The 54043-nt window shown below is 71.4% G+C and carries 59 protein-coding genes and 3 pseudogenes (1 of these 62 cut by a window edge); 28 read left to right on the forward strand and 34 right to left on the reverse strand.

Annotation, left to right across the window (positions count from 1 at the left end; translation table 11 throughout):
* Positions 1–283 precede the first annotated feature (283 nt).
* The 3 genes from ACVCAH_RS11210 to ACVCAH_RS11220 all read right to left on the reverse strand — a co-directional run bounded on the left by ACVCAH_RS11210 (position 284) and on the right by ACVCAH_RS11220 (position 2831).
* Complete coding sequence (locus ACVCAH_RS11210) at positions 284–1204, reverse strand: ATP-grasp domain-containing protein (protein WP_447136016.1); 921 nt, start codon at positions 1202–1204, stop codon at positions 284–286.
* Positions 1205–1206: 2 nt separating this feature from the next.
* The gene (locus tag ACVCAH_RS11215; protein ID WP_447136017.1) at positions 1207–1542 is read right to left on the reverse strand and encodes a hypothetical protein; all 336 of its coding nucleotides are present in this window, start codon (positions 1540–1542) and stop codon (positions 1207–1209) included.
* Positions 1543–1874: 332 nt separating this feature from the next.
* Positions 1875–2831 carry a heme o synthase gene (locus ACVCAH_RS11220; protein WP_447136018.1) on the reverse strand — a complete coding sequence of 319 codons (957 nt, stop codon included), beginning with the start codon at positions 2829–2831 and terminating at the stop codon, positions 1875–1877.
* Between the two features lie 275 nt (positions 2832–3106).
* Here ACVCAH_RS11220 and tkt point away from each other — a divergent pair, with 275 nt between their 5' ends.
* The 6 genes from tkt to pgl all read left to right on the forward strand — a co-directional run bounded on the left by tkt (position 3107) and on the right by pgl (position 11657).
* Complete coding sequence (gene tkt, locus ACVCAH_RS11225) at positions 3107–5245, forward strand: transketolase (protein WP_447136019.1); 2139 nt, start codon at positions 3107–3109, stop codon at positions 5243–5245.
* Between the two features lie 15 nt (positions 5246–5260).
* A complete protein-coding gene (tal, locus tag ACVCAH_RS11230) occupies positions 5261–6439 on the forward strand; it encodes a transaldolase (protein WP_447136020.1) in 1179 nt (392 codons plus the stop codon).
* Between the two features lie 76 nt (positions 6440–6515).
* A complete protein-coding gene (locus tag ACVCAH_RS11235; RefSeq protein ID WP_447136021.1) occupies positions 6516–8165 on the forward strand; it encodes a glucose-6-phosphate isomerase in 1650 nt (549 codons plus the stop codon).
* A 2-nt stretch (positions 8166–8167) separates the two neighbouring features.
* Complete coding sequence (gene zwf / locus ACVCAH_RS11240) at positions 8168–9718, forward strand: glucose-6-phosphate dehydrogenase (RefSeq protein WP_447136220.1); 1551 nt, start codon at positions 8168–8170, stop codon at positions 9716–9718.
* Positions 9719–9788: 70 nt separating this feature from the next.
* Positions 9789–10805 (forward strand): glucose-6-phosphate dehydrogenase assembly protein OpcA, encoded by a 1017-nt coding sequence (locus ACVCAH_RS11245; RefSeq protein WP_447136022.1) that lies wholly within the window; start codon positions 9789–9791, stop codon positions 10803–10805.
* Positions 10806–10886: 81 nt separating this feature from the next.
* Positions 10887–11657, forward strand: coding sequence for a 6-phosphogluconolactonase (gene pgl, locus ACVCAH_RS11250; RefSeq protein ID WP_447136023.1), 771 nt, complete (start codon positions 10887–10889; stop codon positions 11655–11657).
* A 77-nt stretch (positions 11658–11734) separates the two neighbouring features.
* Here the strand turns inward: pgl and ACVCAH_RS11255 are convergent, their stop codons facing one another.
* From ACVCAH_RS11255 to rapZ, 8 genes are all read right to left on the reverse strand, one after another.
* Entirely contained in the window at positions 11735–12079 is a 345-nt protein-coding gene (locus ACVCAH_RS11255) for an RNA polymerase-binding protein RbpA (RefSeq protein ID WP_447136024.1), read from the reverse strand.
* 136 nt (positions 12080–12215) lie between these two features.
* Complete coding sequence (secG, locus tag ACVCAH_RS11260) at positions 12216–12476, reverse strand: preprotein translocase subunit SecG (RefSeq protein ID WP_447136025.1); 261 nt, start codon at positions 12474–12476, stop codon at positions 12216–12218.
* Positions 12477–12569: 93 nt separating this feature from the next.
* Positions 12570–13361 (reverse strand): triose-phosphate isomerase, encoded by a 792-nt coding sequence (tpiA, locus tag ACVCAH_RS11265; RefSeq protein ID WP_447136026.1) that lies wholly within the window; start codon positions 13359–13361, stop codon positions 12570–12572.
* The gene (locus ACVCAH_RS11270) at positions 13361–14560 is read right to left on the reverse strand and encodes a phosphoglycerate kinase (RefSeq protein ID WP_447136027.1); all 1200 of its coding nucleotides are present in this window, start codon (positions 14558–14560) and stop codon (positions 13361–13363) included. Before ACVCAH_RS11270 ends, tpiA begins: the two co-directional genes overlap by 1 nt.
* Positions 14557–15561, reverse strand: coding sequence for a type I glyceraldehyde-3-phosphate dehydrogenase (gene gap, locus ACVCAH_RS11275; RefSeq protein WP_447136028.1), 1005 nt, complete (start codon positions 15559–15561; stop codon positions 14557–14559). The genes ACVCAH_RS11270 and gap overlap by 4 nt, the downstream gene beginning before the upstream one ends.
* Before the next feature lie 261 nt (positions 15562–15822).
* The gene (gene whiA / locus ACVCAH_RS11280) at positions 15823–16803 is read right to left on the reverse strand and encodes a DNA-binding protein WhiA (RefSeq protein WP_076467662.1); all 981 of its coding nucleotides are present in this window, start codon (positions 16801–16803) and stop codon (positions 15823–15825) included.
* Between the two features lie 55 nt (positions 16804–16858).
* The gene (locus tag ACVCAH_RS11285) at positions 16859–17839 is read right to left on the reverse strand and encodes a gluconeogenesis factor YvcK family protein (RefSeq protein ID WP_447136029.1); all 981 of its coding nucleotides are present in this window, start codon (positions 17837–17839) and stop codon (positions 16859–16861) included.
* Positions 17836–18723: an RNase adapter RapZ gene (gene rapZ / locus ACVCAH_RS11290; protein ID WP_447136221.1), complete on the reverse strand. Its 888-nt coding sequence runs from the start codon at positions 18721–18723 to the stop codon at positions 17836–17838. The genes ACVCAH_RS11285 and rapZ overlap by 4 nt, the downstream gene beginning before the upstream one ends.
* Positions 18724–18962: 239 nt before the next feature.
* Here rapZ and recQ point away from each other — a divergent pair, with 239 nt between their 5' ends.
* A complete protein-coding gene (recQ, locus tag ACVCAH_RS11295; protein ID WP_447136030.1) occupies positions 18963–20810 on the forward strand; it encodes a DNA helicase RecQ in 1848 nt (615 codons plus the stop codon).
* A 127-nt stretch (positions 20811–20937) separates the two neighbouring features.
* Here recQ and uvrC read toward each other — a convergent pair whose 3' ends face one another.
* The 4 genes from uvrC to rsgA form a co-directional block, all read right to left on the reverse strand.
* A complete protein-coding gene (uvrC, locus tag ACVCAH_RS11300) occupies positions 20938–22923 on the reverse strand; it encodes an excinuclease ABC subunit UvrC (RefSeq protein WP_447136031.1) in 1986 nt (661 codons plus the stop codon).
* Positions 22924–23139: 216 nt separating this feature from the next.
* Positions 23140–23622 (reverse strand): Rieske (2Fe-2S) protein, encoded by a 483-nt coding sequence (locus tag ACVCAH_RS11305; protein WP_447136032.1) that lies wholly within the window; start codon positions 23620–23622, stop codon positions 23140–23142.
* A gap of 216 nt (positions 23623–23838) precedes the next feature.
* Positions 23839–26781, reverse strand: coding sequence for an excinuclease ABC subunit UvrA (uvrA, locus tag ACVCAH_RS11310; protein WP_447136033.1), 2943 nt, complete (start codon positions 26779–26781; stop codon positions 23839–23841).
* Between the two features lie 172 nt (positions 26782–26953).
* Entirely contained in the window at positions 26954–28033 is a 1080-nt protein-coding gene (gene rsgA, locus ACVCAH_RS11315) for a ribosome small subunit-dependent GTPase A (protein ID WP_447136034.1), read from the reverse strand.
* Between the two features lie 169 nt (positions 28034–28202).
* Here rsgA and ACVCAH_RS11320 point away from each other — a divergent pair, with 169 nt between their 5' ends.
* Both ACVCAH_RS11320 and ACVCAH_RS11325 read left to right on the forward strand, forming a co-directional pair.
* Complete coding sequence (locus tag ACVCAH_RS11320; protein WP_447136035.1) at positions 28203–28919, forward strand: maleylpyruvate isomerase family mycothiol-dependent enzyme; 717 nt, start codon at positions 28203–28205, stop codon at positions 28917–28919.
* Positions 28920–28927: 8 nt separating this feature from the next.
* The gene (locus ACVCAH_RS11325; protein WP_447136036.1) at positions 28928–29578 is read left to right on the forward strand and encodes an MBL fold metallo-hydrolase; all 651 of its coding nucleotides are present in this window, start codon (positions 28928–28930) and stop codon (positions 29576–29578) included.
* Positions 29579–29589: 11 nt separating this feature from the next.
* Here ACVCAH_RS11325 and ACVCAH_RS11330 read toward each other — a convergent pair whose 3' ends face one another.
* A complete protein-coding gene (locus ACVCAH_RS11330) occupies positions 29590–30072 on the reverse strand; it encodes a helix-turn-helix transcriptional regulator (protein ID WP_447136037.1) in 483 nt (160 codons plus the stop codon).
* Between the two features lie 154 nt (positions 30073–30226).
* Between ACVCAH_RS11330 and ACVCAH_RS11335 the strand changes: the two genes are divergently transcribed.
* From ACVCAH_RS11335 to ACVCAH_RS11370, 8 genes and pseudogenes are all read left to right on the forward strand, one after another.
* On the forward strand, positions 30227–30490 hold the full coding sequence (locus tag ACVCAH_RS11335; protein WP_447136038.1) for a hypothetical protein: 264 nt from the start codon (positions 30227–30229) through the stop codon (positions 30488–30490).
* 1 nt (position 30491) lies between these two features.
* Complete coding sequence (locus tag ACVCAH_RS11340; protein ID WP_447136039.1) at positions 30492–30680, forward strand: hypothetical protein; 189 nt, start codon at positions 30492–30494, stop codon at positions 30678–30680.
* Between the two features lie 101 nt (positions 30681–30781).
* Positions 30782–31087, forward strand: a complete 306-nt coding sequence (locus tag ACVCAH_RS11345; protein WP_447136040.1) for a hypothetical protein — start codon at positions 30782–30784, stop codon at positions 31085–31087.
* Positions 31088–31195: 108 nt separating this feature from the next.
* Positions 31196–31867, forward strand: coding sequence for a hypothetical protein (locus ACVCAH_RS11350; RefSeq protein ID WP_447136041.1), 672 nt, complete (start codon positions 31196–31198; stop codon positions 31865–31867).
* A 25-nt stretch (positions 31868–31892) separates the two neighbouring features.
* Positions 31893–32171: pseudogene (locus tag ACVCAH_RS11355) on the forward strand (DnaB-like helicase N-terminal domain-containing protein); the annotation flags it as partial.
* Positions 32172–32405: 234 nt separating this feature from the next.
* Positions 32406–33221 (forward strand): DnaB-like helicase C-terminal domain-containing protein, encoded by an 816-nt coding sequence (locus ACVCAH_RS11360; RefSeq protein WP_447136222.1) that lies wholly within the window; start codon positions 32406–32408, stop codon positions 33219–33221.
* A 27-nt stretch (positions 33222–33248) separates the two neighbouring features.
* Positions 33249–33713, forward strand: coding sequence for a hypothetical protein (locus tag ACVCAH_RS11365; protein ID WP_447136042.1), 465 nt, complete (start codon positions 33249–33251; stop codon positions 33711–33713).
* 445 nt (positions 33714–34158) lie between these two features.
* Positions 34159–34938 (forward strand): hypothetical protein, encoded by a 780-nt coding sequence (locus ACVCAH_RS11370; RefSeq protein ID WP_447136043.1) that lies wholly within the window; start codon positions 34159–34161, stop codon positions 34936–34938.
* 475 nt (positions 34939–35413) lie between these two features.
* Here ACVCAH_RS11370 and ACVCAH_RS11375 read toward each other — a convergent pair whose 3' ends face one another.
* Entirely contained in the window at positions 35414–35947 is a 534-nt protein-coding gene (locus ACVCAH_RS11375; protein WP_447136044.1) for a hypothetical protein, read from the reverse strand.
* On the opposite strand from ACVCAH_RS11375, the gene ACVCAH_RS11380 reads away from it, so the two are divergent.
* The 4 genes from ACVCAH_RS11380 to ACVCAH_RS11395 all read left to right on the forward strand — a co-directional run bounded on the left by ACVCAH_RS11380 (position 35934) and on the right by ACVCAH_RS11395 (position 37825).
* Positions 35934–36848 (forward strand): hypothetical protein, encoded by a 915-nt coding sequence (locus ACVCAH_RS11380; protein ID WP_447136045.1) that lies wholly within the window; start codon positions 35934–35936, stop codon positions 36846–36848. The two genes, ACVCAH_RS11375 and ACVCAH_RS11380, sit on opposite strands and share 14 nt — an antisense overlap.
* The gene (locus ACVCAH_RS11385) at positions 36845–37132 is read left to right on the forward strand and encodes a hypothetical protein (protein WP_447136046.1); all 288 of its coding nucleotides are present in this window, start codon (positions 36845–36847) and stop codon (positions 37130–37132) included. Before ACVCAH_RS11380 ends, ACVCAH_RS11385 begins: the two co-directional genes overlap by 4 nt.
* A gap of 132 nt (positions 37133–37264) precedes the next feature.
* The gene (locus ACVCAH_RS11390; RefSeq protein WP_447136047.1) at positions 37265–37561 is read left to right on the forward strand and encodes a hypothetical protein; all 297 of its coding nucleotides are present in this window, start codon (positions 37265–37267) and stop codon (positions 37559–37561) included.
* 30 nt (positions 37562–37591) lie between these two features.
* Positions 37592–37825 carry a hypothetical protein gene (locus tag ACVCAH_RS11395; protein ID WP_447136232.1) on the forward strand — a complete coding sequence of 78 codons (234 nt, stop codon included), beginning with the start codon at positions 37592–37594 and terminating at the stop codon, positions 37823–37825.
* 18 nt (positions 37826–37843) lie between these two features.
* Here ACVCAH_RS11395 and ACVCAH_RS11400 read toward each other — a convergent pair.
* Positions 37844–38101: pseudogene (locus ACVCAH_RS11400) on the reverse strand (helix-turn-helix domain-containing protein); the annotation flags it as partial.
* Between the two features lie 333 nt (positions 38102–38434).
* Here ACVCAH_RS11400 and ACVCAH_RS11405 point away from each other — a divergent pair.
* Both ACVCAH_RS11405 and ACVCAH_RS11410 read left to right on the forward strand, forming a co-directional pair.
* Positions 38435–39658 carry a PIN-like domain-containing protein gene (locus ACVCAH_RS11405; protein ID WP_447136048.1) on the forward strand — a complete coding sequence of 408 codons (1224 nt, stop codon included), beginning with the start codon at positions 38435–38437 and terminating at the stop codon, positions 39656–39658.
* 587 nt (positions 39659–40245) lie between these two features.
* Positions 40246–41017, forward strand: a pseudogene (locus tag ACVCAH_RS11410) (transposase family protein); the annotation flags it as partial.
* 690 nt (positions 41018–41707) lie between these two features.
* Here ACVCAH_RS11410 and ACVCAH_RS11415 read toward each other — a convergent pair.
* Both ACVCAH_RS11415 and ACVCAH_RS11420 read right to left on the reverse strand, forming a co-directional pair.
* On the reverse strand, positions 41708–41866 hold the full coding sequence (locus ACVCAH_RS11415; RefSeq protein WP_447136049.1) for a hypothetical protein: 159 nt from the start codon (positions 41864–41866) through the stop codon (positions 41708–41710).
* Between the two features lie 50 nt (positions 41867–41916).
* Complete coding sequence (locus tag ACVCAH_RS11420) at positions 41917–42174, reverse strand: hypothetical protein (RefSeq protein ID WP_447136050.1); 258 nt, start codon at positions 42172–42174, stop codon at positions 41917–41919.
* 224 nt (positions 42175–42398) lie between these two features.
* Between ACVCAH_RS11420 and ACVCAH_RS11425 the strand changes: the two genes are divergently transcribed.
* The 3 genes from ACVCAH_RS11425 (at position 42399) to ACVCAH_RS11435 (ending at position 44510) form a co-directional block, all read left to right on the forward strand.
* Positions 42399–43613, forward strand: a complete 1215-nt coding sequence (locus ACVCAH_RS11425; RefSeq protein WP_447136051.1) for a helix-turn-helix domain-containing protein — start codon at positions 42399–42401, stop codon at positions 43611–43613.
* 86 nt (positions 43614–43699) lie between these two features.
* Positions 43700–43942, forward strand: a complete 243-nt coding sequence (locus ACVCAH_RS11430; protein WP_447136052.1) for a hypothetical protein — start codon at positions 43700–43702, stop codon at positions 43940–43942.
* 25 nt (positions 43943–43967) lie between these two features.
* Entirely contained in the window at positions 43968–44510 is a 543-nt protein-coding gene (locus tag ACVCAH_RS11435; protein ID WP_447136053.1) for a GNAT family N-acetyltransferase, read from the forward strand.
* On the opposite strand, the gene ACVCAH_RS11440 is transcribed toward ACVCAH_RS11435, so the two are convergent.
* The 8 genes from ACVCAH_RS11440 to ACVCAH_RS11475 all read right to left on the reverse strand — a co-directional run bounded on the left by ACVCAH_RS11440 (position 44466) and on the right by ACVCAH_RS11475 (position 50524).
* On the reverse strand, positions 44466–44651 hold the full coding sequence (locus ACVCAH_RS11440) for a hypothetical protein (protein ID WP_447136054.1): 186 nt from the start codon (positions 44649–44651) through the stop codon (positions 44466–44468). The genes ACVCAH_RS11435 and ACVCAH_RS11440 overlap by 45 nt on opposite strands.
* A 9-nt stretch (positions 44652–44660) precedes the next feature.
* Entirely contained in the window at positions 44661–44978 is a 318-nt protein-coding gene (locus ACVCAH_RS11445; protein ID WP_447136055.1) for a hypothetical protein, read from the reverse strand.
* The gene (locus tag ACVCAH_RS11450; RefSeq protein ID WP_447136056.1) at positions 44975–45589 is read right to left on the reverse strand and encodes a hypothetical protein; all 615 of its coding nucleotides are present in this window, start codon (positions 45587–45589) and stop codon (positions 44975–44977) included. Before ACVCAH_RS11450 ends, ACVCAH_RS11445 begins: the two co-directional genes overlap by 4 nt.
* Positions 45590–45591: 2 nt before the next feature.
* Positions 45592–47784: a hypothetical protein gene (locus ACVCAH_RS11455; protein ID WP_447136057.1), complete on the reverse strand. Its 2193-nt coding sequence runs from the start codon at positions 47782–47784 to the stop codon at positions 45592–45594.
* Positions 47784–49181, reverse strand: a complete 1398-nt coding sequence (locus ACVCAH_RS11460; protein ID WP_447136058.1) for a hypothetical protein — start codon at positions 49179–49181, stop codon at positions 47784–47786. Before ACVCAH_RS11460 ends, ACVCAH_RS11455 begins: the two co-directional genes overlap by 1 nt.
* A 174-nt stretch (positions 49182–49355) precedes the next feature.
* Positions 49356–49619 carry a hypothetical protein gene (locus ACVCAH_RS11465; RefSeq protein WP_447136059.1) on the reverse strand — a complete coding sequence of 88 codons (264 nt, stop codon included), beginning with the start codon at positions 49617–49619 and terminating at the stop codon, positions 49356–49358.
* Complete coding sequence (locus ACVCAH_RS11470) at positions 49609–49737, reverse strand: hypothetical protein (RefSeq protein ID WP_447136060.1); 129 nt, start codon at positions 49735–49737, stop codon at positions 49609–49611. Before ACVCAH_RS11470 ends, ACVCAH_RS11465 begins: the two co-directional genes overlap by 11 nt.
* Positions 49709–50524 carry a DUF2637 domain-containing protein gene (locus ACVCAH_RS11475; RefSeq protein WP_447136061.1) on the reverse strand — a complete coding sequence of 272 codons (816 nt, stop codon included), beginning with the start codon at positions 50522–50524 and terminating at the stop codon, positions 49709–49711. Before ACVCAH_RS11475 ends, ACVCAH_RS11470 begins: the two co-directional genes overlap by 29 nt.
* Before the next feature lie 160 nt (positions 50525–50684).
* Here ACVCAH_RS11475 and ACVCAH_RS11480 point away from each other — a divergent pair, with 160 nt between their 5' ends.
* Positions 50685–50942, forward strand: coding sequence for an excisionase family DNA-binding protein (locus ACVCAH_RS11480; protein ID WP_447136062.1), 258 nt, complete (start codon positions 50685–50687; stop codon positions 50940–50942).
* The gene (locus ACVCAH_RS11485) at positions 50935–51306 is read left to right on the forward strand and encodes a hypothetical protein (protein WP_447136063.1); all 372 of its coding nucleotides are present in this window, start codon (positions 50935–50937) and stop codon (positions 51304–51306) included. Before ACVCAH_RS11480 ends, ACVCAH_RS11485 begins: the two co-directional genes overlap by 8 nt.
* A gap of 483 nt (positions 51307–51789) precedes the next feature.
* Here ACVCAH_RS11485 and ACVCAH_RS11490 read toward each other — a convergent pair whose 3' ends face one another.
* The 6 genes from ACVCAH_RS11490 to ACVCAH_RS11515 all read right to left on the reverse strand — a co-directional run.
* Positions 51790–51993 (reverse strand): hypothetical protein, encoded by a 204-nt coding sequence (locus ACVCAH_RS11490; RefSeq protein WP_447136064.1) that lies wholly within the window; start codon positions 51991–51993, stop codon positions 51790–51792.
* 16 nt (positions 51994–52009) lie between these two features.
* Positions 52010–52207 carry a hypothetical protein gene (locus ACVCAH_RS11495; RefSeq protein WP_447136065.1) on the reverse strand — a complete coding sequence of 66 codons (198 nt, stop codon included), beginning with the start codon at positions 52205–52207 and terminating at the stop codon, positions 52010–52012.
* Between the two features lie 243 nt (positions 52208–52450).
* Positions 52451–52945: a hypothetical protein gene (locus ACVCAH_RS11500; RefSeq protein WP_447136066.1), complete on the reverse strand. Its 495-nt coding sequence runs from the start codon at positions 52943–52945 to the stop codon at positions 52451–52453.
* Positions 52938–53210 (reverse strand): hypothetical protein, encoded by a 273-nt coding sequence (locus ACVCAH_RS11505; RefSeq protein WP_447136067.1) that lies wholly within the window; start codon positions 53208–53210, stop codon positions 52938–52940. The genes ACVCAH_RS11500 and ACVCAH_RS11505 overlap by 8 nt, the downstream gene beginning before the upstream one ends.
* Positions 53203–53643: a hypothetical protein gene (locus ACVCAH_RS11510; RefSeq protein ID WP_447136068.1), complete on the reverse strand. Its 441-nt coding sequence runs from the start codon at positions 53641–53643 to the stop codon at positions 53203–53205. The genes ACVCAH_RS11505 and ACVCAH_RS11510 overlap by 8 nt, the downstream gene beginning before the upstream one ends.
* A 3-nt stretch (positions 53644–53646) precedes the next feature.
* Positions 53647–54043 carry the 3' portion of a hypothetical protein gene (locus ACVCAH_RS11515; RefSeq protein ID WP_447136069.1) on the reverse strand. It continues 50 nt past the right edge of the window, so the window shows 397 of its 447 coding nt (coding positions 51–447); its start codon lies beyond the right edge, outside the window — the gene reads right to left on this strand; the stop codon is at positions 53647–53649.

The following is a 54043-nucleotide window of genomic DNA, read 5'->3' on the forward strand; positions in this document are numbered from 1 at the left end:
ACCAGGCCACCGCCTGGTCACACCGCACCGCCCTACCCACTGCTGCTTGACACCTCAGCTCCTGGGGTGTCTGACCCGGGAGCCCCGACTTCCAAGCGAGATCCGCGCAACTTCAGGGAAGGAGTGGTCTCCCGCGCCACTGAGGCCACTACGTCCGGGATGTTGTGCGGATCTTGGCCGGAGCCCGGGGCGCAACCGGAAGTCGGCCCCGCGGTCCGTGGGCGGACCGGCGGGGCCGGTGGGTGGTGCTCGGTGCCGGGTGGGCCGGCGGGTCAGGGCCCGGTCAGGGCCGGCGGGTCAGGTGGGTGCGGATGGCGGCGGCCAGGCGCTCGGCGGCGCCGTCGGCGTGGCCGAGGAAGAGCGACGGCTCGGTCAGTTCCAGCTCGACCAGCACCGGGGCGCCGTCCGCGCCGGGGATCAGGTCGACCCGGGCGTAGAGCAGCCGCTCCGCGCCACCCGGCACCGCCGCGAGGGTCTTCTCCGCCACCGCCAACTGCTCCTCGGTGGCGGTCCGCGCGCTGATCTCCTCGGCCTTGTAGAGCCCCTCCACGCCCAGGTCCGGGCCGGTGAGCATCGGGCCCTTGCGGATCGCGTGGCTGAACGCCAGGCCGTCCGGGCCGGCCAGGAAGAGCAGTGCCGTCTCGCCGGCGGTGTCCACCGCGCGCAGGTACGGCTGGACCATGGTCACCCGTCCCGCCGCGGAGAGCCGCCGGACGTGCGCCACGGCCAGTTCCCGGTGCTGCGGATCGGCCAGGTCGTACCGGCCGGTGTCCTGGCTGCCGGCGCTGACCGCCGGCTTGACCACGTACTCGCCGGAGTCGGCGGGCGGCTGCCAGCCCTCCCCCGGCGCGACCCAGGAGGTGGGCACGGTCGGCACCCCGGCCGCGGAGAGTTCGGCCAGGTAGCGCTTGTCGGTGTTCCAGCGGACCACGTCGGCCGGGTTGGCCAGGGCGGGCACCGTGGCGGCCCAGGCGACGAACTCGTCGCGGCGCAGCGCGTAGTCCCACGGGGACCGCAGCACGGCCAGGTCGTAGCCGGCCCAGTCGACGGCCGGGTCGTCCCAGACCACCGGCTCGGCGGCCACGCCGTGCCGCGCCAGCGGGGCGAGCACCAGCCGGTCGTCCGGGTCGAGGTCGGGCAGGTCGGTGCAGGTGACGAGAGCGACCCGGGGTTCCCCCCGGGTCGACTGGTGGTGGTCGGTCAAGGTCAGCGAGCCATCGTGCGTCGGGCCATCGACCGCCAGAGGTCGTTGCTCGGACGCATCTGGTCCATCAGCTCACGCTCCCAGGCGTTCTCGATTGTGACCCCCGCCTTGGCGCAGGCCTGCCGCGCGACGACGGTGTCGTCGGCGAACTGGTCGCCCCACGCCCCGTCCGCGCCCACCAGGACGATGCGTGCGCCCCGCTTGCCGACGTACTCGATGACCGCCTTCGCCCCGCCGTGTCCGGCGGCGAACGACTTGATCCCCGCGACCAGGCCGTTGGGGGCCTGCTCGGAGGCGGTCTGCTCGGCCGTCAGCGTCGTATCGGAACCATCTGCCATGACGCGAAGCCTAAGCAGACTTCCACCCGGGTGGGCGAGAACCGTGAAGCTTTTGTGATGCCAATTACCTCGAGGTTTAAGGAGAACCAAAGGCGGTTTGACCGGTTATATCCGGACTTCGCCTTGCATAGTGGCCCGGCAAACCACCCCGACTCGACTCAGGTTGAGCCGGTCAGACTCATGCCGAAAGTTTCTCCGTTGTGACACTAAACTCGGACAACTCATCCATGATGATGATTTGTCGAACCACCGCGCCGGCTCGCGACAAGGAGCCGCCAAGGGACGGGCCGGCCGGAAAGCCCCGACGTCGACGTCGCCGGGCCGGCCGCGGGTCAGATCAGCGCGTCCAGCGCGACGGCCGCGAACAGGATGGTCAGGTAGGTCGTCGACCAGTGGAACAGCCGCATCGGCTTGACCGCTTGGCCCCGAGCCACCCGGCGGGCGAGCTTGTGCGCCTCGACCAGGAAGATGGTGCCGACGACCAGGGTGGGCACCCCGTAGATCAGGCTCATCCCCAGCGGCCAGACCGCCAGCGACGACGCCACGGTGAGCCAGGCGAAGATGATGATCTCGGCGTTCACCCGGCGGGCGGAGGCCACCACCGGCAGCATCGGGATGCCGGCCCGGGCGTAGTCGTCCTTGTACTTCATCGCCAGCGGGTAGAAGTGCGGCATCTGCCAGAAGAAGACCACCGCGAAGAGCGCCCACGCCGCCGGCGCCAGCGACCCGGTCACCGCCGCCCAGCCGATCAGCACCGGCGCCGCCCCGCAGGCGCCGCCCCAGAACGTGTTCGCCGTCGTGGTGCGCTTGAGCCAGAGGGTGTAGACGAGGTCGTAGTAGACGATCGCGGCCAGGGTGAGCCCGGCGGCCAGCAGGTTGGTGAACACGGCCATCAGCGCGACCGAGACCACGGCCAGCACCAATCCGAAGATCAGCGCGTTGCGCGGGGTCACCGTGTGCGCCGGCAGCGGGCGGCGCTTGGTGCGCCGCATCAGCTGGTCGATGTCCCGGTCGATGTAGCAGTTGATGACGCTGGCCGCGCCGGCCGCGAGCGAGCCGCCGGCCAGCACCACGGCGACCAGCCAGAGCGACGGCATGCCACCGTCCGCGAGCATCATCGCCGGCACCGTGGTGACCAGCAGCAACTCGACGATCCGGGGCTTGGTGAGCGAGACGTACGCCGCCAGCACCGCCCGGACGTCCCGCCGCGCGGCGACCGCCTCCTGCGCCCCCGCGCGCACCGGCTGCCCGGCAGGGGTGCTGACGGGGCGGTCGGTGATCATGCTCACGGATTGCCACCTTCCGGCGTCGGCAGGGGGGTCGGGTCGGCCGGGCCCGGGTCGGGTCCACACACCGCCCCACACACTACGCGCTGTCGTTTTGGCTGCCCGGCCGACCCGGCAACGGTGCGGGGCGTCACACCGCGACGGCGGAGCCGGGATCGAACGCCGATCCTCCCGGACCCGTACAGACCAGCATGCAGAGATCCCCGGGCGGACGTTTAGGACCGCTCGATAGGGTCACCAGTGAGGGTTCCGCCCATCTGCCGAGGAGCACAACCATCGTGGCTGCCAACCGACCCGAGCACCCCGCACTGAACTGGTCCGACCTCGACCGCCGGGCCGTCGACACCGTCCGCGTGCTGGCCATGGACGCCGTGGAGAAATCCGGCAACGGTCACCCGGGCACCGCGATGAGCCTCGCGCCCGCGGCCTACCTGCTCTTCAACCGGGTCATGCGACACAACCCCGCCGACCCGAACTGGCCCGGCCGGGACCGGTTCGTGCTCTCCGCCGGCCACTCCAGCCTCACCCTCTACATCCAGCTCTTCCTCTCCGGCTACCCGCTGGCCCTCGAGGACCTGAAGTCGCTGCGGCAGTGGGGCTCGCTCACCCCGGGTCACCCGGAGCACGGGCACACCCCCGGCGTGGAGACCACCACCGGGCCGCTCGGGCAGGGCCTCGGCAACGCGGTCGGCATGGCCATGGCGGCCCGCCGCGAGCGCGGCCTGTTCGACCCGGAGGCCGAGCCGGGCGCCTCCGTCTTCGACCACGACATCTGGTGCATCGCCTCGGACGGTGACATCGAGGAGGGCATCAGCCACGAGGCCAGCGCGCTCGCCGGGCACCAGCAGCTGGGCAACCTCTGCGTGATCTACGACGACAACGAGATCTCGATCGAGGACGACACCCGGATCGCCAAGAGCGAGGACGTGGCGGCCCGCTACGAGGCGTACGGCTGGCACGTGCAGACGGTCGACTGGCGCCGCGGCGACGCCGACCAGGGCGACTACCACGAGGACGTGGAGGCGCTGCACCGGGCGCTGCTGGCGGCGAAGGCGGAGACCGGCCGTCCCTCCTTCATCGCGCTGCGCACCATCATCGGCTGGCCCGCGCCGAACAAGCAGAACACCGGCAAGATCCACGGTTCCGCGCTCGGCGCCGACGAGGTGGCCGCCACCAAGCAGATCCTCGCCTTCGACCCGCAGCGGACCTTCGAGGTCGACGAGGAGGTGCTCGCGCACGCCCGGCAGGTGATGGAGCGCGGCGCGGAGGCCCAGCGCGCGTGGACCGGGGCGTTCGACACCTGGGCGCAGGCCAACCCGGAGCGCCGGGCGCTCTGGGAGCGGATGGCCACCCGGACGCTGCCGCAGGGCTGGGCCGACGCGCTGCCGGAGTTCCCGGCCGACGCCAAGGGCATCGCCACCCGGGCCGCCTCCGGCAAGGTGCTGGAGGCGCTCGCGCCGGTGCTGCCCGAGCTGTGGGGCGGCTCGGCCGACCTGGCCGAGAGCAACAACACCACGATGAAGGGTGAGCCGTCCTTCATCCCGGCCACCCACGCCACCAAGGACTTCCCCGGCCACGAGTACGGCCGCACGCTGCACTTCGGCATCCGCGAGCACGCCATGGGCGCGATCCTCAACGGCATCGCGCTGCACGGCGGGACCCGCCCGTACGGCGGCACCTTCCTGGTGTTCAGCGACTACATGCGGCCGTCCGTGCGACTCGCCGCGCTGATGAAGCTGCCGGTGACCTACGTCTGGACGCACGACTCGATCGGCCTCGGCGAGGACGGCCCCACCCACCAGCCGGTGGAGCACCTGACCGCGCTGCGGGCCATCCCCGGCCTGGACGTGGTCCGCCCGGCCGACGCCAACGAGACGGCGTGGGCCTGGCGGCAGGCGCTGGAGCACACCGACCGGCCGACCGCGCTGGCGCTCAGCCGGCAGCCGCTGCCGACCTTCGACCGGTCGACGCTGGCCGGCGCGGAGGGCGTGGCGAAGGGCGGCTACGTGCTGGCCGAGGCGTCCACCGGCAAGCCCCAGGTGATCATCGTCGGCACCGGCTCCGAGGTGCAGCTCTGCCTGACCGCGCGGGAGCGGCTGGAGGCCGACGGCACCCCCACCCGGGTGGTGTCCATGCCCTGCCAGGAGTGGTTCCACGAGCAGGACGAGGCGTACCGGGAGTCGGTGCTGCCGCGCGGGGTAAAGGCACGGGTGAGCGTGGAGGCGGGCATCGACATGTCCTGGCGCGCGATCGTCGGCGACTGCGGCGAGACCGTCAGCCTGGAGCACTACGGCGCGAGCGCCCCGCACTCCGTGCTCTTCGAGCAGTTCGGGTTCACCCCCGACCGGATCGTGGCCGCCGCGCACGCGGCCCTGACCCGGGTGGGCGACATCACCGGTAACACGACCGGCAACTGAGGGAGCGTGGACGGCATGACGGACAGGCTGGGAGAGCTCAGCGCCGCGGGTGTGGCGGTCTGGCTCGACGATCTTTCGAGGACCCGCTTGAGCTCCGGCGGGTTGGACGGGCTGCGCCGGGAGAAGCACCTGGTCGGGGTGACCTCCAACCCGACCATCTTCGCGAAGGCCCTAAGTGACGCGGACGAGTACAACTGGCAGCTGAAGGACCTCGCCATCCGTGGGGTGGACGTCGAGGAGGCCGTCCGCCTGCTCACCACGTACGACGTGCGGTGGGCCTGTGACGTGATGCGGCCGGCGTACGACGCGAGCGCCGGCGTGGACGGCCGGGTCTCCATCGAGGTGGACCCCCGGCTGGCCCACGAGACGGAGAAGACCGTCGCCGAGGCCGGGGCGCTGTGGTGGCTGGTCGACCGGCCCAACCTCTTCATCAAGATCCCCGCCACCGAGGCGGGCCTGCCGGCGATCACCGCGACCCTCGCCCAGGGGATCAGCGTCAACGTGACGCTGATCTTCGGGCTGGACCGCTACTCGCAGGTGATGGAGGCGTTCCTCGCCGGCCTGGAGCAGGCCAGGGCGAACGGGCACGACCTGTCCAAGATCGGCTCGGTCGCCTCGTTCTTCGTCTCCCGGGTCGACACCGAGGTGGACAAGCGACTGGAGAAGATCGGCTCCGACCAGGCCAAGGCGCTCCGCGGCAAGGCCGCGATCGCCAACGCCAAGCTGGCGTACGAGCGCTACGGCGAGGTCTTCTCCTCCGACCGCTGGCAGGCCCTGGCCGACGCCGGGGCGCACCCGCAGCGGCCGCTGTGGGCCTCCACCTCGACCAAGAACCCGGACTACCGGGACGTGATCTACGTCGAGGAGCTGATCGCCCCCGGCACGGTCAACACCATGCCGGAGCCGGTCATCAACGCCTACGCCGACCACGGCGAGACCCGCGGGGACACCATCACCGGCTCGTACGACGAGGCTCGGCAGGTCTTCACCGACCTGGCGGCGGTGGGCGTCGACATGACCGACGTGATCGCCGTGCTGGAGCGCGAGGGCGTGGAGAAGTTCGAGGCCAGCTGGCTGGAGCTGATCGACGGCGTACGCAAGTCGTTGGCGGCCGCCGGGCAGGGCACCAGCCACCCCGGCCAGGCCGCCAAGGGCAACGCCCAGGCCGCGCAGCAGGCGGGAGGTAACGCGTGAGCGAGCGTCAGCGAGCGAACCATCAGCTCAGTGCGGCGGAGCGTCACGGCGCCGCCGAGCGAAGCGAGGCGGCGGCATGAGCGACCTGTTGGCGGGGCCGGTCGAGGCGGCCGCCGGGATGGCGGTGCACGGGGCGGACGCGGTCGACCGGTCGGCCCCCGCCTCCACCCGGCAGGCGCTGGTGGCCAACGGCGTACCGGGCCGGCTGGCCGGGAAGGACGCCACGCTGTGGGGCCCGGACGCCGAGGCCGAGGCGAAGATCCGCCTCGGCTGGGTGGACACCCACCGCCGCAGCCGCGAGCTGCTCCCCCAGCTCGCCGAGCTGAAGGCGGAGCTGGCCGACCTGGACCACGTGGTGCTCGCCGGGATGGGCGGCTCCTCGCTGGCTCCCGAGGTCATCGCGCGGACCCTCGGCAAGCAGCTGACCGTGCTCGACACCACCGACCCGGGGCAGGTGCGGGCCGCGCTGGCCGACCGGCTGGAGCGGACCGTGGTGGTGGTGGCCAGCAAGTCCGGGTCGACCGTGGAGACCGACAGCCACCGCCGCGCGTACTGGCAGGCGTTCCTCGACGCCGGGATGACCGAGGCGGAGGCCGGCCGGCACTTCGTCATCGTCACCGACCCGGGCTCGCCGCTGGAGCAGACCGCCGTCGAGATGGGCGCGATGACCGTGCTGGCCGACCCGAACGTGGGCGGCCGCTACTCGGCGCTGACCGCCTTCGGGCTGGTCCCGTCCGCGCTGGCCGGGGTCGAGGTGGCCGAGCTGCTGGACGAGGCGGAGGCGCTCTCCGACGCGCTCGGCCGGGAGCGGGACAATCCGGGCCTGGCGCTCGGCGCCGCCCTCGGGGCGGCGGCCACCACGGGCCGGGACAAGATCGCGCTGGTCGCCGACGGCACCGGCATCGACGGGCTGGGCGACTGGGCCGAGCAGCTGATCGCCGAGTCCACCGGCAAGGCCGGGGTCGGCATCCTGCCGGTCGTGGTCGAGTCGCCGGACAGCCCGGGCGCCACCGGGCCGGACGTGCTCACCGTGACCTACGGCGGCGCGCTGGGCGCCGGTGACGTGCCCGGCGGCGGCGCCGCCCCGGACGTGGCGGTCAACGGCCCGCTCGGCGCCCAGTTCCTGACCTGGGAGTACGCCACCGCGGTCGCCGGCGTGGTGCTCGGCATCGACCCGTTCAACCAGCCGAACGTCACCGAGAGCAAGGAGAACACCAACAAGATCCTGGCCTCCGGACCGCCGGCGGAGACGCCGTCGTTCACCGAGGGCGCGATCGAGGTGTACGCCCCGGCGGGCGCCCCGGGCGACCTGGCCGGCGCGCTGCGCTGGCTGGTCGACGGGCTGGGTGACGACGGCTACCTGGCGGTGATGGCGTACCTCGACCGGTTCGCCGACGCCGACGCGGCCCGGCTGCGGCCGCTGCTCGCCGGCGCCGCCGGACGCCCGGTCACCTTCGGCTGGGGTCCCCGGTTCCTGCACTCCACCGGCCAGTACCACAAGGGCGGCCCGCAGGTCGGCCGCTACCTCCAGCTCACCGGCGCGGTCACCGACGACCTGCCGGTGCCGGGCAAGCCGTACACCTTCGGCGAGCTGCAGGCGGCGCAGGCCACCGGCGACCGGCAGGCGCTGGCCGGCCGGGACCGCCCGGTGCTGCGGCTGCACCTGACCGACCGGTCGGCGGGGCTGGCCCAGCTGCTCGATGCGGTCGGGGCGCTGCGGGCGTGACGATGAACGACGTGGACCGAGCGGAGCGAGGAGGCGGCGTGAACCCGCTGCGCGACCCGCAGGACCGGCGGCTGCCGAGGATCCCGGAGCCGTGCGCTCTGGTGATCTTCGGCGTCACCGGCGACCTGGCGCGGAAGAAGCTGCTCCCGGCGGTGTACGACCTCGCCAACCGAGGCCTGCTGCCGCCGGGGTTCGTGGTCCTCGGGTTCGCCCGCCGGGACTGGGGCGACGGCGACTTCGAGACGCTGGCCTGCGAGGCGGCCCGCAAGCACGCCCGTACCCCGTGGCGGGAGGAGGTCTGGGCGCGGCTAGCCGGCAACATCAAGTTCGTCGGCGGCTCGTTCGACGACGACGCCGCCTTCGACCACCTCGCCGCCACCCTGGACGAGCTGCGTCAGACGCACGGCATCCCCGGCAACGCGGCCTTCTACTTCTCCATCCCCCCGGCCGCCTTCCCGGTGGTGCTCAAGCAGCTGGCCCGCACCGGGCTGGCCGACAACGCCAAGTCCGGCGGCTGGCGCCGGGTGGTGGTGGAGAAGCCGTTCGGCCACGACCTGCCCTCGGCGAAGGCGCTCAACGACCTGGTGGACGACGTCTTCACCCGGGAGGACGTCTTCCGGATCGACCACTACCTGGGCAAGGAGACGGTCCAGAACATCCTCGCCCTGCGCTTCGCCAACAACCTGTTCGAGCCGCTGTGGAACTCCAAGTACGTCGACTCGGTGCAGATCACCATGGCCGAGGACGTCGGCATCGGCACCCGGGCGGGCTTCTACGACAGCGCCGGCGCCGCCCGCGACGTGTTGCAGAACCACCTGCTCCAGCTGCTCGCGCTGGTGGCGATGGAGGAGCCGACCAGCTTCGACGCCGACGAGATCCGGACCGAGAAGCTGAAGGTGCTCAAGGCCATCACCCTGCCCCGGGACGTCTCCCGTGACACCGTGCGCGGCCAGTACCTGCCGGGCTGGGTGGGCGGCCAGCGCGCGGTGAGCTACCTCGACGAGGACGGGGTCCCACCGAACTCCACCACCGAGACCTACGTGGCCGTGCGGCTGGGCATCCAGAACCGGCGCTGGGCCGAGGTGCCGTTCTACATCCGGGCCGGCAAGCGGCTGCCGCGGCGGGTCACCGAGGTGGCCATCATGTTCAAGAAGGCGCCGCACCTGCCGTTCAACCCGGCCGACATGGAGTCGCTGGGCAACAACCAGCTGGTCATCCGGGTGCAGCCGGACGAGGGCGTGGTGCTGAAGTTCGGCTCCAAGGTGCCGGGCACCACGATGGAGGTCCGCGACATCGCGATGGACTTCCAGTACGGCGAGGCGTTCACCGAGTCCAGCCCGGAGGCGTACGAGCGGCTGGTGCTGGACGTGCTGATCGGCGACCGCACCCTCGTCCCGGACGCCGCCGAGGTCGAGCAGAGCTGGCAGGTGGTGGACCCGCTGGAGCAGGCCTGGGCGGGCACCAAGCCGGAGCCCTACCGCGCCGGCGAGTGGGGTCCCCGGACGGCCGACGAGATGCTGGCCCGCGAGGGCCGGGCCTGGCGGCGGGCATGAGCGAGCGGAGCGAGCGAATCATCAGGCTCAGCGCGGCGGACGCCGGGCGCGGGCGGACCAGGAGGCTCCAGTGATCGGCCTGTGGGACACCACCGGCAACGAGGTGGTCAAGGCGCTCGCCGCGGAGCGTCGCAGCGCCGGCGGGGTGGCCAGCGGGATGGCCCTCACGCTGATCGTGGTGGTGGACGAGAAGCGGGTCCGGGAGGCGGAGGCGGCGGCGACCATCGCCTCCGCCGCCCACCCGTGCCGGCTGATCGTGGTGGTCCGCTCGGACGTCGAGCGGGAACGCAACCGGCTGGACGCGGAGATCGTCGTCGGCGGGCGGCTCGGCCCGGGCGAGGCGGTGGTCACCCGGATGTACGGCCGGCTCGCGCTGCACGCCGAGTCGGTGGTGATGCCGCTGCTCGTGCCGGACGTGCCGGTGGTGACCTGGTGGCACGGTGAGCCGCCGGCCGAGATCGCCACCGACTTCCTCGGCGTGGTGGCCGACCGGCGGATCACCGACACCGCGCAGGCCGCCGACCCGATCGAGGCGCTGCGGCAGCGCGCCCTCGACTACGCCCCGGGCGACACCGACCTGGCCTGGACCCGGATCACCCCGTGGCGCACGCTGGTGGCCGGGGCGTTCGACACCACCCAGGCGCGGGTCACCGAGGCCACCGTGGTCGCGCCGGGCAGCGACCCGACGGCCGGGCTGATGATCGGTTGGCTGGGCAGCCGGCTGGGCATCAGCCCGCGCTGGCAGACCACCGACCAGTACCCCCGGATGCGCGAGGTGCAGCTGCGCTGCGCCAACGGCGACGAGCTGACGCTGACCCGGGAGGACAGCATGGCCACCTTCCGGCGGTCCGGGCAGGACGACCGGAACCTGCCGCTGGTCCGCCGGCCGCTCGGCGACGAGCTGGCCGAGGAGCTGCGCCGGCTCGACGCCGACCAGGTGTACGCGGAGGCGCTCGGCGCCGCCGCCGGGCTGACCGGCCTGGACCAGCGCCCGGCCCAGCGGGTGCACGTCTGGAAGGACCCGGCCACCGCGCAGCGGGCCGAGGCGGGCGTCACCGCGCACGCCGGCACGAGCGCCGAGCACTGAGCGCCCCGACGGCCGGCGTACGGCCCCCTCGGGCACCACGGACAGCGACCGCGCGGCGGTCGGGAAGCGAAGGCACGACGAATGAGTGAGGCGAGTGTCGCCGTCCACGCCGACGCCGAACTGCTGGCGCAGACGGTGGCGGCCCGGCTGGTGGTGCGGCTGCTCGACGCGCAGGCCGCGCGGGGTCAGGCGGCAATGGTGCTGACCGGCGGACGGATCGCCGCGGCGGTCTACCGGGCGGTGGCGGCGCTACCGGCCCGGGACGCGGTGGACTGGTCCCGGGTCGACGTCTGGTGGGGCGACGAGCGGTTCCTGCCGGCCGGCGACCCGGAGCGCAACGAGACCATGGCGCGGGCGGCGTTGCTGGACGCGGTGCCGCTGGACCCGGCCCGGATCCACCCGATGCCGGCGTCCGACGGCCCGGCCGGCGCCGATCCGGAGGAGGCGGCCGCCCGGTACGCCGCCGAACTGGCCACCGCGGCCCGGCCGGGCACGGCGCTGCTCCCCCACTTCGACGTGCTGCTGCTCGGCGTCGGCGAGGACGGGCACGTCGCCTCGGTCTTCCCCGAGCACCCGGTGCACTACGAGAGCCGGCCGGTGAGCGCCGTGCGGGGCAGCCCGAAGCCGCCGCCGGTGCGCACCACCCTCACCCTGCCGGCGATCAACACCGCCGAGGAGGTCTGGCTGGTGGCCAGCGGGGCGGACAAGGCCCACGCGGTGGGCATGGCGCTGGTCGGGGCGGGGCCGGTGCAGCTGCCGGCGGCCGGAGTGCAGGGCACCGGCCGTACCCTCTGGCTGCTGGACCGGGCCGCGGCGGCCGACGTGCCGGCCCGGCTGCGCAGCCTGCGCTGAGCCGGGCGGCGGCCCGAGCGGGCGCGCCGGCGGATCCGACCGGGTTCGCCGGCGGATCCGGGTGGGGCGGGTCGCGTTCAGCCGGCGCCGCGGCGGCGGCGCAGCGCGGCGAGCGCCTCGGCCAGGATGGCCTCGCCCTCGGCGTCGGTGCGCCGTTCCTTCACGTAGGCCAGGTGGGTCTTGTACGGCTCGGACCGTGCCCGGCCGGGCGGGTTCTGCGCGTCCTGCCCGGCGGGGAAGCCGCAGCGCGGGCAGTCCCAGACCGGGGGCGCCTCCGCCTCGGCGGCGATCCGGACCTCGGTGTGGTGCCCGTTGCGGCACCAGTAGGCGACCGGCCGGCAGGGCGCCGGCTCGTAGCGCTCGGCGGGGCGTTCGGGTGCGGACCCGATCCGGGAACCCCGGATGACGTGGCCGTTCGGCACGGCTGCTCGCTCCTGTCGTCGGAGGGGACCGCCGCTCAGGTGGCGGCGGGCGACGCGGTGCAGCGGGGGGTGAAACGGACTGCGCGCGGCCCGTCGGGGACGGACCGCGCGCAGATTGTACGACTCGACGGGCTGCTCAGGCGCCGGCGCTGAGTTGCAGCCGGAGCCAGAGGCCGAGCCCGACGATGCAGGCGAACCAGACGATGCCCACCAGAACGGTGTAGCGGTCCAGGTTCTTCTCGGCCACCGACGACCCCGCCAGGCTGGAGCTGACGCCGCCGCCGAACATGCTCGACAGCCCACCACCCTTACCTCGGTGCAGCAGGATCAGCAGGGTGAGCAGGATGCTCGTGATGATCAGCAACACGATCAACGTGTATGCGAACCAGATCGGCATGGCTGGGGTCAGTCCTCTCGTAGCGATCCTCGCCCGGCAGGTCGGGCACGCGGCACCGACCGGCGGACGGGCGGAGTCAAGGATAGCGAGCGATCAGCGGGCGATGTGCTCCGGGAACCGGCAGATCTGCGCGAATTCCTCGGCATCGAGGCTCGCCCCGCCGACCAGCGCGCCGTCCACGTCCGGCTGCCCCATGATCGCGGCGACGTTGGACGCCTTGACCGAGCCGCCGTAGAGGATCCGGACCTGGTCAGCGGTGGCCTGACCGAAGGTCTCGACCAGCCGGGTGCGGACCGCGCCGCACACCTCCTGGGCGTCCTCCGGGGTCGCCGTCTTGCCGGTGCCGATCGCCCACACCGGCTCGTACGCGATCACGACCTTGGTGACCTGGTCCGGGGTCAGCCCGTTCAGCGCGGCGTCGAGCTGGTCGCAGCAGTGCGGCACGTGCTCGCCCCGCTCGCGGACCTCCAGCCCCTCCCCCACGCAGAGGATCGGGGTCAGCCCGTGGGTCAGCGCGGCCTGCACCTTCGCGTTGACGATCGCGTCGTCCTCGTGATGGTAGGCCCGCCGCTCGGAGTGCCCGACCACCACGTACGTGCAGCCCAGCTTCGCCAGCATCGGGCCGGAGATGTCGCCGGTGTACGCACCGGACGGGTACGGCGAGAGGTCCTGCGCGCCGTAGCCGATCAGCAGCTTGTCGCCGTCCACGGCGGTCTGCACCGTCCGCAGGTCGGTGTACGGCGGCAGCACCACCGTCTCGACCTCGCCCAGCTGCTTCTCGTTGAGGCTGGCCGCCAGCTTCTGCACCAGCAGGTTCGCCTCGAGGTGGTTCAGGTTCATCTTCCAGTTGCCGGCCATCAGCGGCCGGCGGGTGGTGCTCGCCATCAGTTCTCCAGGGCCGCGATGCCGGGGAGGGTCTTGCCCTCGAGGTATTCCAGGGAGGCGCCGCCGCCGGTGGAGATGTGCCCGAAGGACGACTCGTCCAGGCCCAGCGCTCGCACCGCGGCCGCGGAGTCACCGCCACCGACCACGGTGAACGCGTCGGACTTGGCGATCGCCTCGGCGACCCCGCGGGTGCCGTTGGCGAAGGCCGGCATCTCGAACACGCCCATCGGGCCGTTCCAGAAGATCGTCTTCGCGCCCTTGAGCGCGGCGGTGAACCCGGCCACCGTCTCCGGGCCGATGTCCAGCCCGACCCGCTTGCTGGGGATGCCGTCGGCCGGCACGGTGTCGTGCGCGGCGTCCGGGGCGAACGCGTCCGCGGCCACCACGTCGACCGGGAGCAGGATCTTCCCGCCGGAGCGCTCCATCAGGTTGCGGCAGGTCTCGACCATCTCCTCCTCGAGCAGCGAGCTGCCCACCTCGTGGCCCCGGGCCTTGAGGAAGGTGAAGCACATGCCGCCGCCGATGAGCAGCCGGTCGACCGTGGGCAGCAGCGCCTCGATCACGGCCAGCTTGTCCGAGACCTTGGAGCCGCCGAGCACCACCACGTACGGGCGGGCCGGGTCGCCGGTGAGCGTGGAGAGCACCTCCACCTCGCGCAGCACCAGCCGGCCGGCGACGTGCGGCAGCCGGGCCGGCACGTCGTGGACGCTGGCGTGCTTGCGGTGCACCGCGCCGAACGCGTCGTCGACGTAGGCGTCGCCGAACGCGGCGAGCTGGTCGGCGAAGGCGCCCCGCTCGGCGTCGTCCTTGCTGGTCTCGCCCGCGTTGAAGCGCAGGTTCTCCAGCAGCGCCACCTCGCCGTCGGCGAGCGCGTCCACGGTGGACCGGGCGGAGTCGCCGACGGTGTCGGTGGCGAAGTGCACCCGGGCGCCGAGCAGCTCACCGAGCCGCCCGGCCACCGGCCGGAGGCTGAACTGCGGGTCGGGCGAGCCCTTGGGGCGGCCCAGGTGCGAGCAGACGACCACCTTCGCGCCGGCCCCGGTCAGCGCGCTCAGGGTGGGTAGCACGGCCCGGATCCGGCCGTCGTCCGTGATGTCGCCGGTCTGCTTGTCGAGCGGGACGTTCAGGTCGGCGCGCACCAGCACGCGCCGACCCGACACCCCCTCGGCGAGCAGGTCGTCGAGGGTCCGGATGCTCACAGCGACTGACCCACCAGCTTGACCAGGTCCACCAGGCGGTTCGAGTAGCCCCACTCGTTGTCGTACCAGCCGACGACCTTGACCTGGTTGCCGACCACCTTGGTCAGCGGCGCGTCGAAGATGCACGACGCCGGGTCGGTCACGATGTCGGTGGAGACGATCGGGTCCTCGTTGTAGACCAGGATGCCCTTGAGCGGCCCGTCGGCGGCCGCCTTCATCGCGGCGTTGACCTCGTCGACCGTAGTCTCCCGGTTGAGGGTCACGGTCAGGTCGGTGGTCGACCCGGTGGGGATCGGCACCCGCAGCGCGTAGCCGTCCAGCTTGCCCTTGAGCTCCGGCAGCACCAGCCCGATCGCCTTCGCCGCGCCGGTCGAGGTCGGCACGATGTTCAGCGCGGCGGCCCGGGCCCGACGCAGGTCCTTGTGCGGCGCGTCCTGCAGGTTCTGGTCCTGCGTGTACGCGTGGATGGTGGTCATCAGGCCGTGCTGGATACCGAACGTGTCATGCAAGACCTTCGCCATCGGGGCGAGGCAGTTGGTGGTGCAGGAGGCGTTGGAGATGATGGTGTGCTTGGCCGGGTCGTACTGGTCCTGGTTGACGCCCATCACCACCGTGACGTCCTCGTTCTTCGCCGGCGCGGAGATGATGACCTTCTTGGCCCCGCCGTCGATGTGCGCCTTGGCCTTGGTGGCGTCGGTGAAGAAGCCGGTGGACTCGATGACCACGTCCGCGCCGACCTCGCCCCACGGCAGCTTCGCCGGGTCCTTCTCGGCGTACGCCTTGATGGTCTTGCCGCCCACGGTGATCTCGTCGGCGGTCGCCTTGACCTCGTGCGGGAGGCGGCCCAGGATGCTGTCGTACTTGACAAGGTGGGCGAGCGTCGCGTTGTCGGTCAGGTCGTTGACCGCCACGACCTCGACGTCAGCGCCGGACGCCAGCACTGCCCGGAAGAAGTTGCGGCCGATCCGGCCGAAGCCGTTGATGCCAACCCGGATGGTCACAGGTCCCATCTCCTCGCGTTCTGTCCGCCGGCGTGGGATCACAGCCGGCGAAGTGGTGTGCGCCGACCGTTGGAGCCGGCCGTTGACGGTTCATCTCGGCCACCCCGCCGCGGTCGTGGAGACCTGACCGCCCGAGGCGGTGAGAACGGCGAGGAGAACCGGTGCCGGCCCCCTTGCCGTACGCAGCGACCTTATCCGAGCACGCGGCGGCGCGCTGCGTCGGGTGGTGATCGCTCGCCACCGCGACGCCTCACCGTCCTATCAGACCACGAGCATGTCGGGCGTGACGGCCGCTTCGGTATCCGGGATGCCCAGGTCCCGCGCGCGCTTGTCGGCGAGCGCCAGCAGCCGGCGGATCCGGCCGGCGATGGCGTCCTTGGTCAGCGGCGGGTCGGCCAGCGCGCCCAACTCCTCCAGCGAGGCCTGCCGGTGCTCCAGCCGCAGCCGGCCGGCCGAGGTGAGGTGGTTCGGCGCGTCGTCGGCGAGGATCTCCAGCGCCCGGGTGACCCGGGCGGCGGCGGCGACCGCGGCGCGCGCCGAGCGGCGCAGGTTGGCGTCGTCGAAGTTGGCCAGCCGGTTCGCCGTGGCCCGCACCTCGCGGCGCACCCGGCGCTCCTCCCAGGCCAGCACGCTGGAGTGCGCGCCGATGCGGGTGAGCAGCGCGGCGATCGCGTCGCCGTCCTTGACCACCACCCGGTCCACCCCGCGAACCTCGCGGTTCTTGGCGGTGATGCCGATCCGCCGGGCCGCGCCGACCAGGGCGAGCGCCGACTCCGGGCCGGGGCAGGTGATCTCCAGCGCGCTGGAGCGGCCCGGCTCGGTCAGCGAGCCGTGCGCCATGAACGCGCCGCGCCAGGCCGAGACCGCGCAGCAGACGTTCGCCGCGACCACGTGCGGCGGCAGCCCGCGCACCGGCCGGCCGCGCACGTCCAGCAGGCCGGTCTGCCGGGCGAGCGCCTCGCCGTCCTTGACCACCCGGACGATGAAGTGGCTGCCCTTGCGCAGCCCGCCTGAGGCGAGCACGTGGATCTCGCTGGGGTAGCCGTAGACCTCGGCGATCTCCCGTCGCAGCCGCCGGGCCACCGCCCCGGTGTCGAGTTCCGCCTCCACCACCACCCGACCGGAGACGATGTGCAGCCCGCCGGCGAAGCGCAGCAGCGCCGCCATCTCCGCCCGCCGGCAGCAGGGCTTGGGCACGTCGACCCGACTCAGCTCGTCCTTGACCGCGGCCGTCATCGCCATTGTGCGTCCCCTCACGGACCCGGTTCCGGCGTGTCGCCGGAGATTACGTACGTGTCTAACGATCGGCGCCCAGGACGGGCACCAGTGCGGCGCCCAGGGCGGCCGGATCATGACGGGGAGTGCCGTCGGTGACCGCGACGGGGGCGAGGACCAGTCGGGCACCCAGCGATTCTGCCGCACGTTCGACCGGTTCGGGGTCACCCACCGCCTTGGAATCCGCCAGCACGAAGTCGACCTTGAGTTCCGGCAGGTACCAGCGCAGCGCGGCGAGGTGGTCGGCGACCGAGAGCCCGAGGGTCTCCTTCTCCGCGGCGAGGTTGAGGGTGACCAGCCGGCGGGCCGGACTGCCGACGATTGCCCGGGCCAGCTCCGGCACCAGCAGGTGCGGCAGCACGCTGGTGAACCAGCTGCCCGGTCCGAAGATCAGCCAGTCCGCCGCGCCGATCGCGGCGACCGCCTCCGGGCAGGCCCGCGGCGCGGCCGGGGTGAGCCGCAGCGACTCGACCCGGCCGGCGGTCACCGCGACCTGGTGCTGGCCGGCGACGGTACGCACCTCGTCCGGGCGGTCCGGGTCGACGCCGCGCACCCGCGCCTCGATGCCCACCGGCTCGCAGGACATCGGCAGCACCCGGCCCACCGCTCCGAGCATCGCGCCGGCGTGTTCCAGCGCGGCCACCGGGTCGCCGAGCAGCTCCATCAGCCCGCAGAGCACCAGGTTGCCCACCGCGTGCCCGGCCAGCCCGTCGGCCGGACCGGCGCCGTCGGCGGGCGCCGCGGCGAAGCGGTGCTGGAACAGCCCGGCGCTGCGCCGGGTCGCCGGGTGGTCGCCGGCCAGCGCGACCAGCGCCTGGCGCAGGTCACCCGGGGGCAGGCCACCCCGTTCGGCGCGCAGCCGGCCGCTGGAGCCGCCGTCGTCGCCGACCGTGACCACCGCGGTGATGTCGAGGTCGAGTTCGGGAGCGCAGCGGCGCAGCGCGCGCAGCGACGCGGACAGCCCGTGCCCGCCGCCGAAGGCGACCACCTTCGTCGTCGTCATTCCCGCCCCAGGTCCCGGTGCTGGGCGTTGGCGGCGAGGCCGGACTGCCGCAGCCGGGCGGCCAGCTCCTCGGCGATCGCCACGCTGCGGTGCTTGCCGCCGGTGCAGCCCACGGCCACGGTCAGGTAGCGCTTGCCCTCCCGCTCGAAGCCGGTGGTGGTGGCGTTGACCAGGTCGGCGTACGAGGCCACGAAGGTGTCCGCGCCCTCCTGGCCGAGCACGTACGAGCTGACCGCCTCCTCCCGCCCGGTGTGCTCGCGCAGCTCCGGCACCCAGTACGGGTTGGGCAGGAAACGGGCGTCGAGCACGAAGTCGGCGTCCGGCGGCAGGCCGTACTTGAAGCCGAAGGAGAGCACGGTGACCCGCAACCGGCGGGCGTCCTCGCCGCCGAACAGCTCCTCGATCCGCCGGCGCAGCTGGTTGACGTTCAGGTGGCTGGTGTCGATGATCACGTCGGCCTGGTCCCGGGCCTCCTCCAGCAGGCCGCGCTCGACGGCGATGCCGTCGGCCAGCCGCCCGTCGCCCTGCAGCGGGTGCGACCGGCGGACGCTCTCGAACCGGCGGATCAGCACCTCGTCGTCGGCGTCGACGAAGACCACCCGGGGCGAGAAGCCGCGCTCCTTCAGCTCCCGGATCGCCCCGGCCAGGTCGGTGGAGAACGCCCGCGACCGGACGTCCAGCACCATCGCCGTACGCCGGGCCGCGCCGCCCGCCTTGAACGCGAGCTCGGCCATGTCGAGCATCAGCGCCTGCGGCAGGTTGTCCACCACGTAGTAGCCGACGTTCTCCAGCGCCCGGGCCACCGTGCTGCGGCCGCCCCCGGAGAGGCCGGTGACCACCACCAGGGTGGTGTCCGACTCCGCCGGCGCGGGCTGCCCGGCGATCCCCGCCGGGACGCCGCCCCGCTCCTCGGCCGTACCCGCCTCGCTCACCCCTACCCCCAAGCCGTGGTGCCGCGGCCGGGCGTCCCCGGTCGCGCACTGGTCAATCAGCGACTCTATCCCGCCCGGCCGACGGGCCCGGCGTACGCCCGTCCCGGGGTGTCCCCGGTGTCCGGCTCCGCCCGGCGCGCCCGGGCGGCGCGGGCCGGCCGGGTGTCGGCGGCCGCTCGTAGAATCCGCGGATGGCTTCCCCCACCGACCTGCGCACCGCCGACCCGCTCGGGGTGCTGCGCCGGGTGTTCGGCTACGACGCCTTCCGCGGCTTCCAGCAGGAGGTGATCGAGCACGTGGTGGCCGGCGGCGACGCGCTGGTGCTGATGCCCACCGGGGGCGGCAAGTCGCTGTGCTACCAGATCCCGGCGCTGGTCCGCCCGGGTGTGGCGGTGGTGGTCTCGCCGCTGATCGCGCTGATGCAGGACCAGGTCGACGCGCTGACCGCGGTCGGCGTGCGGGCCGGGTTCCTCAACTCGACCCAGGATCTCGACGCCCGCCGCCGGGTCGAGGCGGCGTTCCTCGCTGGCGAGCTGGACCTGCTCTACCTCGCCCCCGAGGCGCTCGGCACCCGTGGGGTGCAGCAGCTGCTCGACCGGGGCGAGATCGCCCTGTTCGCCATCGACGAGGCGCACTGCGTGGCGCAGTGGGGGCACGACTTCCGGCCGGACTACCTGGCCCTGTCGATGCTGCACGAGCGCTGGCCCCGGGTGCCGCGGATCGCGCTGACCGCCACCGCCACCAGCGCCACCCGCACCGAGATCGCCACCCGGTTGCAGCTCGCCGACGCCCGGCACTTCGTGGCCAGCTTCGACCGGCCCAACATCCAGTACCGCATCGTGCCCAAGCGGGAGCCGCGCAAGCAGCTGTTGAGCCTGCTGCGCGACGAGCACCCCGGCGACGCCGGCATCGTCTACTGCCTCTCCCGGGCCTCGGTCGACAAGACGGCCGAGTTCCTCACCGCCAACGGCATCCCGGCGCTGCCCTACCACGCCGGTCTGGACGCGGCCACCCGCGCCACCAACCAGCAGCGGTTCCTGCGCGAGGACGGCCTGGTGATGGTGGCGACGATCGCCTTCGGGATGGGCATCGACAAGCCGGACGTCCGGTTCGTCGCCCACCTGGACCTGCCCAAGTCGGTCGAGGGCTACTACCAGGAGACCGGCCGGGCCGGCCGGGACGGCCTGCCGTCGACCGCCTGGCTCGCGTACGGCCTCCAGGACGTCGTGCAGCAGCGCAAGATGATCGAGACCTCCGACGGCGACCTGGCCCACCGTCGCAACCTGGCCGCCCACCTCGACGCGATGCTGGCGCTCTGCGAGACGGTCCGCTGCCGCCGTGCGCAACTGCTGGACTACTTCGGCGAACCGATGACGACCGGGTGCGGCAACTGCGACACCTGCCTGAGCCCGCCCGAGTCGTGGGACGGCACGGTGGCGGCGCAGAAGCTGCTCTCCACGGTGTTCCGGCTCGACCGGGAGCGCAACCAGCGCTTCGGCGCCGGGCACTGCATCGACATCCTGCTCGGCCGGGCCACCGACAAGGTCACCCAGTACGGCCACGACTCGCTGACCGTGTTCGGCATCGGCGGCGAACTGCGCGAGGCCGAGTGGCGGGGCGTGGTCCGGCAACTGCTGGCCGAGGGCCTGCTGGCGGTCGAGGGCGACTACGGCACGCTCGTGCTCACCGACGCCAGCGCCGAGGTGCTGGGCCGCCGCCGTACGGTGATGATGCGACGCGAGCCGGAGCGGGTCGCCGCGCCGCGGTCAGCCAAGCCACGCGGGGCGGCAACCGTCGTCGCCGAGCTCACCCCGGCCGCCGCCGGGGTGTTCGAGCGGTTGCGCGCCTGGCGGGCCGCCACCGCGAAGGAGCAGGGCGTGCCGGCGTACGTGATCTTCCACGACGCCACCCTGCGGCAGATCGCCACCGACGCGCCCGGGTCGCTGGCCGAGCTGTCCCGGGTCAGCGGTGTCGGGGAGAACAAGCTGGCGAAGTACGGCGAGCAGATCCTCGCCGTGCTCGCCGACACCTCAGCCTGACCGCGTCCGGCGCCGTGATCGACTCCGTCTCGGCGATACGGCGGTATCCGACCGCACGCTGATACCGCCGCCTCGCCGACCTGGTGTGGTTTCTCCCCCGGGACCGGCCACCCGGGCGGCGGCGCGGTCAGTCGGTCGACGGCGCCTTCGCGGTGTCGTCGCCGTTGAGCGCGGCCAGGACGGCCTCGGCCGTCCGGCGGCCCACGCCCGGCACCTCGGTGATCTCCTCGACGGTGGCGGCGGAGAGCCGCTTGAGCGACCCGAAGTGCCGCAGCAGGGCCTTGCGCCGCACCTCCCCCAGCCCGGGGACCCTGTCCAGCGCTGACTCCGTCATCCGCTTGGAGCGCCGCTGCCGGTGGAAGGTGATGGCGAACCGGTGCGCCTCGTCGCGGACCCGTTGCAGCAGGTAGAGCCCCTCGGAGGTGCGGGGCAGGATGACCGGGAACTCGTCGTCGGGCAGCCAGACCTCCTCCAGCCGCTTGGCCAGCCCGCAGAGCGCGACGTCGTCGATGCCGAGTTCCGCGAGCGCCTGCGCGGCCGCGGCGACCTGGGGTGCGCCGCCGTCGACCACCACCAGCTGCGGCGGGTACGCGAACTTGCGGGGCCGGCCGGTGGTCGGATCCACCAGCGCGCCCACCCGGGGCTCGTCGGGGCCGGCCTGCCCGGCGGGGGCGTCCGGGTCGTCGGCGGACTCCACACCCACCTCGCCAGTCTCGGCCCGGGCGTCGAGGTAGCGGGCGAACCGGCGGCGCAGCACCTCGGACATCGCGGAGAGGTCGTCGGTTGCGCCCCGGATGATGAACCGGCGGTATTCGCTCTTGCGCGGCAGGCCGTCCTCGAAGACGACCATGCTGGCCACCACGTCGGTGCCCTGGATCTGCGAGACGTCGAAGCACTCGATCCGCAGCGGGGAGGTACGCATGTCGAGCGCCTCGCTGATCTCGTCGAGCGCCTTGCCGCGGGTGGTCAGGTCGCCGGCGCGGCGCAGCTTGTGCCGGGCCAGCGCGTCCTTGGCGTTGCGTGCCACCGTCTCCAGCAGCGACCGCTTGTCGCCGCGCTGCGGCACCCGCAGGGATACCCGGCTGCCCCGGTGGCTGGAGAGCCAGTCGGCCAGCGCGTCGGCGTCGGCGGGCAGCTCGGGCACCAGCAGCTCGCGCGGCACGTCGGCCTCGCCCTGCTCGCCGCCGTAGACCTGGGTGCAGAAGTGGTGCACCAGGTCACCGGTGGTCAGGTCCTCGGTCTTCTCCACCACCCAGCCGCGCTGGCCACGGACCCGGCCGTCACGGACGTGGAAGACCTGGACGGATGCCTCGAGCGGGTCGTCGGCGAACGCCACCACGTCGGCGTCGGTGCCGTCGCCGAGCACCACGGTCTGCTTCTCCATCGCCCGGCGCAGCGCGGCGACGTCGTCGCGCAGCCGGGCCGCCCGCTCGAACTCCAACTGCTCGCTGGCCTCGGTCATCTCCCGTTCGAGCCTGCGCACCATGGTGTCGGTGCGGCCGGCCATGAAGTCGCAGAAGCCGTCGACGATCTCGCGGTGCTGTTCGGCGGAGACGCTGCCCACGCAGGGCGCCGAGCACTTGCCGATGTAGCCGAGCAGGCAGGGCCGGCCGACCTGGCCGGCCCGCTTGAACACCCCGGCCGAGCAGGTACGCGCCGGGAAGACGCGCAGCAGCAGGTCGAGCGTCTCGCGGATGGCCCAGGCGTGCGAGTAGGGCCCGAAGTAGCGCACCCCCTTGCGCTTGGCGCCCCGCATCACCTGCAGGCGCGGAAACTCCTCGTCGAGGGTGACCGCGAGGTAGGGGTAGGACTTGTCGTCGCGGTAGCGAACGTTGAACCGCGGGTCGTACTGCTTGATCCAGGTGTATTCGAGCTGGAGCGCCTCGACCTCGGTGCCGACGGTGACCCAGTCCACCGACTCGGCCGTGGTGACCATCTGCTGGGTGCGCTGGTGCAGGCCCCACAGGTCGGCGAAGTAGGAGTTGAGCCGGCTGCGCAGGTTCTTCGCCTTGCCGACGTAGATCACCCGGCCGGTGCCGTCGCGGAAGCGGTAGACCCCGGGCGACTCCGGAATGGTGCCCGGTGCGGGACGATAGGTCGAGGGGTCAGCCACGGCAGCAAGCCTAGTCCGCGCCCCCGACACGCTTCCCGGTCGCCGCGGCGGGCACGCCGGGCCGGGTGCGCCCGCCAGCCGACCGCGCCGGCGTCGATCGACCCGCGCTGCGGCGGCGCGCGGCGTCCCGTACCCCCGGACACCCCGCCCGCCGCCGCCAGGGTCGATCACCACCCGGCCGCCGAGCCCGGCCGGCGACACGGGCCGCGCGGCCGGTCAGGCCAGGGAGATCTGGTCGCCGGTGACCTTGACGTCCTTCGGCGCCAGCGGCTTGGTGGCCGGCCCGGCCTTGACCGAACCGTCGGCGATGGAGAACTTGCTGCCGTGGCAGGTGCAGTTGATGGTGCCGCCGTCGACGTTCGTCACCGGGCAGCCCTGGTGGGTGCAGATCGGGTCGAAGCCCTTGAACTCGCCCGGCGTCGGCTGGGTGATCACGACGCCCTGCGCGGGGAGGACCATGCCGCCACCGACCGGGATGTCCGAGGTCCGGGCCAGCGACTGCGCCCCCTGGCGGTCACCCCCGCCGGCGTCGCCGCTGCTCGGTACGGCCGGCCCGCCGCTGCTCTGCGCGGAGCCGTCGCCGGAATCCTCGCCGCCGCAGGCCGCCAGGACCACCGCCGCCCCGACCGCACCCGCTCCGGTGAGCAGGGCCCGCCGGGTCTGGGTAGCCGGCCCGGTCAGCACCTGATCGTCACTCATGCCTCGCCTTCCTCTCGGCTGCCGCCGCCCCTCATGATCTCGCGGCCACACCTTGGGACACGCAGCCCGGTCCCCGCCGGTTCACCCGATCGGCGACCGGACGCCGCCACCCCTGACCGGGCCGCTCTGCTTGATCATGCGGTTGGCGGCGGTCATGGCGATCACCTTCGCCGCCAACCTCATGATCAACAAGTGGTTCGGGGATGCGGCGCCGGGTCAGCGCGTGCCGGCGGGCACCTTACGGGCGGCGCGGGCCTTCGTGCCGTTCGCCTTGGCCGCCCGGGAGGTCGCCGCGGTCGCGCCCTTCGCCTCGCCGTCGAGCCTGAGCACCTGGCGCAGGAACTGGCCGGTGTGGCTCTCGGCCACCTCGGCGACCTCCTCGGGGGTGCCGGTGGCCAGCACCGTGCCGCCCCGGTGCCCGCCCTCGGGGCCCATGTCGATCAACCAGTCCGCCGACTTGATCACGTCGAGGTTGTGCTCGATGGTGACCACCGTGTTGCCCTTGTCGACCAGGCCCTCGAGCACCATCAGCAGCTTGCGGATGTCCTCGAAGTGCAGGCCGGTGGTCGGCTCGTCGAGCACGTAGACCGTCCGCCCGGTGGAGCGCTTCTGCAGTTCGGAGGCGAGCTTCACCCGCTGCGCCTCGCCGCCGGAGAGGGTGGGCGCCGGCTGGCCGAGGCGGACGTAGCCCAGGCCCACGTCGACCAGCGTCTTGAGGTGCCGGTGGATCGCCGGGATGGCGGAGAAGAACTCGGCCGCCTCCTCGATCGGCATCTCCAGCACGTCGGAGACGGTCTTGCCCTTGTAGTGCACCTCCAGGGTCTCCCGGTTGTAGCGGGCACCCTTGCAGACCTCGCACGGGACGTACACGTCGGGCAGGAAGTTCATCTCGATCTTGATGGTGCCGTCGCCGGAGCACGCCTCGCAGCGGCCACCCTTGACGTTGAACGAGAACCGGCCGGGGCCGTACCCCCGGACCTTGGCCTCGGTGGTCTCGGCGAAGAGCTTGCGGACGTGGTCCCAGACCCCGGTGTAGGTGGCCGGGTTGGACCGCGGCGTCCGCCCGATCGGCGACTGGTCGACGCCGACGACCTTGTCGACGTGCTCCAGCCCGGAGACCCGGGTGTGCCGGCCGGGCACCAGCCGGGCGCCGTTGATCTGGTTGGCCAGCACGGCGTAGAGGATGTCGTTGACCAGGGTCGACTTACCGGAGCCGCTGACCCCGGTGACCGCGATGAGCTGGCCGAGCGGGAACGACACGGTCAGGTTGCGCAGGTTGTGCTCCCGCGCGCCGTGCACCACCAGCTCGCGGTCGGGGGTCTGCGGGCGGCGCCGCTTCGGCGTCGGGATCGACCTGCGGCCGGAGAGGTACGCCCCGGTCACCGACTCCTGGTTCTCCAGCAGCGCCGGCACCGAGCCGCTGTGCACGATCTTGCCGCCGTGCTCGCCGGCGCCCGGGCCGATGTCGACGATCCAGTCGGCGGTGCGGATGGTGTCCTCGTCGTGCTCGACCACGATCAGCGTGTTGCCCAGGCCACGCAGCCGGACCAGGGTCTCGATCAGCCGGTGGTTGTCGCGCTGGTGCAGCCCGATGGACGGCTCGTCCAGCACGTAGAGCACGCCGACCAGGCCCGAGCCGATCTGGGTGGCCAGCCGGATGCGCTGCGCCTCGCCGCCGGAGAGGGTGCCGGCCGGCCGGTCCAGGGAGAGGTAGTCCAGGCCGACGTCGAGCAGGAACCGCAGCCGGGCGTTGATCTCCTTGAGCACCCGCTCGGCGATCATCTTCTGCCGGTCGGTCAGCTCGATGCCGGCCAGCAGCTCGGCGCACTCGCCCACCGACAGGTTGCAGACCTCGGCGATGCTCTTGCCGGCGATGGTGACCGCGAGCACCTCGGGCTTGAGCCGGGCGCCGCCGCAGGCCGCGCAGGGTACGTCCCGCATATAGCCCTCGTACTTGTCCCGCGACCACTCCGACTCGGTGTCCGAGTGCCGGCGCTCGATCCACTGCACCACGCCCTCGAAGCCGGTGTAGTAGGAGCGCTCGCGGCCGTACTTGTTGCGGTAGCGCACGTGCACCTGGTCGTCGGAGCCGTGCAGGATGGTCTTCTGTGCCCGCGAGGGCAGCGCCCGCCAGGGCGTGTCGACGTCGAAGTGCTCGGCCTCGCCGAGCGCCTCCAGCAGCCGCAGGAAGTATTCGAGGTTGTGCCCGGTGGCCCAGGGCTGGATGGCGCCCTCGCGCAGCGTGCGCTCCGGGTCGGGCACGACCAGCTCGGGGTCGACCTCCTTCTTGGTGCCCAGGCCGGTGCACTCCGGGCAGGCGCCGTACGGGGCGTTGAAGGAGAAGACCCGGGGTTCGAGGTCCTCGATGGCCAGCGGATGGTCGTTCGGGCAGGCCAGGTTCTCCGAGAAACGGCGCTCCCGCTCCGGGTCGCCCTCGGGCAGGTCGACGAAGTCGAGCAGCACCAGCCCGCCGGAGAGCCCGAGCGCGGCCTCGACCGAGTCGGTGAGCCGCTGCTTGGCGCTCGACTTGACGCTGAGCCGGTCGATCACCACCTCGATGGTGTGCTTCTCCTGCTTCTTGAGCTTGGGCGGCTCGGTCAGCGGGTGCACCACGCCGTCGACCCGGGCCCGGGCGTAGCCCTTGGCCTGGAGTTCGGCGAAGAGGTCGACGTACTCGCCCTTGCGGCCGCGGACCACCGGGGCGAGCACCATGAACCGGGTGCCCTCGGCCATGGCGAGCACCCGGTCGACGATCTGCTGCGGGCTCTGCCGGGAGATCCGCTCGCCGCAGACCGGGCAGTGCGGCTCGCCGATGCGGGCGAAGAGCAGGCGGAGGTAGTCGTAGACCTCGGTGATCGTGCCGACGGTGGACCGCGGGTTGCGCGAGGTGGACTTCTGGTCGATCGAGACGGCCGGGCTGAGACCCTCGATGAAGTCGACGTCCGGCTTGTCCATCTGGCCGAGGAACTGCCGGGCGTACGAAGAGAGCGACTCCACGTAGCGGCGCTGCCCCTCGGCGAAGATCGTGTCGAAGGCCAGGCTCGACTTGCCCGACCCGGAGAGCCCGGTGAAGACGATCAGGGCATCCCGGGGCAGGTCGAGACTGACGTCACGCAGATTGTGCTCGCGCGCGCCACGGATGATCAGTCGGTCGGCCACTGCCGTGTACTCCCGGGTGAAGAAGATGAGGAGAATCTGTCCGCTCCGTGGTGATTCTGAGCGGTTGTGCGGGCGCAGAAAAGCGCCTCGGCAACTCTAGCCCCGAGGTACGACACTTTTCGCCGCCGGCACATTCCCCCAGCTCAGCCCGGTCGGCCGCGCCCCCTGCGCCTCACAACCCGCCGGGCGAGGGCGGCCGGGCCGGCCGGTTCGCCCGGCGGCGCGCACCGCGCCAGCCGCCGCGCCGCTCGGCCGCCAGCCGGGTCTCCCGGCGCCGCGTCTCGAACGCCACCTCGCGCTGCAGCCGCCGCCAGCTCTCCCAGCGCCGCGCCGGCAGCTCGCCGCTCTCCAGCGCCTCGCGCACCGCGCAGCTGGGCTCCCCGTCGTGCCCGCAGTCGCCGTACCGGCAGCCGGTGGCGAGCTCGGCGATGTCGGCGAAGGCCCGGTCAAGCCCGGCCACGCCGTCGAGCAGGCCGACCGCGCGCACGCCGGGGGTGTCCAGCACGGCCCCGCCGCCGGGCACCGAAACCAGCGCCCGCCAGGTGGTGGTGTGCCGGCCCTTGCCGTCCACCCGGCGGATCGCCTGGGTGGGCATCACCACCGCCCCGGCCAGGGCGTTGACCAGGCTGGACTTGCCGGCCCCGGACGGGCCGAGCAGGGCCAGCGTGCGGCCGGGCGCGACCTCGGCGCGCAGCGGCTCCAGCCCGGTGCCGCCCTCGGCGCTGACCGGCAGCACGGGCACCCCGGGCGCGACGGCGGCGAGTTGCCGAGCGATCGCCGCCGGGTCGGCCGCCAGGTCGGCCTTGGTGAGCACCACCAGCGGCCGGGCCCCCGACTCGTGGGCGAGGGAGAGCAGCCGCTCGATCCGGCCGACGTCCGGCTCGGGGTGCACGGGCTCCACCACGGCGGCGGCGTCCAGGTTCGCGGCCAGCACCTGGCCGCTGGCGTCCTTGCCGGCGGTCCGCCGGATCAGCGCGGTGCGCCGGGGCAGCACCGTCTCGACGGTCACCCGCCGGTCCGGCCAGGTGCCGAGCAGCACCCAGTCCCCGGCGCAGGGCAGCTGGGTCAGGTCGGTGGCGGCGGCGGCCAGCACCGCCCCGCCCAGGGTGGCGCGCACCGGGCCGTCCGCGCAGAGCACGGTGCAGACGCCCCGGTCGACCCGGGCCACCCGGCCCGGGCGGTGGTCGGTACGGCGGTGCAGCTGTGCCGCCCGGTCGGCGTCCCAGCCGAGGGCGGTCAGATCGATGGTCATGGCATCCTCATCGGTGTCGGAGCGGGTGACGCACGCGTGCTGAGACCGGCATGATCACCACCTCCTCCGAGTTCCGGTGCCGCGTTCGAGCCGACGGTAGGGTGCCCGGCGGCGCGCCGAAAGCGATTTCCCCGGCGACGTTCGGGCGGCCGACCGTTAGGGTCGGAACGTGACCACGGATCCGCTCCTGCTGACCGGTGAGGTGGACGACGCCACGGCGCGCCTGCTGCGCACGGCGGCCACCTTCGACAGCCCGGACGTCGCCGCCGCGTCGCTGCTGCCGGGCTGGACCCGCGGGCACGTGCTGACGCACCTGGCCCGCAACGCCGACGGCTTCGTCAACCTGCTCACCGCGGCCCGCACCGGCGAGCCGGTGTCGATGTACGCGTCCGCGGCGGCACGCGCCGCGGACATCGAGGCCGGCGCCGCCCGCCCACCCGAGGCGCACCTGGACGACCTGCGCCGCTCGGCGGACCGGTTCGCCGAGGCGGTGGCCGCGATGCCCGCCGAGGCGTGGGCGGCGACCGTCGACACGCCACGCGGCCCCAAGGTCGCCGCTCTGCTGGTCTGGGGCCGGCTGCGGGAGCTGGAGGTGCACCACGTCGACCTGGACGCCGGGCACCGGCCGGCCGACTGGCCTGAGGCGTTCGGCCACCGGCTGCTGCACGAGGTGGCGACCGACCTGGCCGAGCGCGACAACGCACCGCCGATGGTGCTGCGGTTCGACGGCAGCCGGCACGAACTGGTGATCGGCGACCGGGCGCACGCGCCCGTGGTCACCGGCGCCGCCCCCGAACTCGCCGCCTGGCTGATCGGACGCAGCCGCGGCGCCGTGCTGACCGTCACCCCGGACGGTCCGCTCCCCGAACCACCGGAATGGATATAGACCCCGTCATGACCTACAGCGGAGACGTCTCGCCCGGCGGCACGCCGGCCGTACGCGAGCTCGACCGGCTCACCATCACCAAGGTGTCGGTGGGCCCGATGGACAACAACGCCTACCTGCTGCGCTGCCGGGCGACCGGCGAGCAGCTGCTGATCGACGCCGCGAACGAGGCACCGCGCCTGCTGGAGCTGGTCGGCGACGCCGGCCTGGCCACCGTGGTCACCACCCACCAGCACATGGACCACTGGGTGGCGCTGGAAGAGGTGGTCGCCAAGACCGGCGCCCGCGCCTTGGCGCACCCGGACGACGCCGCCGGGCTGCCGATCGAGACGGAGCCGCTCGTCGAGGGCGACCAGGTGCGGGTCGGCGACTGCCCGCTGGAGGTCATCCACCTGCGGGGGCATACCCCCGGCTCGATCGCCCTGCTCTACCGCGACCCGGCCGGCACGCCGCACCTCTGGACGGGTGACAGCCTCTTCCCTGGGGGTCCTGGCCGGACAACAACTCCGGAGGAGTTCGCCCAGATCATGGGCGATCTGGAGGCGAAGGTGTTCGACCGCCTACCGGACGAAACGTGGTTCTACCCGGGCCACGGGAAGGACTCCACCCTCGGCGTGGAACGGCCGGCCCTGGGTCAGTGGAGGGCGCGCGGCTGGTAGCCCACCGACGGTCATGACGCGGTTCGGGACTGGTCTTCGCCAGTTCCGGGCCGCTCTGCTCCCGCCCTGCTGTGCAGGTACCGCAGGTACTGCATCGCGGCGTACTGGGTCTGTTCGTCCATGCCCGGGTCTTGGAGGATGGCGATGGCTTCCTCGACGGTGGCGTCGTACCGGCGGGGCGGCTCCGGGAGATGCTCGGTGTCTTCGGGTGCGAGGTAGCCGAGGGCGATGCCGGCGGCGACGGTGGACAGGCCGAGGACGCGGCAGACCGCCTGAACCTCTTCCGGCTTGGGGTTGCGGACCTGGCCGCGTTCCCAGCGATTGATGGTGGACAGGGAGACGCCTGATCGCTCGGCTACGTCTTCTTGTCGCAGTTTCGCTGCCGCACGGTACTCGCGCAGGAGCGCCGCGAACCGCCTCCCACCCTCTTCCTCCGCCGCCACTGGATCACCATAAATGCTGCTCAGGCGGCTTCCGCCCAGCATGAACGGCATCTGCCATACGTCACTCATGACGTGTTGCCCCGCTTTCGCTCCCCAGCCTGCGGATCCCGTCGGCAATCCTGCCGTCATTCATCGATAAAGACAACTAGGCGACACTCGCCGAATCCCTTGCACGTCATACATGACGCATGGCATCGTGAACGCCATGCATGACGTATCAACTGCGACGGGACACGCCACACCCGCCGTGTCGCCCGTCGACCCCTGGACACGACTCAAGGAAGCCCTCGGCGTCGCCACCCAGCAGGAGGTCGCCGACATCGCCGGCGTCGACCTGCGCACCGTCCAGCGAATGTTCGAGCGGCCCGAAGCCTCCCGGATGGGCAACGCCCTTCGGCTGCGCGCCGTGAGCGGCATCGGCTTGGACGAGCTGTTCCCGGACGCCGACACGCTCAGCCAGGCGGCCTGACATGGCCCGCTACCAGCTGGACGACCCCCGCCTGCAGGACGAGCTGGACCGGCTCGCCGCCGAGGTGGCTGCGAACTGGCCACCGGCGGACGACGCGCAGCTGGCGCAGCTCGCCCGAATCCTTCCTGTCCCGACCGCCCCCCGTACAGGCCGGCGGTCTGGCGACCAGGCAACGCGGCGGGCGGCATGAGCCGCGGCGGCTGACACCGAAAGCGAAAGCGCCCGACCGTCGCGACCGGTCGAGCGCCTCCAAAGCAGTCCACCGAACCAACGAGCGAGAGAGGTCGGCCGATGACCGACACCAATCCTATCCCGGCAGCCGGGCCCAGGCCGCGGCCGACACCGGAGAACCCGTTCCCCACCCCTTGGCCCGACGCCCCCACCTACTCCGCCGTCGACCTCATCGGCGAGACGTACCTCCAACTGTGGGCGGCCGGGAAGATCCCGCCCGGCCCGATGCGCGACCCGGAAGCCGCGCAGCAGGCGTGCGTTGACCTGCTTCGCGCCTTCGGTGTTGTCCCGGCCGAGATCGTTCCGACGGCAGCCGCCCGCCGGGCCGCCGGCGCCGCCCAGGTCCTCTGCGGGACCGCGGCGTGACCGCGCCAACCACGGCGACCAGGCCCGTGGACCTGACCAATCCCTACTGGGGCGCCGTCCGCGACCACGTCGACCAGTCGAGCTCCCTCTGGGGGACACCGACCGTCGGTGGGCTCGGCAGCTACCGCCTTCCGGACGGCAACCTCGGACGTTGAGCGGTGGGGACGCGAGTCGCCGCACCGCAGCGAGTACGTCAAGCGGTACTCGTGGACGATCACCGACCCGGAGACGGTCGCGTTCGTCGCCGAGCACTCGGGCGGGCGGCTGGTCGACCCGATGGCAGGCACCGGCTACTGGGCGTGGCAGCTCACCCAGGCCGGTGTGGACGTCGCTGCATACGACCTCAACCCGCCCGCGCTGCACAGCTCCGCGAACCCGTGGCACCGCGACACAGCCGCTCACTTCCCGGTGTCCATGGCCGACGCCAAGGACTCAGCGGCCCTGCACCCGGACCGGGCGCTGCTGCTGTCGTGGCCGCCGTACGAGCAGTCGATCGGCGTGGAGACGCTCGGTCGCTACGCCGGCCAGCGGGTCATCTACATCGGCGAGGACTGGGGCGGGTGCTGCGGCGACGACGGCATGTTCGAGGCCTTCGAGCGCGACTGGACGAAGCTCGCCGCCTGGCTCGTCACCGCACCCGGCCGGCAAGAAGTCGTCTGCGCCGACCACCTCGAGGCCTCCACCACGTGGGCCGGCGGGAACGCCCAAGTCCACCCCATCCAGCAGCCCGACAGCACCCCACCAGCCGAACCGGCCGCCCAGCAGCAAGCCCTCTTCTAGCCCACCCACAACCCCGGAGCACCGAGTGACGATCAACACCGAACACCGGCCACGCCGCGACCTCGACGACGTCCAGGTCAACCCGCGGCGGCCGGCACCCGGTGCCCACAACCCCGAACAGCCAACCAGCGGACCAACACCGCCGACCCTGCCCCACGACCAGGCCGCCGAACAGTGCGTCCTCGGCGGCATGCTCCTGTCCAAGGACACCATCGGCGAAGTCATCGACATCCTCGCAGCCCGCGACTTCTACCGCCCCATCCACGCCACCATCTACGACGCCATCCTCGACCTGTACGGCCGCGGTGAACCCACCGTCGCCAACGCCCCCTGGCACGCCCGCAACGTCAAAGACTTCGCCGAGCAGCGACGCCTCATCGAAATCGGCACCAAGGTCACCCAGATCGGCTACCAAGGCCGCCTCGACCCCGACGACGACCCCATCGACCGGGCCGGGCAGCTGTTCTTCGACGCCATCGGCGACACCGACACCGGCACCGTCACCATCGGCGAACTCGTCCGCGAAACCCTCGAGGAAATCGACGCCGCCGGCAAAGGCGCCGACCCCGACCTCACCACCGGCCTATACGACCTCGACGACCTCCTCAACGGCGGCCTCCGCGGCGGGCAACTCGTCCTCATCGCCGGCCGGCCAGGCAGCGGCAAATCGGTCCTCACCATGGACATCGCCCGCCACAACGCCCTACGTCACGGCAAAGGCGTCGAGGTGTTCAACCTCGAAATGGGCCGCTCCGAAGTGCTGATGCGGGTCCTCGCCGCCGAAACCGGGGTGCCGTTCAACCACCTCCGACGTGGGCACGTCGACGAAGCCGGGTGGACGGCCATCAACCGCAAGGGCTCCGACATCAGCGAGTCCGGGCTGCACATCGACGACTTCGCCAACCAGACCCTCACCAGCATCCGAGCCCGCGCCCGCAAACGCGCACAGCGGGGCACCCTCGACCTGATCGTCGTGGACTACCTGCAGCTGCTCACCACCGGCCGGCGCGTCGAGTCCCGGCAGCAGGAAGTCGCCGAGATCTCCCGCGGCCTCAAGCTCCTGGCGAAGGAGCTGAACGTGCCCGTCATCGCCTGCTCGCAGCTGAACCGCGGCAACGAGCAGCGCTCCGACAAACGCCCCCAACTGTCGGACCTGCGCGAGTCCGGCGCGCAGGAACAGGACGCCGACATTGTGATCCTGCTGCACCGGCCCGACTACCACGACAAGGAATGCGAGCGGGCCGGCGAAGCCGACCTGATCGTCGCGAAGCACCGCGGCGGCGCCACCGACACCGTGACCGTGGCGGCGCAGCTGAACCAGATGCGGTTCGCCAGCTTCGCCCTCGAGAACTGACCGCACCACCCCGATAGAGGAGCACCGATGACCTGGTTCAGAGTCGACGACGGATTCCACAAGCACCGCAAGCGGGTCCGCGCCGGCGTGTCCATGGAGGGATTCGCCGCGATCGGCCTGTGGTCCGTCGCCGGCTCATGGTCGTCCGACGAACCCAGCGGCGGGTTCATACCCGACGACGTCGTCGAGTACCTCGCGCCCGGGTTCGGTGAGCAGCTCGCCAAGCGTCTGGTCACCGCCGGCCTGTGGGACCAGGTCGACGGCGGCTACCAGTTTCACGACTGGCAGGGCTACAACCCGTCCCTCGAGGAGGCGTTGGTCGCCCAGCAGAAGATGTCGGCCGGCGGGGCGATCGGCAACCACCGCCGCTGGCACGTCCAGGCGGGGAAGCTCGACCCGCAGTGCCGCTACTGCCAGGAGATCAAAAATCGGCCCCGATCGGGTGGGCGATCCGCATCGGGTCAGGGGCACCCCGATGCCCGATACGCGTAATTCCGCCAACCGACCCGATAGAAACGATCAAGCCTCTGATCAGGGAAACCATCGGGTACCCGATCGGGGTGTCATCGGGGTACCCGAATCGCACCCGAGTCCTCCCTACCCGTCCCGACCCGATAACTCCTCTCTCTCCGCGCGCACGTTGCTCACCGACCAGTGCGGGCTGACCGAGAGAGACGACGAAGCTCCTAGAGCTGATCCACACCTCCCGCACCGTCGGCAACGAAGACGCCTTCGTCCGCACCCTCGTCAACAACGGCACCATCGACGGCTGGATCACGAAAGCCCGCGCCGCCGCCGACGACGACCGACCCCGCCACCGCCTCCCCGTGCACAACTTCCAGCCCGACGACGGCGGACTCACCTGCACCTACACCGGCTGCGGCATGTGGCGACCCCACGCCAACCACAAGGTCGACGACCGGACGGGGGCGAGCGCATGAGCAACCCCATGAACGGCGACCGCCTCATGGGCGGCGCCCGCAAGTGCGGCGACGCCGGCTACCGCAACAAGGCCGGGAACCCGTGCGGGGCCAACCCGATCGCCGGCACCAGCGCGTGCCGCATCCACGCCGGGAAGCCCCTCGACCAGGCGAAGGCGGAGGGTGCGATCCGCCTCGAGGTGCGGCAGTGGATGCTCGACGGTCACGACGGGTCGAACGTGGACCCGCGGTCGATGTTGCTGAATTTGATCGCGTTCTGGCGGTGGAAGACGAACCACTACGGCCGGCTGATCGGGGAGGCGTATGAGGCGGCGGAGCGGCTGCGGGAGGCGCACGCGGCGGGTGGGCTGCTGGTCGCTCCGGACGCGATGGACGGGGACGGCAGCGAGCACCCCGCCGTGCAGGCCGCCCGGGCAGACGTCGAGCGCGTGTTCACCAGCGGTGGCGTCGCCGCGCTGGTCGGAAACCGGTACGACGCGGACCGGGATGGCCGGGTGTACGCCGTCGATGAGGGCATCCGGGCGCTCGTGAAGTTGGAGGGCGAGGCCAGCGATCGGGTGGCCCGGTACTGCGCCCTGGCGATTCAGGCGAAGGTCGCCGAGGCGCGGATCGAGCTGGCGCAGCAGGTCGGCGCGATGATCGCGACGGTGATCGTCGGGGTGCTCGGCGATCTGGGCGTGCCGGCGGATGAGCGGGTCATGGGTTTGGTGGCGCAGCACATGGACTTGGTAGCCGGTGGGGCGTCGCCGCGGGTGATTGAGGGGCGGGCGTCGTGACGGGCCGGCCGAACGGGGTGCGTTCGCGGCTGCTTGCCGGCTCGCCGCCCGAGGTGAAGCGGGCGTTGATTGTGCACATGGTGCCGCGGGCGGTGCGGCGCCGGTTCACGCGGACGTATGTGCGTACCCGTTGGTGGCGGTGATCGGGATGGACCGAGCCGACTGCAGTAGCAGCGTTCTGCCCCTACAGATGGATCAAGGAAAAGCCATGAAGCTGCCCCCACACTGGTGGGTCAAGGGCCTGAGCAAGCCGCGCGCTGCCTCTGAGCTGTTCCGCATGACGAGCGTTCGCGGCGGCCACGCGGCTACCTACCGACGCCTGCTCCGCATCGGTTCGTGGTCCTTCGCCGTCGTCCGCTACCGGCCGGGCGACGACCCGACGGTGCCGACGATCCGCGTGAGCGCGACCCCGGCAGTGGTTTCGCCAGACCAAACCGTGACCGCGCTCGCCGCCGCGCTGCGGCCTCGTGCCAGGTCAGGGCTGCTGGAGCTGCACCGCGCAGCCCCCCAGCAGAGCGTTGACCGCCGCGGCCGGCGGAAGGTTGTCCAGCATGAGCAGGTCCGGCCTCTTGGAGATCTGACGGTGCAGAGCGTCGTCGGCCTGGTCCCGGAAGGTGCTCAGCCGACGCAGGTAGTTCGTGTCCGTCTTTCCCCAGGGGTGACTGCTCACCACGGCGGCGAAGCGCTTCTGGCCGAACAACGGCGGCACATGGTCCAGAAGCGCCCGCAGCACTGCGTGCGCGGCGTAGACGTGGCCGGCCCGCACACACGCGTCCAGCTCTTCGGCCAGGGCCACGAGCTTCGTGGTGTCCCAGCCCGTGCCGGCTGGTTCGCGCAGCTGCTCCAGCGCTCGCGGGTTGATATACGCGCCCCCCGGCGGCACCTCGTCGGGCTGGACGGGGCCGGCAACGGCCGTGCCCTGAAAGCTGGCGGTGACCACGTGCGACCGCAGCTGGGGTGGCTCATCTTCCTCGTACCAGCTCACCCGCGCGTCGATGAAGTCCTCCACCGACTGCACCTTGCTGAACCGCCGCACCTCCGGCCCCAGCGGCACGTTCGGCTGCCGCGTCGCCGACAACACCTGCGTCGTCTGCCAGAAGCGCGAGCGCGACACCGGGCAGACCTGCGAGCCGTGCCGCCGCTGGCTGCCCGTCGCGCTCGCCAGCATCCCCGACCTCGCCGACCGGCTCCACGACCAGCTCATCCCCGACGACGACAGCAACGCGGCGCCCGTGCTCGTCTGCCTCACCTGCGGCCTCACCGCGCCGGCCGGCACCACGCCCCACCACCCCGGTCGCCCCGAGTACGACTACTCACCGACCGGCAAGTGGCACGGCGGCTGGACGCCCCGCCGCATCATCCGCCGCGCCGCCGGCCCCGCCCCGTCCATCGCCCCCGACATCATCATCAGCGGCGGCGACGGCGAAGCGCCCGTCCCCATCGACGTGCACATCCACGACCTGCTCGGCGACGTCATCCGCGACGGCGGCCGGCCCATCGACATCACCGGAGACAACTGGATCCCGGCCAGCAGCCTCACCCCGGTCGCCGTCAACCACACCCGCTTCAAGGTCACCGAACGGCGCGAGGAACACGACGACGGCACCGTCACCCTCCACCGCGACTTCCGCCACGTCCGGGAGCGCCTCACCGTCATGGACCGGCAGTCCCGCCGCGACGCCAACGGCCGCCCGGTGATGATCCCCGCCGGCGACCTTGCGGCGTCATCCCCGTCGCGCAGGTCCTCGACCAGGAGGTGCGGGCGTGGATTGATGCCGGCGCACCCGGTGCCCGCTACAGGCCCACCCCCACCATCCCCAGCCTGGTCGACTGGTTGGGTAAGCGCCTCGACTGGGCGTGCGACCACTACGAGGGCATCGACGCGTTCGCCGCCGCCATCGGGCAGGTGAGAGGGCAGATGATGGGCGCCCTCGGCGAGTTCGACCCCGAAGCCGAAGCGTGCGAAGGCGTGCCCTGCAACCGCTGCGACCTGCGGATGCTGTTCCGCCGGCAGGACGGCACCGGCGACGTGGAGTGCCAGAACCCGGACTGCCTGAAGGTGTTCACCGCCGCCCAGTACCGGGACCTGGTGGCAGAGGAGGCGGCGGAGGAGCGGGCCCGGCGGGATCCGCTCGAGGTGGCGAAGCTGATGCGGCTGCGCCCCACCCGAACGGCTGATCTTCGGCCGGTGTGACTGTCTGCACTGGCGGAATCGCTGATCAGCATTTACGGTGGGCCGTGGCAGAGTCTGCCCACTGAACGTCACGAAGCCCCGCAGCCCACACGGCGCGGGGCTTCGGCGCATCCCAGGCGCGGAGGTGAGGGTGTGCGGCAGACGGCGGACCCGAACGCGAAGCTGACCGCGGCAGAGCTCGCCACGGCGCTGGGTGTGTCGCCGCAGCTGGTGAACCGCTGGCACACCGACGGCTACCTGGACCGCGATGGGAACCGGGTGTTTCTGCCGATGGTGGACCGGAACTGGCGGGGGCATCGCCGGTTCCGCTACCTGGACGGGGCGAAGGCGGAGGCGGCGACCCGCCGCTCACCGAAGTCGTACCGGAAGCCGCGCGACTGGGCGGCGCTGGACCGCAAGCCGACCGCGACGCCGGCCGAGGTCGGCTGAGCCGGACCGGAGGTGACCATGTCGCCTCGGGTGCGCCGTATCCGCACCATCGTCGCGTGGGTGCTGCTGGTCGGGTCGCTGGTCGGCTGGCCGGTGTCGGCGTGGTGGGTGTGGTCGTACATGGGGAAGTTCGCGCCGTTCGAGCAGCTGATGCTATTCCTGAGCTGCTTCGCGATCACGATCGTTGCGGCGGACTTCCTGACCACCTCGCAGGTGAGCGAGGAACAGGCCAACGACGGCGAACAGCCTGACGCGAGGCGGTGAGTAGCGGGCGGGGGTGACCATGACCCTGTGGGCGGCGGAGTGCGACACCCCGAACAGCGGTCCGATCTGCCGCATCGTCAGGTTCGTTCGCCAGTACGTGGCCACCAGCAACACCCGATCGGCGAGGTCGAGAGACCACTGCCTGCCCGGCCGCCAGTCAGCGATCGCGTCACCACCACGCTCAGCGACCAGCCTGACCAGCCTGCGGAACTGGGCGGGCTGCAGCCCGGTGAACGGGAAGATCCACTCCGGGCGGGCTGCCGAGATCACCTGCACCCCGACATGATCCACCATGGACCGGCCGCCGAGCTACGAGACATCCCTTAGTGGCACGGTTCTGGCACGACAACCACCCACCAGGACCCTGGCTTCGCGGCCCAGGTGTCACCGATTCCCGCCGCTGTTTCAGCAGGTCAGAGCCTGTTGGGTGACACGGGTGACAGCAGTGACACCTGGCGCGATGACACCGGGCCGGTTGCAGGCTTTCAAGACCAAACACGCCGGAAGTTCCGGGGCAACGGCGGTGCGGTTCAACATCTACCCTTGAGGCCCTGTGGGATCGGATCCCATGCAGAAGCCCTTCGTGTGGAAGCTGGCAAAGGAGCAGGGGTGGCAACAAGCTTCAGCGCGGCGTTTATGCACTTCCTTGCGCCTTCGGAGGAGACGGTCAGGGTCGCATTAACGAGCGGGCTTGTAGTCCTAGATACTAACGTCTTGCTTTCTGCCTACCGTTTCGCCCCCAAAGCCCGCGAAGAGTTGTTATCAACGCTACAGCGTATGACTGATCGCGTGTGGGTGCCACATCAGGTTGGCTTGGAGTTTCACAGAAATAGGCTCGAAGTGATGGCCGAGCGCCGCACAACCTATGACACGGTCCTTAACTCCATCAACTCGCATAAAGAAGCGATCCAGGCGGACCTAGAGGGCAAGATTAGGAACCTCTCCAATCGCGCGGCGTTGACGGATAAGGAGCGAGATAGGCTATTGATGCAGCTTGAACAAGTATTCGGACCGCTACAAAAGACCGTTAAGCGATTGAGCAACGACCACGCTCCGGCCGATATTGAAAGCGAAGATCCTATCCTTGAGAGGCTACAAACAGTTATCGGCGACCGTATCGGCGATGAGTGGGGCGAGGCGGCACGAGCGGACGCTTTAACTGAGGCCGAACGCAGGGCAAAGGAGAAGATCCCGCCAGGCTTTAAGGATGCCGGGAAGCCGGGGGGAGGTTACGGCGATTACTTTGTTTGGCGACAGACAATGGAAGAAGCTAAACGCCGCTCCGCCGCCTATCTGGTATTCGTTACCGGGGACCAGAAGGAAGACTGGTACCTCAAGGTCAAGGGTAAGGTCGTCGCTGCCCAGCCTGCCTTAGCAGAGGAGGCGCACCGATGCTGCGGTGTCCAGCTGGTGCTTATGAGCACTCAGACACTCCTTTTCCACGCGACGCAGTACCTTAATGCGAACGTGAGTAGCGAGACAATCCGCCAGGCGGGAGAGCTGCCTTCAATGGAGTCTAGGAGAGAGGAGCACTTTAGACTGCTAGCTCAGCAGGATGAGCTTCGGCGAAACATAGACGAGGCGACCGTTCACCTGCATACGGTTCATGCTGAAGTGGCGAAGCTTGAGGAGCTCAATAAACGCCTTGAGGTGCAGCTTGAACAGACTGTGGATCCACCGGAACGGGATAGACTATTTTTCGAGGAAGGGAGGCTAATTGCCGGCCGGGAGATAAGCAACCGCCGCCTTGTCGAGGCACATCATCGACGGGACGAATTGCAGGACGCATACGCGGCACTGCGGTCGGAGATTCGGAGACAACACCTATCGTAACGATGATCGGAAAACGTTAACCCATCCTCTAGTTCACGCTCTCAGCGATGCCAGTATGGCACTTGCGACCAATTCGGGATCAGTAGCACCGGTATCAAACCGGAGGTCCGCCTCTGCGAGCACTGCCGCGACCGGCTGGAACCGCCCTCCATCGCCGTTCCATCCGCTCGCCGCGAGTACTCCAAGACCGGCACACATGATCATGAAGAGAACAAGGCCCGGCCGGTCGACGGGGTGAGGCTCACGGGGCAGACACAACTCCGGCTTCCTTGGTCAGTGGCGCACGAGACGTCCACACGGCCGCCTCCGATGGCCGGCATCGTTGCAGTACCAAGCCCGAGATCAAAGACCCAGAATTCCGGCGTACAGGTCGACTCGTCCGTCGCCCACCAGGCCAGCCGCCCTCACGTGGTGGCTGACCTGCCGCTTCTCTGGGTGCTGCTGGTCGTCGTCGGTCATCATTGAGGGCTTTTCATCGTGATGGGCCTGCTCGCGATGGGCGCGCCGGAGCATGTGTCGACATAGGACGAGGCTCCCGGTAAGACAGCAGTCGACCAAGATCCGATGCCCCAACCGGGAGCCTCGCTGTGCTGTCTTACCCGTCAACGGTCGCGCTGTCCACCCGCACCCTGAACCACCTGGCCGACCTTCATCCGCGCCGAACGCACCCGCCGCCGCGGCCGGTGGCGACGTCTCGATGCCGGCCAGCAGGCACTGCTCGCATTGGCCCATCTGCGTAACGGGGACACCATCACCCGTCTGGCCTGCGGCTTCGCGGTCAGCGTCACGACGGCCTGGCGGTACGTCCGAGAAGCCATCAACCTACTCGCCGCGCACGCCGAGGACCTGAACGCGGCCATACGGCGCATCGCCCGGCTCGCCTACGCGATCCTCGACGGCACCCTGATCCCCATCGACCGGGTCGCGGACCAGAGGCCGTACTACTCCGGAAAGCACAAGCGCCACGGGGTCAACGTGCAGGTCATCGCGGACTGCAAAGGACGCCTCATCTGGGCCTCACCCGCCCTGCCCGGCACCGTGCACGACCTGACCGCCGCCCGCACCCACGGCCTGATCGACGCGCTGAGCAGCGTCAACGTGATGACCTTCGCCGACAAGGCGTACCAGGGCGCCGGCGGCAGCATCCGCACGCCCTTCAAGCGCCGCCGTCACCGACCGCGACTGTCCCGCCGGCAGAAGACCATCAACCGGCACCACGCCAAGACCCGCGCCGTCGGCGAACGCGCCGTCGCCACCCTCAAGGGCTGGAAGATCCCGGCCAAGCTCCGCTGCTGCCCCCGACGTGCCACCGCGATCGTCCAAGCCATCCTCGCCCTACATCACGTCCAGACCAGCCGAAACCCACGACGAAAAACGCTCATTGGTCGGCGTTCCACGGCCCCGCGACGGCCCGTACGGCCCAGAGACGGCCCGATGAGGTGTCGGCTTCTGTCGGTCCTGTTTACGAGCAGCAGCGCATACGTTACTGATCGCACATGAAGATCCTTCGCCGGTATTGGGGCCTTGTCGCGTTGGCCTTGCTACTCACCGCCTGGTGGACGACCCAGGTGGGTCCCGGAGTGCTGTACCTGCTATCGGGTGCGGTCGTGCTCTGGTCGCTCTTCCAAGCGCCTGCCTGGTGTGGAGCCGCGACCCGAAGCCGCGGCGGCTTCTGCCGGAACAACTCGCGAGGGCTGCTGCTCGGTTGCCACCTCCGTGAGCATCGATGGCAGAAGTTCAAGATGCTGTTCTACTTCAGCCGGTGGGCGGCGTTCAGCCGAGGTACATGGGCCACACCCAGCGCCAAGCTCGCCACAGCGTCGGGCTTGATCGGAAGCGTGTCCGCCATAGCAACTGGCATCAAAGACTTTGCGTTGAGTTGAAGCGGAACATGGAGCCGCTGTCCCACCAGGGTGGAACGGTTGGCAACACTTGCTCACACGGCGTCTCGGGTGCCATCGTTGGTGGCTGGTTGACGACGTTTGACGTGTCTTGTGCCCCCTGTGTGCCCCACACTGCCAAGGGTGGGGGCGTTCTGCCGGGTGGGAGTTACGTCGAGGGTGTCGCGTCGATGCCCGCGGCTGCCCGGCGCCGCGCAACAATCAGCTCCATGTCGCGCAGCATCCCGGCCGCCCACGGCAGCTGGTCGCAGCCGCTGTCGGTGCACCGCTGGCAGCGGTGGCCACGGTCGTGGCTGTCGATGACCATCCGCGCCACATCGGCGATGAAGGCAGGGTCGGTGGGCTCACCTATGCGGCTCACCGCGCGCCCGCCAGGTTCGCCCTGATAGCGGACACAGCGACCTGGTGTTCGAAGCAGGCGGCCGTGCCGCAGTCAGGGTTCGGGTGGGAGCAGACGTGACCGCGCACCCACACCAGCCCGCCGATGACCTCGCGATACACGGCGACGGTGGTAACGAGCTGATCCACGGTGGCGGCTTGTCCGGGCGCCGGGAACCACTCGCCGGCCAGCAGAAGCAACCGCGTACCGGCCGGCACTTCCAGGTCGGTCCTCACCGGCACCTCCGAAGGGTGGGGCTGTGGCGGCCGACCGGGCTGGGGATCCAGCCGGCCGCCACAACCGCTGCGGCTGCGGCAACCCCCGACATCCGTCCAGAAGCCACCGCGCCATTCGCGCCGGCACAACTTGTACCGACAGGTTGAGCTTTACCGATACGATCGGCGTACGGCAGGTGTGAGCTGTGGGCCCACGCCACTGCCCACACCGCTGGGGGGCAAACGTGGACGATTTCGGCGACATACTCAAACGGCACCGCACCGCCCAGGGGCTGTCGCTGCGGCAACTAGCGCAGCGCGCCCACCTGGACCACAGCTACATCTCCCAGGTGGAGCGTGGCGTGCGGCGGCCGTCGAAGGGATTCGCCGAGACCTGCGACCGGACGCTCGCGGCTGGCGGTGCCCTCGTTCAGGCATACGACCGGCAGGCAGGCGACACCGATATGCGCAGACGCACCATCCTCGGAGCCATGGGCGCTCTCGCCGCGGCCCCCGCGGTGGGGCCGCTGGTCGGGTTGGAGGCCGTACGTCACGGGCTCGGCGCCGCGGTGGACGTCGACCACGACGAGTGGGAGCAGATCGTCGCCGGCTACGGCCGCGGCTACTACCGCCAGGCCCACGGCATGCTGATGCGGCAGCTGGGCGCCGACCTGACCGTGTTGCAGCATCAGCTCGCCGCCGACACGGGTGCCCGCCGGCCGGGGTTGCTGCGCGCCGCTGGCCAGCTGTCGGTGATCGTCGCTCTCGGTTTGGTGGCGTCGGGGCAGGTGATGCTGGGCCGCCGCTGGTGGTCGACGGCGCAGCGCGTGGCGGACGAGTCTGGTGACAGGGACACGATCCTGCTCACGCGGGCGTGGGATGTGGTTAACGGCTGCTACGACGGCCGCCCGCCCGCGCAGGTGGTCGACCTGTCCGCCGAGGTGCTGCCCCTGGCGGATGGGCGGCCGTCGGCGGCGGCGTGCGGGCTTCTGGCGGGGCGGGCGCAGGCGCTGTCTCTCGCTGGCCGGCACAGCGAAGCGGTCGCCACCGTGCGGCAACTCGGCGACCTGGCCGACCAGCTACCCGCCACGGTGATCGGGGATGTGGAGTCGCTGTGGGGTTGGCCGGAGCACCGGCTGCGGCACACCGAGTCGTGGGTGTACACCCACGCCGGCCGCCTCGCCGACGCTGACGCGGCGCAGGACCGGGCCCTCGCGCTGTACCCGGCGTCCCAGGCCAGGTTGCGGGCGCAGGTGGGGTTGCACCGGGCGGCGTGCCTGATCCGGGGCGGCCACATCCCGGACGGACTCCGGCTGGCGGCGGACCTGCTCGACGAGCTGCCGGCGGCCTCGCACAACGAGCTGGTGCGGTCGGTCGCCCGGCAGGTCGCCGACGCGGTGCCGGTGGGTGAGCGCCGCCGCCCGGTCTACGGGGAGTTGGTGGAGCGGGTCACCGTCTGAGGCCCTCGCGCCAGCATCGTCCTGCTGCACGTCGTCGATTCGGTGAAACGTGCCCGACTGTGGGGTGGGCGGCTGATGATCGGGGCATGTGGGCGCGCGTCGACGTGCCGGCCGTCGGGGGCCCCGTCGACGGCCGGTCCCTGCGGGTGCCCGTCAACGACGACCGCATGCCGCCGGAGACACTCGACCAGTCGTGGCTGTGGGTGGAGTACGGCGGCGAGCTGCTCGACGCGGACGTGGCCGGGGTGTACGAGCTGGAACCGGTCGCCGGCACCGGGCCGCCGTGGCTGTATGTGTGGGTTCCGCACCAGCAGGTGGGGTCGGGATGACCGGGGCGGTGTCTACGATCCACAGGTGGCCGCCACCTACACCCTCCACGACGGCGATAGTGCCGCCCCGCTGTTCGCCGCCCTGGTCGACCTGTACGCCGTGGTGTACGCCGAGCCCCCGTACGAGGAAGGGCCGGAGCAGGTGGCCCGGTTCGCCGAAGGCCTGCCGGGCGAGGCGGCCCGGCCCGGGTTCACACTCGTGTCCGCGCAGGACGGCGACACCCTGATCGGGGCGGCGTACGGGTGGACGATGCCCGCCGGCACGTGGTGGTCCCGCGCCGAGCAGGACCCGCCCGCCGAGGTGCTCGGGGCGGACAAGGTGGCGGTGATGGAGTGGTTGGTGCACCCGCAGCGCCGCAGTGAGGGCGTTGGCGCGGAGCTGATGCGCCGGCTGCTCGCCTCCCGGGCCGAGTGGTGGGCGACGCTCGCCTCCGACCCGCGGTCGGCGGCCCGGCAGATGTACGCGCGGGCCGGGTGGCAGCAGGTGGGCCGGTCGGCGCTGCCGTGGGGGCCGCCGATGGATCTACTCGTCCTCGCCTTGCCGGCGTCGCCGGTCGAGGGCGGCTGACCGTTCGGCAGCCTCCCACACGGTCAGCCGCCGGTCCGCCCCGAGCAGGGAGAACGGGGGTCGGATCGTCAGCTTGTACGGGCCGAGGTGCCGGGTGTGGATGATGGTCACCCCGGCCGTGAGCTGATGCTGCTCCCCCACACCGGCAGGCTACCGGTGGGCCGCTCCCGACCGGCCCACCCACACCGACCCGTCCGCTCGGCCTTCCCACCGGTCGGCGCCGTCGCGTTTCACCCGGCACACTAGTGACCCCACCGTGTCGAGGCGGTCGGCGCGCCACGCCCGGTACGCCAGCTCGGCGATCCGCTCCGCGGCCACCTCGGCAGCGGAGGCGTACAGGCGAGTGTGCTGAACGCCGGCCGCGACCACAGCCGTCCGGTCGTCGAGGTCGTCACGGTCGTAGACGACCCACCGCCAGGGTGCCGGGTCGCCCCCAGCGCGACCCGGCACCTGCTCTTGGGCGCTCATCTGCGCCTCCCTCGACGTCGACGCTTCGGCCGGCTCAGGCGATCACGGGCGACGGCTGCGGCCGCCATGACGATCGACGCGCCGATCACCGCGTTGCGGGGGCCGTCCCACCCCTGCCACACGTCGGCGCCTGCGAGCCAGAACCCGGCGAACAGCGCCAGCCCCACACACAGCCGCGCCGCCCAGCGGATCCGGGCCCGCACCACGTGGGCGGGCAGGTGCCGGCGGATCCTGACCGCTCCCGGGTTGTTGCCGTTGTGGACAACGTTGTGGACGGGCCGCTCGGCGATGATCGCGGCGCGCTCGGCGGCGAGCACATCCGCCTCCGACGCCCATACCCGCGGGTCCCGTTCCCAGCAGGCGACGTCGGGTGCCCACCGCTTGTCGCCGCAGTGCTCTGCCCAGCGGGCGACCGCCGTGCGTTCGGTGATGCCGATGTAGAGGAGCTGCTGCCAACCACCCAGCAGCCAACTGGCGAGGCGGCGGCGCAGCCCCGATTCGCGGGGCAGGTCACCCCACGCCCGGTACAGCCGCCACTGCCCTAGCGGCGCCCATGACGCCGGCCGGGACACGTACCGGCGTCCCGGTCGCCGGACAGTTGAGGTGACCACCGTCAGTCCTGGTCCTGCTCGTGCGGGTTGAGCATCTGCTGCCCGCGGGTGTAGGGGGCGCGGTCGCCGTCCTGGGCGAGGATGCCGTTCGCGGCGTCCTTCTTCATCCACCCATTCACCGTCTGGTAGGTGGTCGCGTAGCCCTCCGCCTCGAGCTGCTTGTGCACGGCGGTCGGCCCAATACCGGCGTCGCGGGCGTCCCACACGATCTGCCGCATGCGGCGCTTGGGGTGCGGCTTCGGCTTGCCGGCGGCGTCCGTTGACGGTGCGCCCGGGTTCAGCCACGCCTCGACCACCGAGAAGTCGGGTTCCTCCGGCAGCGGCGGCAGGTCCGCATCCAGTCGGCCGGGGTCCGGGACCGGTTGGGTGTCCCGCAGCCGCTGGAGGCCGCTGGCGAGGTCGGCCATGGCCTCCCCCAGCGACACCGGGTTGCCGGCCTGCTGGGCGGGTCGGGCCGGCTCACTGCGCTCCACGCGCGTCTCCTTCCGCTGCCCCGCCGTCACGCCGGCCTTGGCGGGGAAGATGATCGGCAGGGTGCGGTCCCACCGGCCGGTGTACACGTCGGTGAACTCCCGCTTCTCCTTGTAGCCGCTGGCGTTCCGCGCCTCGGCGAACAGCACGTCGCAGCGGGCCACGGACGCTTCGTCGAGCTCCGGCCGCCACGGGCCGACCGCGATCGAGTCTGAGTCGATCCGCGCCGGCTCCATCCGCCAGCCCTTGAACTTCTCCGGCGGAGCGGCATCGCTGGAGATGAGACCGGATCCCTTGACGCGCATGGTGGACGTGTCGAACCGGCCCGACTTCCAGGTGGTGTCGAAGAGATACTGCAGCTGCGCCTCGTCCTGGACGCGCATACCGACCCGCTCCCGCGCCTGCGTGATCATCGCCCGGGGGATGTAGGCGCCCGTGGCCTCCAACGCGCAGGACACCACACGCACGCCGGCGCCGCGGCCGGTGTCGGAGATCTGCCGCAGGTTCTCCTTCACGTCGTCAGGCAGGCTGCCGAACTCGTCCGTCACGATCACGATCTCCGGGATCTCCGGCGACACCATGATCTTGTCCCAGCCGTTCTCGAACATCAGCTGCTCGTAGTCGGCGGTGCGGCCCTTGATGATCGCCAGCGCGGCGAGGGTCATCAGCCGCGCCTCGTCCTCGGTGGGCGCCACCCAGTCGATCGCGGGAGCCTCGGCGCGCCGCTCGTGCCATGCACGCACCCACGGCCGCGGGTAGCGGGCGTCGCCGGTCAGGTCGATCCCCCACAGCAGCGCGTCGGTGCAGCGGGCCACCTGACGGGTGAGCACGTTGAGCTGGTTGGACTTGCCGGAATCGTTCTGGCCGATGAGGACCATGTTGCGGTACCGGATGTTAACCGTGACGTCGTCCCGGTCGGACTTGATGCCCATGGACAGGTCGTTCTCGATGCTGTCCGGCGTGCAGTCGTCGGGCAGGTGGTGGTCCTCGGCGAGCGCGTCGACAGTGCCGACCCGGATGTGCACGACGCGCCGGCCGACGCCGGGGTCGATGACCTCGACGGCGCAGCCGAGCGGCACGTCCATCGCATGCGCGAGGGTCTTCTCGTACGGCTTGATGTCCTCGATGGTCGTGCCGTCGGCGGGCAGCTGAACATCGAGGGTGAACCCGGTGTTCGGGTCCCAGAACTCGACGTTGACGACCTCCACCTCCCGGCGGGTCTGCTTGCGTAGTTCCCGCTGCCACGCCACTGCGATCCGGTCGTGTTCGCTGGCCAGCGCGCGGGCGTCTTCCTCGGCGGCGAGCCGCGCCAGCTCTGCGTCGACCTGCGCCTGCCGGGCGTCCTCAGCGCGCTGCTCGGCGATCTGGAACCGGCGGCCGGTGAACGCCGCACCGAGGGTGCCGACCGCCAGAGCGGCCAGGTTGCTGGTGGACCAGGGGCCTGAGAACGGCTCCGCGGTGGCGGAGGCGAGCGCACACGTCGACCACGACCCGGCGCCGAGCCAGCACAACGCCCGGTAGGCCAGCGCCCGGCCGGGCCCGTTCGCGGAGGCGATCACCGACCCGGCGGCGGCGAACGCGCCAGCGGTCATCCCCCACAGCGGGTCGAGGTGCGCCAGGTCGGCGACCATGGTGGCGGCGCACACCGACCCGGCGGCGTTGACGGCCCCAGAGACAGGCCCGTGGCCGGGCCCGAAACTCCAGTCGATCCGGCGGGTGCCCATCAGAGCGCCCCCCGGTTGCGCGAGATGTCGAACATGTCCTCACCGACGCGCGGGTTACGCAGCCGGTGCAGCTCCGCCTCGTGGATCTTCTCGATGGCCGGGCCGATCTCCTCCGCGGCCTGCTGCACCGCGACCTGCGCCCGGTGCACCAGCCCGTACATCTCCTTGATGCTGGGGTGCAGCGGGTACTCCTGCGCCCGGTCGAAGCGGATCTTCATCGCCTTGACGAAGTTCTCCATGACCTGGGGCAGCAGGTGCGCTTCGGCGGTGACCTGGAGCATGCCTTCGGGCTGGTTGCGGGCGGCGGCGGCCAGGAAGTCCTCGGAGATGGCCAGCAGCGGGTTGGTCATGGTGATCAGTCCTTCGGTGACGGGTGCCGGGGTGCCGGCGGGCTGGGTGCGACGGCGCACGGGGGCGGGTGCCGGCTTGCGCTGCTTGCTGGTCGGGTCGGTGGGGTTGACGGCGCGGCGCACCGCCGTGCCGACCTGCGGCTGGCCGGTCCGGCGGGCGGTGATGCGGTCCTGCTTGGCCCGGCGGGCGGCGTCGCGCTTGCGGCGGCGCTGCCGGGAGTCGTAGGCGGCCTTCCCGGCGGCGATCCCCCCGGCGATGAGGCCGGCGGTGGCGCGGCGCAGCGGCCCGCGGTTCTTCGGGTTGTCGCCGGTGACGGCGCGGCGGGCGGTGCGGAACGCGTCGCGGGCGGTGGGCTTCTTGCCTGCCGGGTTCGGCTGGGTGGCGTTGCGGATGGCGTCGGACAGCCGCGGTCCGGGCTGCCGGCGGGCGGCGATCTTCCGGCGGGCGGCGGCGACCTTCCCGGCGGTGAGCGGGGACCGACTGGACGAGCCGGGCGCGGACCCGGAGCGGCGGTGCCCCGACCCGGAGGTGCTGCCAGTGCGTCCCGACCGGCCGGCGCCAGCCGACCGACCGGTGCTGCCGCCGCCGGGGCGACCGAGCTTCGGCAGCAGCCCACCACGGGACGGCTTACTGCCAGATCCGCCCCCTCGCGCTGCGGACCCCCGTCCGGCGCCGGACCGGGACCCGGCGGACCGACTACCGGGCGACCCCGCTGCGGACCGGCCCACCCGCCCCAGACCGCCACCGGCGGCACGGCCGGCCGACCCGGTGGACGATCGGGACGTCTTGACGGTGGCGGTGCGCTGCGCCTTCGCCTGCCGGCCCTTGCGGGCCGCCGCGGCCGCCGCGGCCAGTGCGCCTCCACCCGCGAGGGCGGCGAGGACAGCCCCACCGCCGGCGGTGACCACGGTGGCCCCGGCGATGGTGGCGACGTTCAGCGCGCCGACGGCGGCCGGGCGCACCGACACGGTGGGACGCGACGTGGCGCGCCGTGGTGTGCTGGTGGCCGCCGTAGCGGGCGGCTTCGTGGTGGTCGTGTCGGTCATTCCCGGCCTCCCCTCTCGGTTACTTCCTGTTGATGTCGGCTGTCGGCGTTATCGGCTTCATCGGCTGCAACCCCTCACGCCTCTGCCGTCTCTCCCGCTTGGACTCCCCCCTGTGACCTGGGGCGATATAGGCGATGACGGCTTCATGCGATATCGGGGCGACAACCAGGTTGGTCACGTTCGGTGTTCGCGGTGGCGCTCGACGGCGGCGGCGAACAGCAGCACCAGCGCGGCGCCGCCGACCAGCGCGGCCTGCTCGTTGCGGCCCGCGTACATGGACACGCCGGTGAGGAAAGCGGCGATGGCGGACACGATCAGCAGGGCGGTGGACAGCCGCAGCGGCGCCGGCGCTTCCACGGCGGTCGGCGGCGTGGGCTGTTGCCCGGCGGTGGCCAGCGTCGTGGTGGTTCGCACGGCCGGCAGGTTGCTAGTGGTCATCGGGTTCCTCCTCGAGGTCGGTCAGGATCGGCGGGAGCTTCGGTAGTTGCAGCAGCTGCCGGAGAACGGCGGCCGCGTCGCGCTTGACGTCAGCGGGCGTGCGCGAAAGGTCGAGCATCTGTGGCGTCCTCCTTGGCGTCGTCGGTCGACGCGGCGTGGTTGGTGTCGTGCGCCTGCGGCGTCTCGCTGAGCCACCGGTAGACCGTCGCCTTGTTCACTCCGAGGGAGATCGCGACGGCTGGCACCTTCTCCCCCGCTGCGACGCGTCGCCGCGCCTCGGCGCGAATGTCGTCGTCGTTTTTCGCCTTCGGGGTCGCGCGACGCGTGGCCTGCTTCGGTCGCACGGGTCGCTGCGTCGGTTGCGGCGACGTGGTGGGGGTTGTCGCGGCGGCGGGCGACGGGGTCGCCTGGGCGATGCTCGCGTCGTTCGGCTTCACGGTTGCGGCCGGCGTCTCCCGCGACCGCGACCGCGACCGCTCCATGTTGCGTCGTACGACGATGACCATGTGCGACGCGAGCGCCAGGAAGATCGGCCATGCGGCCGCACCGACGTGCCCTTCCCACGACAGCTGGCGGGCGGCGGCGTGCGACAGGTTCCCGGCGACCGACGCGGCGACGGCGATGCCGAACGCGCACCACGCGTACGCCCTGGCCTTCCACGCCGCGTGCCGCAGCAGCATCGTCGCCGCGACGGCGCACAGGGTGAGGCCGTCGACGCCGACGGGCACGAGCCACGACAGCGACGCGTCGAATCCGGCGACCCGTTCGGCGTAGTCGCGCAGGCCGACGAACGACAGCACGAAGGTGACGGCACCCACGGCGGTGGTGCACGCGAGCAGCGCCGTGTAGGCCAGTCGCCCGGGGTCGCGGTCGGTGGTCGCAGTCGCAGTCGTCGCAGCGGTCATGCGACAGAGTGTCGCACAGGTTTAGCAGGTTTCACAGCTTCAACAGGATCCCTCGTCCGAAGCGGCAGTTCACCTGCGGCGATGTCGCGCGACGCCGGAGACAGGTGAGACACTGTGCAGAATTTGCAGGATCAACAGGGTGTGAGACTGGGGGCGGCGAGTGGTCGGCGACGGGACGCAACTGCGCACGAGTGAGGCTGCGACAGCGTTGAACGTGTCCGCGTCGACCGTCATCAAGTGGTGCCGCGACGGTCTGCTGCGCACGACGCGCACTGCCGGCGGGCACCGTCGCATCGTCGCGAGTTCGGTGGACGAGCTGTCGCGGGTCCTGGCGCTTCCAGATGGCGAACGCGAGCCTGCGATGGATGCGCTGCAGCGACGCAACCGCAGCGCCCAAGGCGGGGTGAAGGATGCCTGAGTCGCAGCAAGAACCGGACGTGCGACCGCTCGACCGCGACGACTATGAACGGCTGTACGCCGTGCTCCATGCGCTCAGGTCTAAGGCATACGCCGACGAAGATCGGCCGGTGTGGGAGATCCTGCGCGACATCCATGAGGAGTATCTGTCACCGCATCACCCGGTGCCGCTCGACGACCTGGTCGGCGACCAGGCGGCGTCACGGGAGATCAGCCACGCGATGATCGTGGTGGAACGGCTGATGCGGGGGCTCACGACGATCAGCCGTCGGCCGACGAACGGGGTGGCGGGTGTGTGTGCGACCACGGGTTGCCCGAACCTGACCTTCGCCACGTACTGCTGGCACTGCGAGCTCGCGCAGTAGCCTCGGATTCCCAGCGCACATCGATCAGGCGTACGCGCTAGGTGAACACCGAAGCCGGCCGCCCGTGGGGATGCCGGCTTCGCGCTTTCCTATGTGGTCCTCGGGCCGCCGGGCGGGGGCGGGGTGCTTGGCCCGGCCGGTGGCGCCCACCCGCCTGCCTGCCGCTCGAACGGGCGGCGTTTGCGGGGCCGGCGCTTCCCGATCAGCACCTCCCGCACTGTCTCGCGGGGGTGCTGCTAAGCGCATCGCGGACACAAGTCAAGGTCTGGGTTGCCCGGCTCGGGCGCCGGCCGGGTCTCCCACCCGCGCTCGGCGGCTTTCTGCCGAAGCTGGTCCGGCGTGCCGCCGGTGGTGGTGGTCTTGCGGGGCACAGGTCGCAGGTGAGGGTGTGGACCGTCTTGCTGGATATCACCCGGTCGATCCTCCTCTGCTACGGGGAATGCTGGGCGCCTCCCATATGTGGCCGGCATCAGTGGCTGTTGCTCAGTTGGTGGCGTGCCGGATCTTGCCCTTCTCATCTGCCGGGTTGAAGCGGCCTTCTGCAAACAGGACGAAGTCCCGGGCATGCTTGAACCGGTCCCGCTGCACACGGGGGCTGTAGTCGCCGGACCCGAGGGCCGTCTCGAACTCCGCGAGTAGCGCCTGCATCTGGTCTGTGATTGCTTTGTCAAGCCTCGGGCTGGCCACGTTCGTTCTCCTTCGGTCAGGGGGCGATGCGCTTCTGGTAATCGGTGGTGGGGTCGTAACGGCCTTCAAGGTAGTCAATGAACCGGTTGGCGTGGCCAACGCGGGAGCGCACGGTCGAATCGGTGTACGGGCCTGCCCGGTGGTCTCGCTCGTAGCTGTCGGCGTGTGCGCGAAGCTGACGGATGACGTCGGCGGGAAGCTTGGGGGTGGGCACGTGTACCTCCGTTAGTCGGGTTGATCAGCGGCGGAACGGTGCAAAGCGTCGGCCGGTGCCGAAGCAGACGGAGCAGTAGGTGTAGCGGCGGAGTTGCCGCCGCCAGTCGGGCTTGTCGGTGACTTTCCAACGTCCACGTCCGTCGCAGCGACGGCAGTTGGCGAACGGCCAGATCCCAACCGCGGCGGCCGCCCACAGCGCGCCGATGACTCCCGCAGTCCACCACGCCCAGGTCGGCATCGGTCAGGCCCCCTTCTCGGTGACAACCGCGATGATGGCATCGGCCATCTTCAACCATTCGGTCCGGTTGATGTGGGTGACCCGACCATTGCGGCTGTCCCAAAGCTCGGCGCCGATCTCACGCTGGCTGGCGGGGAGGCTGTCGAGGTACAGGTAGCGGGCGAGACGTTCCCGCGTGCCGGCCGGCAGGAGCCCGGCGAGGGCTTCGTCCAGTTTCGCCTGCAGGCGCTTGTTCTCGTGCTTCAAGTACCCCCACTCGCGGCGGATGCGGGCGGTCTTCTCTTCCTGTGTTTCGTCGTGCTTGCGGGTGCCGGACGGCCCGCTGATCCGACCGCCATCGGCGAGCATCGCGTCGACGTCGCCGTGGCTGTAGCGGGCGCCGGATCGGGACTGCCAGGGCTTGCCGGCGGCGGAGATCGGCAGCCGCCACACGACCTGCCCGTTGTGGCGGATGCGTGCGCCAGGGGGCAGGTCGATGGCCCGACGGTGGTTAGCCATGATCACTGCCCTTCAACAGTCCTGCCGCGTCCAGCTCGGCGGCGATCCTTTCGGCGGCGACCCAGTCCTGCCGGCACTGCAAAATGGCCTCCACTTGAGCGCGGATGGTGTTGCTGCTGCGACTGTGACCGCCGGTAAGTAGCCCAGCGCCGGCGAGGTCGCGGGCGTTACCTTCGGCCAGCTGGCGGCGCTTGAAGCGGCTGGTGATGTGGGACTCGATGATGTCCGCGGCACGGGTCAGCACATCGGTGGCCGTCTCAGACACTGTCGGCACCTCTCACCGGATAGTTGGGGCCTGATGGGGTCGGCAGGGTGTGGTCGGTGGCCACGGCCCGGCAGGCGGCGACGTAGTCGTCGCAGGCGCGGGCGTCGGCTTCCATGTCGGCGGCGTGCTCGGGGAAGCGGGGCATCCGGTCGCGCAGGTCGCGGGCGGACTGCTCGGCCAGGTCGGCGTTGCGGGTGAGGACCCGGGTGCGGGCCTCGGCGAGGATCTCGCCCCACTGCCGCGGGGAGGCGCCGGTCGGGACGCGGGTCAGGATCCCGCCGCGGGCGAGCACCTCGTCGACCTCAGCGTCGGTGAACGGGTCACCCTCAGCGTTCGCCCATTCGTCGGACCCCTTCTTGATGATCGTGGTGCAGAAGGTTTGGACCTCGGCGCCGTGTGGGAGGTCCTTGGCGGTCTTCGGTTGGAAGGGCACGGGTCACTGCTCCTTCGGGTCGATGGCATCGGCCAGCACGGTCAGGGTGTCGTGGTCGATGTGCGGGTCGGCGGCGGCCAGGCGCAGCAGGTCCGCGCCGGTGATGTCGCCCGGCTGGCTCGCGATGTGGGAGATGAGCGCGTCGTACGCCTTCACGTCCGCCTCCGCCTTGCCCAACTTGGCGAGGGTCGGCTTCCACAGGCCGCGCAGGTGCCGCACGTACACGGCCTCCCGGCGAACCCCGCGGTTCTCATGCAGGTCCACCAGCACGGCCGTGCCCTTCGGGTCGGGCCGGTGGGAGACGAAGTAGAACGGGCCCTGCCTCGTACGCACGATGCGGCGCGGCTGCGGGTCGACGATCACCGCCTTGGTGGGGTTGAGGTGCTTCCACGGGCCGTCG

Source organism: Micromonospora sp. LZ34 (assembly GCF_052981855.1).

Coding starts and splice junctions, on each gene's coding strand:
- ACVCAH_RS11215 (WP_447136017.1), bottom strand. CDS start 1,542: ATGGCAGATGGTTCCGATACGACGCTGACGGCCGAGCAGACCGCCTCC.
- tal (WP_447136020.1), top strand. CDS start 5,261: ATGACGGACAGGCTGGGAGAGCTCAGCGCCGCGGGTGTGGCGGTCTGG.
- ACVCAH_RS11235 (WP_447136021.1), top strand. CDS start 6,516: ATGAGCGACCTGTTGGCGGGGCCGGTCGAGGCGGCCGCCGGGATGGCG.
- zwf (WP_447136220.1), top strand. CDS start 8,168: ATGAACGACGTGGACCGAGCGGAGCGAGGAGGCGGCGTGAACCCGCTG.
- pgl (WP_447136023.1), top strand. CDS start 10,887: ATGAGTGAGGCGAGTGTCGCCGTCCACGCCGACGCCGAACTGCTGGCG.
- secG (WP_447136025.1), bottom strand. CDS start 12,476: ATGCCGATCTGGTTCGCATACACGTTGATCGTGTTGCTGATCATCACG.
- tpiA (WP_447136026.1), bottom strand. CDS start 13,361: ATGGCGAGCACCACCCGCCGGCCGCTGATGGCCGGCAACTGGAAGATG.
- whiA (WP_076467662.1), bottom strand. CDS start 16,803: ATGGCGATGACGGCCGCGGTCAAGGACGAGCTGAGTCGGGTCGACGTG.
- ACVCAH_RS11285 (WP_447136029.1), bottom strand. CDS start 17,839: ATGACGACGACGAAGGTGGTCGCCTTCGGCGGCGGGCACGGGCTGTCC.
- recQ (WP_447136030.1), top strand. CDS start 18,963: ATGGCTTCCCCCACCGACCTGCGCACCGCCGACCCGCTCGGGGTGCTG.
- ACVCAH_RS11305 (WP_447136032.1), bottom strand. CDS start 23,622: ATGAGTGACGATCAGGTGCTGACCGGGCCGGCTACCCAGACCCGGCGG.
- rsgA (WP_447136034.1), bottom strand. CDS start 28,033: ATGACCATCGATCTGACCGCCCTCGGCTGGGACGCCGACCGGGCGGCA.
- ACVCAH_RS11325 (WP_447136036.1), top strand. CDS start 28,928: ATGACCTACAGCGGAGACGTCTCGCCCGGCGGCACGCCGGCCGTACGC.
- ACVCAH_RS11330 (WP_447136037.1), bottom strand. CDS start 30,072: ATGCCGTTCATGCTGGGCGGAAGCCGCCTGAGCAGCATTTATGGTGAT.
- ACVCAH_RS11335 (WP_447136038.1), top strand. CDS start 30,227: ATGCATGACGTATCAACTGCGACGGGACACGCCACACCCGCCGTGTCG.
- ACVCAH_RS11340 (WP_447136039.1), top strand. CDS start 30,492: ATGGCCCGCTACCAGCTGGACGACCCCCGCCTGCAGGACGAGCTGGAC.
- ACVCAH_RS11345 (WP_447136040.1), top strand. CDS start 30,782: ATGACCGACACCAATCCTATCCCGGCAGCCGGGCCCAGGCCGCGGCCG.
- ACVCAH_RS11365 (WP_447136042.1), top strand. CDS start 33,249: ATGACCTGGTTCAGAGTCGACGACGGATTCCACAAGCACCGCAAGCGG.
- ACVCAH_RS11370 (WP_447136043.1), top strand. CDS start 34,159: ATGAGCAACCCCATGAACGGCGACCGCCTCATGGGCGGCGCCCGCAAG.
- ACVCAH_RS11380 (WP_447136045.1), top strand. CDS start 35,934: ATGAAGTCCTCCACCGACTGCACCTTGCTGAACCGCCGCACCTCCGGC.
- ACVCAH_RS11415 (WP_447136049.1), bottom strand. CDS start 41,866: ATGGTCATCGACAGCCACGACCGTGGCCACCGCTGCCAGCGGTGCACC.
- ACVCAH_RS11430 (WP_447136052.1), top strand. CDS start 43,700: ATGTGGGCGCGCGTCGACGTGCCGGCCGTCGGGGGCCCCGTCGACGGC.
- ACVCAH_RS11445 (WP_447136055.1), bottom strand. CDS start 44,978: ATGAGCGCCCAAGAGCAGGTGCCGGGTCGCGCTGGGGGCGACCCGGCA.
- ACVCAH_RS11455 (WP_447136057.1), bottom strand. CDS start 47,784: ATGGGCACCCGCCGGATCGACTGGAGTTTCGGGCCCGGCCACGGGCCT.
- ACVCAH_RS11460 (WP_447136058.1), bottom strand. CDS start 49,181: ATGACCGACACGACCACCACGAAGCCGCCCGCTACGGCGGCCACCAGC.
- ACVCAH_RS11465 (WP_447136059.1), bottom strand. CDS start 49,619: ATGACCACTAGCAACCTGCCGGCCGTGCGAACCACCACGACGCTGGCC.
- ACVCAH_RS11470 (WP_447136060.1), bottom strand. CDS start 49,737: ATGCTCGACCTTTCGCGCACGCCCGCTGACGTCAAGCGCGACGCGGCC.
- ACVCAH_RS11475 (WP_447136061.1), bottom strand. CDS start 50,524: ATGACCGCTGCGACGACTGCGACTGCGACCACCGACCGCGACCCCGGG.
- ACVCAH_RS11485 (WP_447136063.1), top strand. CDS start 50,935: ATGCCTGAGTCGCAGCAAGAACCGGACGTGCGACCGCTCGACCGCGAC.
- ACVCAH_RS11500 (WP_447136066.1), bottom strand. CDS start 52,945: ATGGCTAACCACCGTCGGGCCATCGACCTGCCCCCTGGCGCACGCATC.